This is a genomic window from Rhodoglobus vestalii, assembly GCF_006788895.1.
In the GTDB taxonomy this organism is placed as follows: domain Bacteria; phylum Actinomycetota; class Actinomycetes; order Actinomycetales; family Microbacteriaceae; genus Rhodoglobus; species Rhodoglobus vestalii.
This window is the reverse complement of sequence record NZ_VFRA01000001.1, coordinates 1841804-1897575: the sequence shown is the minus strand read 5'-3', so window position 1 is coordinate 1897575 and position 55772 is coordinate 1841804. Positions and strand designations below refer to the sequence as shown.

Genomic DNA, 55772 nt, shown 5'->3' with positions numbered 1-55772 from the left:
CGCTAACATGGGGGCATGGCACCACCACGGGCTCGACCCCGCCGCGCAACAATTTTCGATGTGGCTGCAGAAGCGCACGTCTCCCGCGGCACCGTCTCACGCATGCTCAACGAGGAACCCTACGTGTCAGACGCGGCCCGCGAGGCAATCGAGAAAGCCATCGCCAAAGTGGGTTACGTGCGCAACATGGCCGCACGCAACTTAGCAACCCAGCGTTCCAAGGCCATCGCGCTCATCGTGCACGAACCACATTCTGTCTTTCTCGAAGACCCCAACATCGGCGCCATTCTGCTCGGCACCAATGACCGTCTCTCCGAAGCTGATTACCAACTCGTCTGCCTCATCATCGGCTCCGACCGCGACAGCAGTCGCATTGCCGACTACCTCCGTGGAGGATTTGTGGATGGCGCGGTAATTGTCTCTGCACGCGAAGATGACCCCATCACCGACGCCATCGCACACATCGGCCTGCCAGCGGTCTTCGTCGGCCACCCGTTCAGCGCAGCAGGCATGCCCTACGTCGGAATTGACAACCGCAGCGCCGCCCACGACATCACCCGAGAGCTTCGGGCCACCGGTCGCACCCGTATTGGCATGATCGCTGCCGCCCTCGACCGTGACTCCGGAAGCGAACGGCTCGCCGGCTTTCGGGATGCCATGGGCGACGACTTTGACGAAACCCTGGTGGTAGATTTTCCGCTCTATTCGCATCGGAGTGGCGTCGAGGGAATGACGGAACTTCTCGCCCGCGCTGGCGACATCGATGGTGTGTTTGCGGCATCCGATGCTGTGGCGGCCGGTGCCATGGATGTGCTGCGAGCCCACGGCCGGTCAGTACCCGGCGATGTGGGGATTGTGGGCTTCGATGACAGCAATTGGGCTGTTCGGTGCCAACCACCGCTGTCGACAGTGCGTCAGCCTGCCGACCTGTTGGGTCGCGAAGCAGCCTCGATGGTGCTGGAGCTGGTGAACGGCATGACGCCAGAAACTCCCGGGCGAATCTTGCCCACAGAAATCATGCTTCGCGGCTCAGCCTAAGATCGGTTTGTGCTGTCGAGCGCAGCGGCAGCCTTGGCCCGTTCCTGTGCTTCGATCTTGGCGTAGCTGTTGCGCTCCGTGCGATCGGAGCGCATGATCGCCGCCATCACGAACCAAAAAATCACGCCGACAGCAATAGTGGGAACGACGGAGAAGATGGCGTTAGACCAGTATTCGGGGGGCACCTCTTTAGCCTAACCGTTGATGAGGGTGACGATAGCGATCAGTGCGACAAGTCCCACCAGAGTCACAGTCATGATGAGCCGTGATGAATTGCGATCCATTACTGTGCTTTCACAAGAACGCCGACAAGGCCAGTAATCACCATGAAGAGGCCGATTCCCCCCACGATAACCCAGAGCGCAATGCGCATGGGAGTGACCGTGGACTTCTTGGGTTCGCCGGGCTCGTTTGCCTCGCTGGGAACAGTGGGCTCGCTGGGAACAGTGGGCTCGGTCATTGCTCCTACTTCACCAGGGGGAACAGAATTGTTTCGCGAATTCCCAAACCGGTGATCGCCATCAGCAGACGATCGACACCAACACCGATTCCACCGCTGGGCGGCATCCCGTGCTCGAGTGCGCGAATGAAGTCTTCGTCGAGGCGCATGGCTTCGACATCGCCCTGGCTCGCGAGCTGCGCCTGCTCAACAAAGCGTTCCCGCTGGATGACCGGGTCGACAAGTTCGGAATAGCCCGTGGCCAACTCAAACCCACGAATGTAGAGATCCCATTTCTCGACAACCCCCTCAATGCTGCGGTGGTCGCGCACGAGCGGGCTGGTGTCGACAGGGAAATCCATGACAAAGGTGGGGCGATCAAGGCCAGGCTTGACGTAGTGCTCCCACAGCTCTTCGACATACTTTCCGTGGGTCGGTTGCGTGATCTCAATGTCGACGGCATCCGTGAACTTCTTCAGCTCGTCGGCGGGCGTCTGCGGGGTGATGCTGAGGCCAGCGGCGTCGTTGAGCGAGTCGTACATGGAGATGCGCGCCCAGTCGCCACCGAGGTCATATTCGGTGCCATCAACCAGGTTGACGAGCATAGAGTCTGCAACGGCGAGCGCCGCATTCTGCACGAGCTCTTGAGTGAGGTCTGCCATCTGGTTGTAGTCGCCGTAAGCCTGGTACGCCTCGACCATGGCGAACTCGGGCGAATGGGTGGAGTCGGCACCTTCGTTGCGAAAGTTGCGGTTGATTTCGAATGCGCGCTCAATGCCACCGACGACGGCACGCTTGAGGAACAGTTCCGGTGCGATGCGCAGGTACAGCTCAGTGTCGAACGCGTTCGAGTGCGTGACGAACGGTCGAGCGGATGCCCCACCGTGCATGGTCTGCAGCATCGGCGTTTCGACTTCGAGGTATTCGTGCGCCGCGAACGTCGCCCGCAGGCTCGCGTTGACCTTGGCCCGCGCACGCACGGTGAACCGCGCTTGCTCGCGCACGATGAGGTCGAGGTAGCGGCTGCGAACGCGCTGTTCGTCACTCAAATCTTTGTGGAGGTTGGGCAGCGGAAGCACGGCCTTGGCGGCAATCTTCCATTCCTTGACCATGACCGACAGCTCCCCGCGACGGCTCGAAATGATCTCGCCGCTGACGAACAGGTGGTCACCGAGATCCACAAGCTCTTTCCACTGCGCAAGAACGTCTTCGCCCACTTCGGCCAGAGACACCATCACCTGGATGCGCTGGCCGTCGCCCGCCTGCAGCGAAGCGAAACACAGCTTGCCGGTATTGCGAAGGTGCACAATGCGGCCCGCCAGACCCACAACATCGCCGGTGGTCTCATCCACTTCAAGCGACGGATACTTTGCTCGCACCGCGGGGATGCTCGTGGTGATCGCGACCCCTACCGGGTACGCCTCGGCACCCGAATCGATGAGTCGCTGACGCTTCTCAAGCCGAACCGCTTTCTGTTCAGAAACTTCGGCCTCGGTCGGGTCAGGAGCGTTCGCGGCGTCATTCACGCCCTCAATCGTAGCCGGGATGCGACTGCCACGCCGCGCCGCGAACTCCCACGAAAACTAGCCGACGTAGAGTGACACGTTGTCGATCAGGCGAGTGGCTCCGACCCGTGCGGCAACGATCGCCGTCGCCGGACCGCGAAACCCATCGGGCACCGGCGTGAAGGTGTCGGTGTCCACCACAGCGAAGTAGTCGAGTTCGGCCCGCGACTCCCCCATGAGGGCACCCTGCGCGGCCGCAATCACCGAATCCAGCCCGCTGTCGGCGGCCGAGGTTGCAGCGTTGAGCGCAGCCGACAGGATAGTGGCGGCATCGCGCTGGCTGGCATTCAAGAACTGGTTGCGGCTCGACAGGGCAAGCCCGTCTTCTTCGCGAACGGTCTCGATGATCTCTAGGCGCACCGGGATGTTGAGGTCGGTGATCATGCGACGAACGAGGAACAGTTGTTGGGCATCCTTCTGGCCGAAGGTCACTACGTGGGGCGAGGTGATCGCGAGCAACTTGGCGACAACGGTGAGCACACCATCAAAGTGGCCGCGGCGAGACTTGCCCTCGAACGTGGTGCCGAGCTGGCCGGCGGCGATTGTGGTGGAGGTGGGCCCCTTCGGATACATCTCCTCAACACTGGGGGCGAAGACGTAGGGAACTCCGAGCTCGCCAAGCAGGTCGAGATCGTCATCCATCGTGCGTGGATAATTGTCGAGGTCTTCATTCGCACCGAACTGGGTGGGGTTCACAAAAATCGACACAATGCACACATCGGCAAGCTCAGCCGCTCGCTCAACATGCGCCACATGTCCGGCATGCAACGCACCCAGAGTGGGAATCAACGCAATGGTGCGACCGGCGGCACGCTCATGCGCCGCGACATCACGCATACCCGCGACCGTCTCAATAATCTGCGGGCGGGGGTGTGAACTCACGAGGGGTCCTCCTGGGAGTGGGGGCTCGAATCGGTGTCGAAAGACGATAAATCAGTCACGGAAAGATCGATCGTAGTCGCAGTTGCCCCGGCAAGCGCACTCTCAACCGACGATCGCAGCAGCGGGCCGAGCACCCGCGCCGGATTGTCTGCACCAACCGTGGCGAGCAAATCAAGCGACTGCGCCACAATCGCAGCAGAAAAACTGGTTGCCGTACTCACCGCTTCGGCCCACGCCGCGCGGCCACTCTCCGCAATCACAATCGGCTCAGCGCCCATCTCAACGACAAGAGCCTGCGCGATCGGCAGCACCGGCGTTGGCGCGCTCACAGCGCAATACGCTTCATGCAGGCGAGTGAGATCAAGGCTTGTTCCGGTGAACACCATCGCGGGATGCAGGGCGAGAGGAATCGCGCCTGCAGCTAAAGCCGGCGCAAGCGCACCATAGCCAAGACCAGGTGCCGTATGCAGCACCAGTTGGCCCGGCTGCCACACTCCAGCAGCCGCCAGCCCACGAGCAAACGACTCAATCTCTGACTCCGGAATCGCCAGAATCACCAGCTCACTGCGCTCAACCAGAGTCGGGATGTCAAGCACGGGAACGTCGGGCAAGATCGCGCTCGCCCGCTCCAAATTACGCTCGGAGGTCGCGGCGATCCCCACAATCGCGTGACCAGCACCCGCAAGCGCTGCCCCAAGAATGGGACCAACTTTGCCCGCACCAATAATGCCGATACCAAGACGGCCTGCCGCCGGTGCCACTAAAGTTTTTCCTCGGTCGGACGCTCGATCGCGCTCTCGGCGCTACTCTGGGCGCTCCCGCTGCGCCACCGGTGGCTGGTATCAACGCTGGCAGAACGCACCGCCGCCCGAGAAGCCTCGTTGAAGAAGGTGATGACATCGCTGCGATCCATGGCCCCGACGGCGGCAGTGATGGGCCCGGCAACGGTGTGCACACGCAATTCCGCAAGACCCATCCGTCGCAGCAGCGGGCCCTCGTGCATGCTGACACTCTGCATGCGAGCCTGCGGAACCAGCACCAGAGAACGCCAGATTGATCCCTTGCGCAGCGCAACGGCATCCGAAATCATGACGAAACCGTTGCGGCGCCACGAAAACCAGCGGAGAATCGCGGCCCGCTTGGGAGAGGTCACATAGGCATCATCGTGGGCGCCGGCGGCAAGACCCGCTTCAAGCAGCTCGCGGGATTCGTCGGCGGCGAGGCTCGGCAAAATCAGGTGAAGCACCCGGTGCACATCGATCAGGTCGCCCACCGGCAGCAGGGTGGTCTTCGCTGTCGCAGCGCTGGCACTTGATGCTTGCGAGGCGGTGTTGATTTTGATTTCCCACCACCCGGCCCGGCGCCACAGCAACGGCTGAGAAACCTCAACGGCGTGGATGCGCCCCGGAGGCAACGTCTCATTGGTCGTTGAGAGCAGCCCGTAGCCAACCCGAATGCCGTCACTCGTCGACGCAATTGAGTAGCGCAGTGACTTGGTCAGGCGCGAGGCCAAATAACCACCAAGACCAAGGGCACCCGGCAAGAGAGCGAGCAACCACCCGAATTCGCCGGTCACCACAATCGTTACGATGATGCCGATTGCCGCCAGAATCGCAACAATTGTCGCTTCACTCAACACGAGCGAACCAATCAGGCGGGGAATCCGGATGCGAACAATCGACTCCGGCGGTGCGGTATCAGGGTCCAGTTCTGGTGCCAAAAATTCGTTAACTCGCTGCTCAATAAGCCCACCGTCGTGCTGCTCGGATGTCGTGGCTGCGGCGTCAGCACGTGTACCCGATGCGAGTTGCAAGATTGCGCGCCGCAGGTCATCCGCTCCCCGAGACCCCAGATACGAAAGCTCCACATTGGCGTCTTGCCCGGCAACATTCACTTCGAGTTTGGCGGCACCAAAAAGTCGAGCGAACAGCGGTCGTGAAATGTTGATGCCCTGGATGCGGTCAAGTCGACCCCGGCGATTCGTGCGGAACAGGATGCCGCTGCGAACCTCAACAAGTTCATCGGTGATGCGGAAAGTGTGCATCCGCCACGAAAAATAGAACCCGAGAACGCTCAGAATGAGAACCGCAAGCACAATGAGAATTACCGGGATCAGAAACCCGGAATTCATGAGGCGCGCAATGGCTCCGTACTCGTTAGGGCCGCCCCAGAGCAGCTCAATGGCGAAGTCACGGGCATTCACAATGATGATGCCGATGATCGCAATCAGAGCAATGCCACCGCGCAACAGCGGCGTTGCGGGGTGCAGCCGATGCCATTCACCGTCGGCAAGCCGGTGCGCATCAGCCGGGATTCCGGCGACGTTCTCCGCTGCCGCTATCTGCTCGGGCTGCGTCGGCTCAATGCCCAGCTCGTCACGCTCGCTCACAGCCCGGCCCTGCGACTCTCTGCCAGGGCGACGAGCGTGTCTCTCAACTCCTCAGCATCCTGCTCAGGTAGTCCAGGAATGACCACACCGGTGGATGCCGCGGCAGTCACAAATTTGAGTTCGCTCAGCCCCACCGCACGATCGAGGGGGCCGCGGTTGATGTCAACGAGTTGCATGCGGCCGTACGGCACAGCAACCACGCGCCGGAACATGAGTCCGCGCCGAAACACAAGATCGTCGTCGCGCATCATGTAGCCGATGGCACGAACCCGTCGTGGGGTGAGCACAATGTTCAGCAAAAAAATGATTCCGAGAGAAATCGGAATTACTGCCAGCCACTCAATACCGCTCAGAACGGTCGGAATTGAGGCTGCGCCGGTCAGAATCGCACCCCAGATAATGAGCCCAACAACTTCGACGACAGCGTATTTGGATGAAACACTGCGCCACTCGGTGTCAGGTAGGTCCAGTCGCTCAGTCACGCTGCTCCTTGGGGATCCATCGAATTGTGCGACGACGAGTCTTCATCGTCGGGCGGAATCGTGCACAGATGTTCAGCAACGAGTCCCGCGACCAGCAACCCTATCGCGGCGCCCGCAACGACAAAACTTGATGTTATTGATCCGGCGCCGGGCGACACGGTGCGACTCAGCAGATAGATCGCGATCGCCAGTGCTCCCCCGCCGAGGAGGGCACCAGCCAGGCTCGACGCTTTGGCAAGCACAACAACTCGCAGCGCAAAAAACGGATTCACTCGCGCGCTGCGCAACCCCCGCGATGAACGGTAGATCGGCACCGCCAACCCCAGCGTCACTAAGGCAATGAGAAACAGCGACACGGCAAGCGAGAGTGACGGAATCACGATGGGCCGACCGGATGCCGTTAGCAGCACCTCAAGCAGCCAACCGGCGGCACCACCCACGGCCGCCAGCGCCAACAAATGCAGGGGCGAAGTGCGATTCACCACAGCGCCTTCGCCTCAAACTCGGTGGCATCGTTGTCGATGCCCACCAGCAGCTCGGCCGCGCTACCGTAGCCAACAAGGGTGGCCTGCGGATCCAGCTGCAGCAGCGGCACAAGCACAAATGCGCGCTCGGCGGCGCGCGGATGCGGAATCGTCAGCAACTCGTCATCCACCTGAAGGTGCGCGAACGAGACAATGTCAATGTCAAGCGTTCGGTCACCCCACCGCTCGGCACGCAAGCGGCCATGCTCAGCTTCAACGCGATGCAATTGCTCGAGCAGAGCGTGAGGCTCCAGCGCGCTGCGAGCAGACACGACCGCATTCAGGTAAGCCGGTGCCGAGTGATCAATGCCCGCCAATTTTAGGGCCGGGGTTTGAACAATGCTGGAGGTGGCATCCACTGTCACACCATCAATTGCGTTGATGGCGTGGACGGCCTCGCGCAGGGTGGCTTCACGGTCTCCGAGGTTGCTGCCGATAGCAAGAATGACCGGCAACTCGACGCGAAGTCGTTGCTGCCGAATCACGAGAGCTGGTGGGGCTCTGCGCTAAAACCGGCCGGGTGAGCGGAGGCAGGGCGGTGGCGCGTGATGGTGACAGCCACGTCGGCGAAGGGAACAGTGATGGGCGCCGATGGCTTATGGATGGTGATCTTGGTGCTCACCGCGGCATCATAGGCAAGCACAATATTTGCTACCCGTTCGGCGACCGTTTCGATGAGATCGACGGGGTTGCTCTCCACTGCCGCAACAATCTGCTCCGCCAATTCGCCATAGTGAACGGTGCGGTTTAGCTGATCTGAGAGTGCGGCGGGCGACAGATCGAGGTAGACAACCGCATCCACAATAAAGACTTGACCATCGCGGCGCTCGTGATCGAAAACGCCGTGGAAGGCGGTGGCTCGCAGCCCGGTGAGGGTGAGTTCATCCAGTGCAGGATTCATCGTTTCTTGCCCTTCTGCATCGCCGTGTACACGGCGAGTGCTACCTGTGTTGACGGTACATCGTGAACCCGAACGCCCCACGTCTGCGCCTCGGCGGCGACGTTGCTGATCACTGCGGTAGCGAGGTCTCGGTCGGTAGTGGGGGCGTCGTTGGGCAACAGTGTGCCCAGAAAGCGTTTGCGCGAGGCACCAATGAGGATCGGGTAGCCGAGCGCAGACAGTTCATCGAGTCGCGCCAGAAGCGCCCAATTGTGCTCGGCAGTCTTCGCGAAACCGAGACCAGGATCGATCACAATACGGTCAGGGTTGATTCCTGACGCGGTCATCTCGGCAACGCGGTCAGACAGCTCTGAGCGCACATCGCTGACGACATCGTCGTAGTGTGCCAATTGGGCCATCTCGTTGCTGTGCCCGCGCCAGTGCATCGCAATGTAGGTGAGGTCGGTTGCGGCAACTGTTCGATACATTTCGGGGTCTGAAAGGCCACCAGAGACATCATTGATAATGGATGCTCCCGCCTTGGCCGCGGCCAGTGCTGTCACGGCATTCATCGTGTCGATGCTCACCGCGACACCCTCAGCGGTGAGCGCTTCGATCACCGGGATCACTCGCGCCTGCTCTGTGGCCGGGGGCACGCGTTGGGCACCGGGGCGCGTCGATTCTCCGCCGACATCCACCACAGCGGCGCCCTGATCGCGCAGCAGGATGCCGTGCGCGATGGCCCGATCGACGTGTTCGTAGCGACCGCCATCACTAAAAGAATCGGGGGTCACGTTGAGAATGCCCATCACCCGCGGAACGGGCAAGACCCGGTCAGCGGACAGCAGCGGTGTGCTATCCATCGCCGCCACGGCTGCCGATGAGCGCCATTACTTCGGCACGCTCGAGTGGATCGCTCAGAACTCCGCGTGAGGCGAGTGTGACTGTTGAGCTGGCAGTTTGGCGGGGGCCCCGCGTTGAAACACAGCCGTGGACGGCGTCAATGACCACAAGGACGCCGCGCGGAGAGAGACCGTCGTTGATCGCCTCAGTGATCTCTTCGGTGAGCCGCTCTTGCAATTGAGCCCGCGCGGAGATGGTCTCAACCACACGAGCGATATTGCCGAGGCCGATGATGCGCTCATCGGGCACGTACGCAACGTGGGCGACACCAAGGAAGGGCAGCAGGTGATGCTCACACATCGAGCGGAACTCGATGTCGCGCACGAGCACAAGCTCCCCCGTTTGATCGGCTTTTGCGGTGAATTCGATACTGTCTGAGAGGTGATCGAGCGCGTTCAGCTCATTGCCGGCGAAGAATTCGGAATACGCTTCGGCGACGCGACGCGGCGTGGCGGTGAGGCCGGCCCGCGCCGGATCCTCACCAACAGCACTGAGCATTTCTGCTACCGCAGCTTCGATTCGTGCTACGTCGATTGACATGGGGTTCTACGCTGTCGCGACGCCGGGCGACTTGCGTGGCCGCGGTTTGCGTGCGGGCTTCGCCGGGGTCCCGTCGTTACCATCGGTGGCCTCCGCTGCAACGACCGCCTTCTTCGGCACCTTGATGGGAGGCAACTGCGAGACGGGGCGAGCGTCACTGGAGAGCCATTGCGGGCGCTCGGGAAGCTTCGCTATGCCCGTGAAGATCTTCTCAAGTTGAACATGGTCGAGAGTTTCTTTTTCGAGCAGTTCACGAGCGAGCTTGTCGAGTACTTTGCGGTTCTCGTTGAGCATCTGCCAGGCCTCATCATGAGCCTGATCGATCAGTACACGAATTTCTTCGTCGATGATCTTGGCCAGCTCGTCGGAGTATTCGCGGGTTGCGCCCATGTCGCGGCCCATGAACGGTTCGCCCGATCCGGTGCCCAGTTTCACGGAACCGATCCTGGCGCTCATGCCATATTCGGTGACCATGCGGCGAGCAATCGAGGTCGCCTTTTCGATGTCGTTGGATGCCCCGGTGGTGGGATCGTGGAACACGATTTCTTCGGCAACACGGCCACCCATCGCGTAGGCGAGTTGATCGAGCAACTCGTTGCGCGTAACCGAGTACTTGTCTTCGAGCGGCATCACCATCGTGTAGCCGAGCGCACGCCCACGGGGAAGAATCGTGATCTTCGTGACGGGGTCAGTGTTGCGCATTGACGCTGCAGCGACTGCGTGACCGCCCTCGTGGTAGGCGGTGATGAGCTTCTCTTTGTCGTTCATGAGACGCGAACGACGCTGAGGTCCGGCCATCACACGGTCGACGGCCTCGTCGAGGGCACGGTTGTCGATGAGCTGCGCGTTAGAGCGGGCTGTTAGCAGTGCCGCTTCGTTTAGCACATTGGCGAGGTCGGCACCGGTGAACCCCGGGGTCTTACGTGCAAGAACTTCGAGGTCGACGCCGTCAGCCATCGGCTTACCCTTGCCGTGTACTTCAAGGATCTGCTTGCGACCCTTCAGGTCGGGAGAATCCACACCAATCTGGCGGTCAAAGCGACCGGGGCGAAGAAGCGCGGGGTCGAGAACGTCGGGGCGGTTGGTGGCCGCAATGAGAATCACGTTGGCCGTTGCATCAAAGCCGTCCATCTCGACCAGTAGCTGGTTGAGAGTCTGCTCACGTTCATCGTTGCCGCCACCAATGCCGGCACCACGGTGGCGACCGACGGCGTCAATCTCATCGATGAAGATAATGGCGGGGGAATTCTTTTTGGCCTGATCGAAGAGGTCACGAACGCGGCTTGCACCAACACCCACAAACATTTCGACGAAGTCGGAACCCGAAATCGTGTAGAACGGCACTCCAGCTTCACCGGCCGTTGCCTTAGCAAGCAGAGTCTTACCGGTACCGGGAGGGCCATACAGCAGTACGCCCTTCGGGATTCGAGCACCAACGGCCAAGAACTTCGCCGGCTCTTTCAGGAAGTCTTTGATCTCTTCAAGCTCTTCAATGGCCTCGTCGGCACCAGCAACATCCGCAAAAGTAGTTTGGGGAGAATCAGTACCCACGAGCTTGGCCTTCGACTTGCCAAACTGCATGACCTTGCCACCGCCACCCTGCATGCGGCTGAAGATGAAGAAGAAGATGATGCCGATGATGAGGAACGGCAGCATGATCGACAGGAATGACACGAAGAAGTTCTCTTGCGGAACCCGATCGTTGAACGCTGAGAGGTCAGCGGCGTTGATCGCAGAAACGACCTCCTCGCCGCGCGGTGCCACGTAGAAGAACTGAACCTTCATGCCGTTATCTCCGGCAGCTTTCGACAGTTCGAGGTCGACACGCTGCTCGCCATCGATGATGGTGGCTGACGTCACAGTCGAACCCTCAAGCAGACCGAGGCCCTCTTGAGTAGAGATCTCTTTGAAGCCCTCGCCCAATAGCAGGGTTGCGGCTATCGCTACTGCGGCAATACCGATGATGATGTACGGAACCGGGCCGCGAAAAATGCGCTTAAAATCCATGATGTTCCGAGTCGTGAGACCCAGTACCTCTCTCTGAAGACATGTGGTGCAAGATTACCGTCACCGTGCTGCAAGAGCACTGCGTGTTTTCCCTCGGCGTAATGAGCGGCGGGATGTCGTGAACGCCGTCAGTGGCTTTCAGTCTCGAGCTTGAAGGTTTGCACTCGCGGCGGCAGTTCGGGGCTCATCAGGATGTGGCACGTGATTCGGCCGCGTTCGCCCTCGATGGTCCAGTTCGTCATGGCGGGAGTGTCACCAAGTTTGCGCTCCACCTCGGTGAGTGGCGCACCGGTGAGTGGCCCCACCTTCGCTACTGCTGTGGCGATCGCGGCAATGCGCTCCCCGTACGGCACATCGAGGGCAAGGTTAACCGCTGCGACGGCGTCAGCAGTGGGAGTGTCCCAGTTGCGCACGAGACCGTCGAAGGTGTCGCGGGCCGCTAGCGTTTCGGGCCACGCCGCCGCCGGAACCGACAGGTCACCGTAGCTGTTGAGCGCCCCTTGAAGTGCCTGCGTTGCCGGAACAGCAACACTGGCGAACGTACCGTTCTCGAACGCCACAATGCCGAGACCACTGGGCGCATGCCAGCGCATGTGGGCGCTGTACCCGGGGTAGCCCCCCGAATGCGAAACAATTTTCGATGTTCCCTCGTCGATGAAGAGCCCGTACCCGTAACCGTGGGCGGTGGGCTCCGCGTACACCGCTTCTTTCAACGGATTCTTCGGGATGACGCGCTGAATCTGCTGCAGCTCGCGGCGGCTCGCCGACGAAAGCGGGCCGTCGCTGGAGTCTTCGGGGTCGAGGGCGCGGGCCAGCCACAACGACCAGCGCACAATGTCCGTTGCCGTCGAAAACAGGCCCCCCATGGCCGAAAACATGCCGGGACCCGTGATCGGCTGCTCAGCCCAAGCACCATTGGCAAGCCGGTAGCCGAGAGCAGTTTCGGTGTCAGGGCTGGGGTCGCGATCGAAGCGGGTGGAAGTCAAGCCGAGCGGTGTGAGGATCTCGGTGCTGACCGCATCCACGTAACTGAGGCCGGTGACTTCTGCAATCACTTCGCCAAGCAATGCGTACCCAAGGTTCGAGTATTCGAAGCCGGTGCCCGGTGTCGCGATGTAGCTGACTCCCACCGCAACGAAGTCGTTGAGTTCGGCCCGTGTCATCTCCTCCATGCGGTCGCCCCACGGGTTATCCGTCACGAACCCCGCCGACATCGTCATCAGCATGCGCACCGTCGGGGTGACCGGAGCGGCCGCCGGCGACAGCGCCCGGAATGCCGGAACAAAATCGGTAATCGGCGCATCAAGGTTCAGTTGGCCACGATCACGCAAAATCAGCAGCATCGTGCACGTGAAACTTTTAGTGCAGGAGGCGATGCGGAACACCGTGTCGCGGTGCGGAACCACACCCTCGCCGAGCACCGTTTCGCCGAAACCCTGTTCGAAAACAATGCCGTCGGGGCCAAACATTGCAAAGAACGAACCCGGGGTGCGCTGAGTTGTGACGCGATTCTCGAAGATCGCCGTGATCTGCTCGCGGGCGCCATCAATTGCCGCTTGTGCTCTCACTGTCAACGCCCGCTATTCGTAAACGTGCGGTGCGAGCACAGCAATGCCACGCAGGTTGCGGTACTTCTCGGCATAGTCGAGTCCGTAGCCCACCACGAAGGCGTTGGGGATGTCGAACCCGACGTAACGCACGTCTACTTCGACTTTGGCGGCATCCGGCTTGCGCAGCAGGGTGCAGATTTCGACGGACTCGGCACCGCGACTGCGCAGGTTGCCGAGCAGCCACGAAAGGGTAAGCCCCGAGTCGATGATGTCTTCGACAATGAGCACCTTGCGGCCCTGGAGGTCGCTGTCGAGGTCTTTGAGAATACGAACGACACCCGAAGATTGGGTGCCAGCGCCATACGAGGAGACGGCCATCCAGTCCATCTCCAGCGGCAGCGTGAGTTCGCGGGCAAGATCGGCCATCACCATGACAGCGCCGCGCAGCACACCAACCAGCAGCAGCTTCTCGCCGGCATAGTCAGCCTCGATCTGACGCGCCATGACAGCGATCTTTTCGTGGATCTCTTCCTGGCTGAGAAGAACCTCGCTCAGGTCTGCCTCGACATCACTAAACTGCATCGCGTTCCTCACTGTGGGCGGAAAAATGGAGAAGATTTTCTCGACGTTCAACCCTAACGCCGGGAATGTGGATCGGTCCCTGCCCCCGCCAGTCGGTAACGAGGCGTGCAATCTCTATCGTGTGGGTTCGGCTTAGCGACACATGGAACTCGCTGGAAACGGCCAACCGGATCAACCGCTGCCGGAGGGCCGCGGGATTTGCGGCGAGCGCACGCACCGGGAGCGAGATTCCGGCCTCCGAAATGTCGGCCAAATCTTCGGCCATTTCTTCGGCAAAATGGTCGAGGGCTTCAGCATCTTCGCGGGCCTGATCTGCGGTTCGAGCCAGGGCCTCGCGGATGCCAGGGCCCAGTTCCCTTTCCAGCAGCGGCAAAATGGTCTGCCGTACTCGCACTCGCGCATACGAGGTATCGAGGTTGTGCGGGTCATTCCACGCCTCGATATCGGAGTCTGTGCAGAACTTTTCCGTCGTGGTGCGGGCAATTGTCAGCAGCGGGCGGAGGTATTCGCCGGTGTCCACCGCCATACCCTTGAGGCTGCCGGCGCCACTTCCGCGGGCAAGCCCCAGCAGCACCGTTTCGGCTTGATCGTCGAGGGTGTGGCCCAGGAGCACCCGGGTTGCGCCATGCTCCGCGGCGGCGGCGGCGAGCGCCGCATAACGCGCGTCACGGGCGGCAGACTCGGGGCCTCCGGCGTCACCAACGTGAACCGAGCGGATGTCGACGGGGTGAAGCCCCAGATCGCGGGCCTGCTGCGCGGCGGCGGCCGCAACATCCGCAGACCCCTCTTGAAGGTTGTGGTTGACGATCACGGCTCCGGCCCGCACGCCAGCCTTACGCGCCTCGAAGGCGGTCGCTGCCGCCAGTGCGAGAGAGTCGGAACCACCGCTGAGGGCGACAAGCACAAGAGGTTTGGGGGCTGTCGCGGTTTCGGGTGGTGTCGCGGTTTCGGGGGCGGCCGGATTTGTTGAGCGTGTCTTCCCGTTCGGGGCGGGCAGGGTCGCCAGCGCCGTGCGGACGGCACGACGCACGTCAGCGATTGCTGGGGTTAGGCGGGGGCGCCGTTCGGAGTGCATCCAGTAACGTTATTGCAGCAACCCCCCAATTTCTTAGGAGCAGCTAGATGGCCGCATACGACGTTGTCGTTGAGATTCCGCGCGGAAGCCGGAACAAGTACGAAGTTGACCACAAGACCGGTCGTGTTTTTCTTGACCGGTACCTGTTCACCACCTTCGCCTACCCCACCGACTATGGCTTCTTTGAGAACACTCTCGGCCTCGATGGTGACCCGGTTGATGCTCTCATTCTGCTCGACGCCCCCACCTTCCCCGGTGTGGGAATTTCGGTGCGCCCCGTTGCTGTGCTCAACATGAGCGACGATGGAGGCATCGACTCGAAGGTCATCTGCGTTCAGGCCAAAGACCCACGCTGGTCGCACATTCAGGATTTGGATGATGTGCCCGAGTTCACCCGCCGCGAGATCGAACACTTCTTTGAGCACTACAAAGACTTGGAGCCCGGCAAGTGGGTCAAGCTCGAGGGTTGGGGTAACGCGGCGGAAGCTGAAGAGATTGTTCTGGCCGGCATTGAAAAACTGAAGGTCGAAGGGCACTAGCGACCGGTGAACTCATCCATTGAGCCATAAACCCTAAAGACACGACCCGCGACGAAGTCCCAGGCGCGTGTCGGCAGGAGCCCTTTGACGGCACGAGCGAAACCCACCGACCAGGGCTTCATGAGCAGCGGTTTGCCCCGGAGCATGGCCGACCAAGCCGCGGTCGTTGCTTTCTCAGGAGTCATGATCGGGGTGAGCAGCGGGCCCCTAGCCCCGGCAAACATGCCCGTGCTGATGTAGCTGGGCGCAAACGTCGTCACCATCACGTTGCGGTGGCCCGCTTTGATCAGTTCGAGACGGAGCGAGTCACCCCAACCGATAAGTGCCCACTTGGATGCCGCGTACACGCTCATGCGCGGATTCGAGATGGTTCCTGCGGCGGAGGCAATGTTCAGGATTCGGGCGGGGCCAGTGCTGGCAATCATCGCAGGCAGAAACTCGCGGGTGAGATACATGGCGGCAAGAGTATTGATCTGCATGGTCGCTTCAATGTCACCGATGGGCTCGTTGTCCCAAAAATATCCGCTACGGATGATGCCCGCGTTATTGATGACTACCTGTGGGTCGCCAACCTCGATGCGAATCCGTTCCGCGACGGCAGCGATTGCTGTGCGCGACGAGAGGTCGACAACATAGCTGGCGACGGAACCTCCCGCTGCCCGCAGCGCCGACGCCGCCACCTCAAGCGATGCAGAATCGACGTCGAGAAGAACAACATGTGCGGCAGCCTCGCTGACGGCACGATGCGCATACATTTCGCCCATTCCTCGGGCCGCACCGGTGATGACAACCGTTAGTCCAGCAACAGAGTCCATGTGATCCCCCATTCCGCCGAAGGCTTTCGGCCTTCAGTCTTGCTCACCGTCAGGCTTTCACCCGTCAGGCTTGCGAGCGGTCGTTAGCCGAGACGAATGCCCTTACTTGCCATGAAGGGAACCGGGTCGGTGGTGCTCCAACCGCCAGGGCGAACCTCAAAGTGAAGATGGCATCCGCTGGAATTTCCGGTGCTACCAACCCGAGCGATTCTGGTGCCCACGGCAACATTCTGGCCGTACGAGACGTTGATACCACCGGCAATGATGTGACCGTACGCGGTGCGCAGGCCATTCGCATGCTCGATGATGATGTAGTTTCCGTAGCCACCGTTCCAGCCATAGCCGGCGTAGACGACCGTTCCGGCGGATGCGGCGAAGATGCTTGAACCACAACCGGCACCCAAATCTGTGCCCTTATGGAAGCTTGAGCCGTATTGTGAGCTGAAACCGTAGACGGAGGTGATGTAGCCGCCTGCCGGGCGAACCCACCCGCTCAAGCTGATCTCCCCGGCATCAAGGTTCGGAACCTGGGCGGCCGCAGCTGCAGCCGCTGCAGCCGCCGCCTGCGCTGCCGCTCGTGCTGCCTCACGCTCACGCACGCCAGCCAAATAGTCTGCCTCGGTGGTTTGGCGTGCGGCGGTCAACGCGACGAGCTGGGCATCAAACTCGATCTTGCGTTCCTGCTGCTCGGCGACGGCTGCTTCGGCTGCCTGTGAAGCCGCTTGGGCCTCAGCGAACGCCTTCTCGGCGGCAATCTTCAGCACTTCAAGTTCTGCACGCGCAACCTCGGCGGCATCACTCAGCGACTGCGCGGTGTTGCGGGCCTGCACTGCACGATCAAAGAGTGCGGATGTTTGCTGCGAAATCTTTGACGACATACCCAAGTTGTAGAGCAGAGAGTCGGCGTCTTGCGAGTTCACGAGCAGATTGGTGGTTACGTCGCCACCGCCGGCACGCACGAGCCGCGCGGCAAGCTCGCCGATGCGTTTCTCGGCTTCGTCTGCTTCGGCACTGGCGGCATCCGCCTGCTGTTGCAAAGTTTCGGTTTGGGCTGACTTGGCCTGATATTTGGTATCGACCTCTTGCCAGATGTTGCCCTTTTCTTCGGCATCTTTTTGGGCGGCTACGGCCTGCGACTCAAGTTGCAAGAGTGCCGCTTGGATGCGGGCAACCACGGTCTTCGTGGCCGCCTCATTGTTGCGGGCTTCGGTGACGTCACTCCAGGTGGGGTAGTCGTCGGCGAATGCGGCCTGGGTGCTGCCGTTGTAGAGGGTGACTCCCACGACGAGGCTGAGGGCGGCAGCGAAGCCCACTACTCGAAAGGTTGCGGAGCGCAGCGCGGGCTTCAGTGCGGTCTTTCGACTCACCTGGGTGGCGTTCATTGTTCCCCTCAACCGTGTTGATCGCAGACTAGTGCCCAATAGTCACACCAATCACAGTGACCACACTAACAACAGCAGACCCAAAAGTCTCAACCTTTTAATGAACGTAGTGTCTGTTTGCTGCCGAGTCGCGTACATTTGGCCATGTTGGAAAACGCGTTTTCGTGGCACACCAAATTTGCTTGCTTCTCGGTTTGGTAATTCGCGAAAGTAACCGTATGCTTTTCCCTCGGTAGCTAAGAAGTTCTGTGACTTCGAGGCCCCATCGTTTAGTGGCCTAGGACACCGCCCTTTCACGGCGGCAGCACGGGTTCGAATCCCGTTGGGGTCACCAGACAAAACACAGAATTTAATAGCTTGGCCCTGTAGCGCAGTTGGTTAGCGCGCCGCCCTGTCACGGCGGAGGTCGCCGGTTCAAGTCCGGTCAGGGTCGCAAACAGAACGCCTCTTCGAAAGGAGGGGCTTTTTGTGTAGTAGGGGGAAACTTCTGCGAGTAAGAGGCAACTCTTACGGCTCTGTAGCTCAGTTGGTAGAGCGCACGACTGAAAATTGTGAGGTCACGGGATCGACGCCCGTCGGAGCCACTTGACCCTTTCCCGGGCTTCTACCGGGCGAGGGTCATTTTTTTGCCCTCTGCCTGTCATTCTTTGACCGATGACCCTTCTCTGCGGTCAACACCGCGGGTGGCACCCCCGCTCGCTCAGTCCCTCACCGTTCGCCTGTTCTGCTGGAAACTCAGGAAATCCGAGCGTAATGCGCGCCGACACGCGCCAGTCAACAGGGATCACACGACCACCCGGCGTGAGTTTCCTGAGTTTCCTGAGTTTCCGAAGGCTGGCGGGGCTATGGGCACTGGGGCAACTTCTGCGAGCAAGAGTCAACTCTTACGGCTCTGTAGCCCGGTTGGTGGAGCGACCGCCTCAGCCGAAGGTCGCACCCGTTCCCAGCATGCCCTCGAGCGCGTTGCGGATGTGCGCTCCCCGGGCGCCCAATTCGTTCCAGCGCACTAGGGCGTGGGCGTTGAGCCCATCGATCATGCCGAGCAGTAGCCACGCGACCGATTCTGCGTCGACATCGCGGAATTCACCGCACGCAGTTCCGCGCTCGATAATGTCTTGGATGATGTCTCGCCAGGCATCCATCTGCTGACGCACAACGGGGGCGAGTGTGGCATTGCGTCGCCCGATCCCCCACGCTTCGACCCAGATGACGGTCACGTCGTCCCGCGACTGATCGAGCAGGGTGTCGACCAGCGCAACTACGCAGGCAGCCGGTGACGACTCGCTCGCAAGAAGCTGCCGCACTTCGGCGATCTCCGTCTCAACAATCCCCTGAAACGTTGAGGCGACGAGCGCATCCATGCTCGGGGCGTAGCGAGCAACAAGACCGGATGCCACACCGACCCGCTTCGCTACAGCGCGAAGTGTCACCGCCGCTAGCCCCGCGTCGAGTGCGAGGGCCCGCGCTGCCGCTTCAATCTGGGCGGTGCGCTCGCGGGGAGATCTGCGCGCTGGGCCTTCGCCCGGTGATCTTGACATGATGGCCCCAGTCTAGGTAGGTTCAGCACATCTTATTGATCAGTCGATCAACAAGCCTTCTCGGCACAACACCGACGATCGAAAGGCCATCAGATGGCGTGGCGTATGCCTTCCGAAACCGCACGCCACGACCGAACCTGGATGGCCTTCCCCCGCCCCGGCTACACCCTCGGTACAGACTCGGCCAGTGCGAACGAGGCCTACGAGGCTTGGGCGGCAGTAGCCAACGCCATCACCGAGTTCGAACCCGTCACGATGGTGGTCGACCCTATCGAGAGGCACACCGCAACGAGACTGCTGTCCGCCGAAGTCGAGCTGGTGGAGGCTCCGCTTGACGACTATTGGATGCGCGACTTCGGCCCCACATTCGTTGTTGACGACGCACGGCCCGGGGTGCTGGGCGGTGTGGATTGGATCTTCACCGCGTGGGGGCAAGAACACTCCTCCTACACAAGCGACAGCAAGATCGGCAAGCTCGTCAGTGAGCACGCGAAAGCCGAACTCATCCCGTCGCTCCTCGTCAACGAGGGCGGAGCAATCCACGTGGATGGTGAGGGCACCGTGCTGGCCACCGAAACCGTGCAACTGGATCCGCGTCGCAACCCCTACGTCGACAAGGAGCGCATCGAAGCGGAATTTCGTCGCACCCTGGGCGCCTCAAAAGTGGTCTGGCTGCCCCGCGGGTTGACCCGCGATTACACCGAACTGGGCACGCGGGGCCACGTGGATATGGTGGCCACGATCCCGAGCCCCGGAACACTCCTTCTTCACGAGCAACAGAACCCCGACCATCCCGACCACCAGGTAATGCGCGAGCTTCGGGCGCTGCTTTCTGACACGACGGATGCGGCGAACCGACCGTGGAACATCATTGACGTGCCGGCCCCAACAACGGTGCGAGACCGCGAGGGGTTTGTCGATTGGAACTATGTGAACCATCTCGTGGTCAATGATGGGGTGATCGCCTGCGGTTACGGCGAACCTGCCGCCGACGCCGCTGCTCGCGAGATTCTTGCCGCCGCCTATCCCGGCCGCCGCGTTGTGACGGTGGATGCTCGACCCATTCTTGAGCGTGGTGGCGGGATCCACTGCATCACGCAACAGCAACCGGCGGTGGACTGATGATGCCGCACGAGCAGCCGTTCGACGTCGTCGAGGCTTCGATCGCAGAACTGCGAGCAGCGTTGCAGAGCGGTCGTGTCTCCAGCGAAGGGCTCGTCCGTTCCTATCTGGCCCGGATTGAGGCCTACGATCGCCCCGAAACCGACACCGCGCTGTGCTCCGTGGTGGTGATGAATCCGCAGGCGATTGCCGACGCCCGCGCGTCCGATGCGCGTAGAGCAGCGGGTGGTGTGCTGAGCGCTCTTGAGGGCATTCCGTACACCGCTAAGAACAGTTTTCTCGCGCGTGGGCTCACCGCGGCCGCCGGTTCCCCCGCCTTTGCACGGTTGATTGCCCAGCGCGACGCGTACGCGATCGAGCGACTCCGATCGGCCGGGGCAGTACTCATCGGTCTCACCAATATGCCGCCGATGGCTAACGGGGGGATGCAGCGCGGGCTGTATGGTCGCGCCGAGAGCCCCTACAACGAGCAGTATCTGACCGCGGCATTTGCTTCCGGGTCGTCGAACGGGTCCGGCACCGCAACCGCAGCGTCGTTTGCGGCCTTCGGCCTGGGGGAAGAAACGTGGTCGTCGGGGCGTGCCCCCGCCTCGAACAACGGGCTCTGTGCTTACACCCCCTCACGCGGGATGATTTCCGTTCGAGGCAATTGGCCGCTCGTTCCCACCATGGATGTTGTTGTTCCGCACACCCGCACCATGACCGATTTGCTCGAGGTGCTCGACATTCTCGTCGGCGACGATAACGATGTCCGAGGGGATTTCTGGCGCGCCCAGCCCTGGGTCTCAATTCCGCGGGCATCCGAGATCCGACCGCACTCCTACCCAGCCTTGGCAGGCGATCCGCACACTCTCACGCACATCCTCACCGGCAAACGGTTTGGCGTGCCCCGCATGTATATCAATGCTGATCCTCTCGCTGGCACGAGTGCCCCGGGAAGCGTTCCCGGAGTTGGTGGCCCAACGGGGCAGCGGATCGAGACACGGCCGACGGTGATCGCCCTGTGGGAGGAGGCGCGGGAGGCTCTGACTGCTGCGGGAGCCGAGGTTATCGATGTCGACTTTCCGGTCGTATCGAACTACGAGGGAGACCGCGTGGGAGCACCCACGATCGCTACCCGAGGGTTTGTGTCGAACGAATTTTTGCATCGAGAAATCACCGATCTCTCCTCCTGGGGCTGGGAAGACTTTCTCCAGAGCAACAACGACCCTGCCCTGAACACCCTGACTCTCGTCGACGGTGCCACTATCTTTCCCCGCCCCGGGGGTGCCCTGAGCGACCGCTACAACGGTTTTGATGATGACATCACGCAGTATCCCGACTTTGTTCGAGCGCACAACTTCACGTCATTTCTCGAAATACCCGACCTCGCCCAGGGGCTTCACGGGCTAGAGCGAACTCGCCAGGTCGACCTGGAAGAATGGATGGCCTCGCTCGGGCTCGATGCCGTCGTTTTTCCCGCCCTCGCCGATGTTGGCCGAGCTGATATGGATGTCGAACCCGACTCCGCCGATCTCGGCTGGCGCAACGGAGTCTGGGTCGCGAACGGCAATCTCGCCCTCCGTCACCTGGGGATTCCTACCGTCACCGTGCCGATGGGAACAATGCCCGATACGGGCATGCCGGTGGGCCTGACCTTTGCGGGGCGCGCCTACGATGACACCACGCTGCTGGAGATCGGGTGTGCGTTCGAGGCGACCGCCATCAGGCGCACGCAGCCACCCCGCACGCCTGCCCTCTGACCTGCGTGGGGCCCTACTGCCCCTGCCCCAGCGAGTAGCCCAGCTCATCATCGAATCGGTACAGTCCTTCAGTTTTGACGAAGTCGAGCCCAGCCTGGTCGAGTCGGTCAAGCAGTTGGATGACGTGGCTGCGAGCGTGGATGGCTTCGAACATGGCGCAGTGTTCGCCGATGTTGCAGCCGGCAAGACCAACCGACCCGGCGATTTGTGCCGCGGCATCGGAGGTGGATATCGCCGTAGAGGTTAGGCGTGAGGAACAATCCGTTCACAACCAGGACAACTGATCAGCTTCAAACACTGGGTCACTTCGTCCGTTTGGCGATGCTCAATGCCCCTGTAGAGGTCCTCTTCATTTTCACGGACGACCACAACATCGATGCCTGCGTGACGGGTTGGCACGAACGGGGCATACGCCACGCACGGCCACACATTGGCAAACAGCCCCAAAGACTTGCGGATGGCGATTTCCTCGATAGCTAGCAGGGCTCCCGCTGCATCCAAAATCCGGGGGGTGGCATCCATACTTTCTGGGCACCTCATTATCGGACATGTATAGCGTGTATTTATTATCGTGTCAAAAATGACGTGTTACCGTGCTGGGGCTACCCGGCACCCATCAGTTCCCTGCAGTCAGAAGGCTTACAGCGTGAGCAATGACGGTGCAGGGCGGCTCAGCAATGTCGACAACGATTCCCGCCTCATCCTCAGCGAACCGCTCCAGCGTTGCGAGCTGCGACTTGAGTAGCGCTGGCGGCATGAAGTGACCGCCCCGACCACCGATGCGGCTAGCCAGCAGTTCAGGGGAGCCATCGAGGAGAACAAACTGCGCCTGTGGCGCCTGGGCTCTGATCGCCGCACGATAGGAGCGCTTCAAGGCAGAGCAGGCAACGACAGCCCCGGTCGCCTGATGGGCCGCGAGTTCGGCTCCCACGAGCGCGAGCCACGGCCAGCGATCCTCGTCGATGAGCGGGATGCCGGCGGCCATTTTCTGAACGTTGGATGCCGGGTGCAGCTCATCCGCGTCAATGAAGGGTACGGAAAGAGCCTGACCGATTCCCCATCCGACGGTCGACTTGCCGGATCCACTCACTCCCATAACAACTACCAGTGGGCGACATTTCTCACTCAATTTTTCCCCTTCTGGCCTCAAAGAAAAACTCTGGGAGGGCCTCCCGCCCTCCCAGAGTAGATCTAGTGGTGCTTACTACTTGCCCCACACCTAAGCTAGAACGGTGGATGACGCGAAAAGTTCAAGCTGCGGAGACGGCTGCTCCTGCACACCCCACCGCACCGCATCGCTGAGTCTCGGGATGCCGCCTTCCGCCTCTTCCGCCTGTTCCTCACCCAGCACGACAACCGTGCCGGTGTCTGGCCTCATCGCTCCCGGTGCCGCCGCCCACCTCATCAAGCAGGCACTTATCTCGGCGGGTTCTTTCGTCATGGGCGATTCGTCGGGCGACCGCAACGAGGCCGATGGCGAAGTGCCGCAGCATCCCGTCACCGTTGATGCGTTCTCCATCGACGTCACCACCGTCACGAACGATAACTTCGCGCGTTTTATCGACGACACCGGTTACCGCACCGAAGCAGAAACTTTCGGCTACTCGGCCGTTTTTCACCTCGCGGTGGCAGCCCCACCCGAGGACGTAATGGGGCGAGCATCCGGAGCTCCATGGTGGTTCGGCGTGACCGGCGCCGACTGGAAACATCCCGGCGGGCGCAGCAGCTCGCTCGAAGGTCTGGGCGCTCACCCCGTCGTGCACATCAGCTTCACCGACGCCGAAGCATACTGCGCGTGGGCAGGCCGCCGCCTCCCCACCGAAGCCCAATGGGAATGCGCCTCCCGCGGCGGTCTCGACCAGAAAAAGTATCCGTGGGGTGACGACGAAGTGGATGCCGGCAGTTGGCGCGCCAACATCTGGCAGGGCGACTTCCCCCACACCAACACCCTCAATGACGGTTACCTCACTACGGCACCCGTGCGCACCTTCGAACCCAACGGCTACGGACTCTTTCAGACCGTCGGCAACGTCTGGGAATGGTGCTCCGACTGGTTCAACGCCAACTACTACGCCTCAAGCACGGGGATAGGCACGGACACGGGCACCGGCACCGCCACCGGCACAAACACCGCGAACCCCGCCGGCCCCGCCGAGGGAACCGTGCGCGTGCTGCGCGGCGGAAGCTACCTGTGCCACATCTCGTACTGCAACCGCTACCGCAACTCGGCTCGATCGCAGAACACACCCGACTCCTCGATGGGCAACGCCGGATTCCGCACCGTCGCGCTCTGAGCGCACGCCTCCCGGTGACTCACCGCAAACGAACACCGCGTGCTCCCGGTGACTCACCGCAAGCGCCCCTAGTTCTCTGCCGTGTGCCACTCTCGATATTGCTCAGCCATATATGCACCCGCCGGCTTTCCGTACGGGCAATAGTCAGCGTTGCTTTCGGCGTCACCGACTGGGTAAAGCTCCGCTGGCCAATCCCACAGCATGAGACCGCGCACCCACGGGCGCGAACGACACTGGCCGAACATCACCTCGAAGTAGCGGAGTTGTTCCTCACCTGACGGCGCCCCCACGAGGCTCCAATCGTTCGGCAACTGTGCGGAACCTACACGGGAGGGGCACCCCGCTTCCATGAAGAAGAAAGATTTTCCGGATGCTTCAACGACTCGCTCAATGCGGTCAAGCTGCGCCGGCCAGGTGTCGATCGGGTAGTACCCGCTCGAGGAGATGACATCCACCGCGTCCCACCACGTGATTCGGTCTTCTTGGTATTTGTCACAGTTGTAGGTGATCGGCCCGGAGTAGACGTTGCGCACTTGCGCGATTAAGTGACGCCAATGCTCGTCCTGCCCATCGGCGCGCACCATCTCGCATCCGATGCAGAGCATTTCGCACGCTTCAGCTTCGGCAATCGCCGCGGCGTGAAGAATGAATCGGCTGTAGGACTCAAACCACTGTGTCCAGCTCGGCTCGCCCGGAACATCCCAATCGAAGAACCCAATGAAGGCCCGCCACGTTCCATCAGCAACATTCACGACTGGCTTCAAGCACACCTTAAGGCCCAGGCCGTGCGCTTGACGGATAGCTCCCACAATCTCGTCCTCGGTAACCGTCGGCTCCTGATCGAACGGAATCTCCGTCGAGAACGCCGTGGTTTGCTGGGCCGCATATGCCAACGCCGTCCACGTGACACCATGATTGCTCATTTCGGCCATCGATGACGCCGCCTGAGCTGTTGCCCACGTTCCGCGCGTGCCGACCCACCCCCAGGTCATGCCACAGACGGGATCCGCGAGGAGGGGGCGGGGCTCGTGCATCATCGAACAACCAGCTGATTGGCGGAGCGTGCGACCTCTGGCGCCAAGACCGCCGCCACATCGAGAGTCGAAACTCCGCGGACAGTGAACGTGCACGATTCACCCGCACGTAGCGTCACCAGCCCGCCATCAACGCTTGCCAGTGGGTCAATCTTGTCAATCAAGAGCGTGAGGTCACGAACAAAGTTTGCGGCGGTGATCGTGAGAGCGAATCCTGGAGAAAGTTGCTTTACCGAAACCGATAGCTGCGGAGCTTCAAGCGTGCTGTCGCGCGGTTCAGCGAAATACCAGTACCCACGCACCGCCCCAACCGCTGCCACTAGAACGGTGGATGCAGCAGCATCCGGGGCCAACAAATGTTCCGGAATTGCGACCTCCTGCCTGCTGCGCGGAGGCACATCGACTGCCAGCGTGACCGCGCCGTACTCGACGCCGTCGAAGCCCTGCAGCGCCACAACCAGTTCGCCGCTCCACTGCGCAGAAGTGTCGTTACCCACCGCCGCAACAACCCCGTTCTCCCGTCGGTGCAGGCTCACCACTCGCGGCGCGAACGACGCCGTGATCGCCCGCAGCAATGGCTTTTCGTGACCATCGCCATCGATCGCGGCCCACGAGGTGACCGGCCAACAGTCATTGAGCTGCCACACGATTGCGCCTGACGTGTGTGGCCAGTGCGAACGGAAATGATCGAGGGCAAAACCCACAGCGTGTGCCTGATTGAGCTGCATCGCCCAATGCCACGTTTCAACATCCTCGGGTACCCTGAAATGTGGCACCAACCCTGACGTCAGCTTGGCGTTTCCCCCCATCGCCTTCTGGTGCACGATCATTCCTGGCGACTCTGGTGTGAGCGGTTGATCACTAATTGACCGCGTCATCGTCGACCATGTCGGCGGTCCCTGCCAGCCGAACTCGGCCACAAACCGTGGCGTGTGCTCGGCGTAGGTTGGCCAGTCACGTCGATTCCATTGCTCCCATAGGTGCATCGACCCGTTGAGCTCATCGTTCGGGTGATGCGCCGCATCCGGACTAAACGGACTGCCGGGGGAATAGGGAACTGTCGGTGCGATTTCGCTAATTACCCGAGGAAAGAGGTCGTGGTAATAGTAGGCACCCCACGTTTTGCCATCGAGCCGGGCCTTCCACGCCCAATCCTCGAACCCCCACAGATTCTCATTGTTTCCGGTGAGCAGCACCAAGGATGCCCGATGCCCGAGGCGTGCCACAACCTCTCGGGCTTCCGCTTCAACCTCGGAGCGAAGAGGCTCTTCCTCGGGGTACGCCGCACACGCGAATAGAAAGTCCTGCCACGTGAGTAGCCCAAGTTCGTCGCACACGTCATAAAAATCTTCCGACTCGTAGATTCCGCCGCCCCACACCCGAATCAGGTTGATGTTGGCATCGCGCGCTTGGGTGAGCCGGCGTTCATAGCGAGCACGATCCACCCGAGAGGGGAATGCATCGTCAGGAATCCAGTTGACACCCTTCACCAGCACCGGCTGCCCGTTGACTTCCAACTGAAACGGAGTGCCAGCGGCATCCGGTGTTGTATTCCACGCGACAGAACGAAAACCGACACGACGGGATGCACTGTCGAGGATGCGGTCATCTGCCGACAACTCAACGGAGACATCGTAAAGCGCCTGTTCGCCATAGCCAATGGGCCACCAGCGCTCAACCGACTCGAGTGTGAGCGAAACGACTGCCTCTCGCTCTCCAGCAGGGATGACTAGTAATGACGTCGACTCCTCCACCCGGAGTTCCACCCTGAGGTCAATGTCTACGGTGCGATCCACGACGACCGTGGCATGCACCCGACCACCGTCGCCGTCAGGCGACGCCTGAATCTGCACGGTGGCTAAACGTGCCAGAGACCACGACTCAATACGCACGGGTTTCCAGATACCACTGGCGTAGGTTGCGATTCCCCAGTCCCAACCGAAACTGCACGCCGACTTGCGGATCGCTTCGTACGGTAGCGAATACGGCCGTGGACGAGCCCCCAGCTTCACACTCTCTGCATTCGCGTATCTCACGGGGCTGCGAAAAGCGACGGTCAGCCCGTTTTCACCAATCTGCAGTAGCTCAGTGACATCGAGCCGGTACGACCGGTGTTGGTTGGCGACTTCCGCAATCGTTTGCCCATTCAGCAACACTGTCGCGACGGTATCGAGGCCGTCGAAAACGAGTTCGTGACGGTCAGACTGCGCCAGCTCGTCGACATCCATACTGAACGTCAATTCGTACGTCCAGTCGACCAGACCAATCCACGCAAGTGCCGACTCGTTGTCGTCAAGGTAAGGGTCAGGGATCAGCCCCGCCACCATGAGGTCCAAGTGCACGACGCCGGGAACGATTGCGCGGACGCTCCGCTGAGAGACCTGATCGCTCACGGGCCCGGACTCCGCATGCACCGTCCAGCCATCATTCAACTCGCGGCGGTTCATGAGGGAAAGAGATGAAGAAATCAGAGTCACTTAACTGCTCCTGAGACGAGGCCTTTGTAAATCCACCGCTGGAGGAAGACGAAGACGATTACGGTGGGCACGATAACGAGAATGGTGGCGGCGGCAACAAGCTCCCACTGTGCGCCGAACGGTCCTTTGAATCGGAACAGCGCCGTCGAAATCAGCGATTCCGATTGCAAATAGAGGAACGGTAAATAGAACTCGTTGTAAATTGCGATGCCCTTGATGATGATGACCGTCGCGATGGCCGGCTTCAACAGCGGCAAGATGACTCGCCAGTAGATTGTCCATCGATTCGCGCCATCCAGCATCGCCGCCTCATCAAGAGAAACAGGAATCGACTGCATGAACTGGATGAAGATGTAGATCGCGATGATATCGGTGCCCATAAACAACAGGATCAGCGCTGCCTTGGTGTTGTAGAGGCCGAGCCCACTAATGATCTGGAACGTTGCCACCTGACTGGTCACACTTGGGATGAGGGTGGCGATGAGAAAGAGCACCACAACGAGACGGCGGCCACGGAACGCAAACCGGTCAACGGCATACGCCGCCATGGTTCCGATAAAGATTGTGCCAGCGAGTGAAATGACCAACACGATCGATGTATTGATGAGGCCAGTCAGCATGTCTCCCTGCACCGCCGCTGTCACGAAGTTGTCGAAGTTGAACCAGTTCTGGGGAAGATCAAGGGGGCCCGTCGTGGAGTACTCTTCTCGCGTCTTGAAGCTCGCAAAGAGCACAACCGACAGTGGCAGCAACACCACAATGACAGCGCCGATCAGTGACACATATTTGAGAAAACTCGAAACGCCGCGACTCATGACAGGTCAACTTTCTCATCGGGGAATACCTTGCGCTGCACCCAGGTCACGACCAGAACGATCACTAGCAACACAATTGCCATCGCCGACGCAAGTCCCACTTGCCGGAAGCTGAAGGCCGTCTGGAGTGTTTGAATCACGAAGGTGGCAGTGCCGTTGGCTCCGCTGGTCATAATGAAGGGAATCTCGAAGACCGACAGGCTTCCTGCGACAGCGAGGATGAAGGACAACCCGACGATTCGCTGAATGCCGGGAAGAATGATGAAGCGGAATTGTTGCCACCGACTCGCACCATCGATCTCGGCCGCTTCGTAGAGGTCACTCGGGATCGATTGAATCGCGCCGAGGAAGAGAATAAAGTTCAGGCCCGCAAAGCGCCAGACGGATGTCGCGGCCAGTGAGTAGTTAGCCACTGAGGCGTCCCCCAACCACTGCGGGGGATCAGCCAGCCCAAACCAGCCCAGTACGGTATCGAGTGTGCCGTCTGGCTGAAAAAGGTAGAGAAAAACAAAGCCAACGGCTACCCCATTGAGCAGGTAGGGGAAGAAAAGCACACCGCGAAAGAAGTTCGAGAATCGTGTCGTGAAGCTCAAAATCGTGGCGAAGTACAGCGCCACCCCCATCTGCAAGAACGCCCCAACGAAGTAGTACAAGCTGACGACGAAGACCGAAAATATTTCGGGATTGGTGAACACTTCGATGTAGTTGTCGAACCCAACAAAGTCGTCAACTGGGCCAAAGCCGTTCCAGTCGTTGAGGCTGTACCAGAGCATGTTGGCTGCGGGGAGGTACGTGAGTAAGACCAACAGCCCTACTGCTGCTGCGACGAAAGCGTAGGGGGTGAGCTTGGATGCCCGTTTACTTCCTGGGCGACCGCGGCGGCGGCCGTTGCGTGAGTTTCGTGAGTTTCGTGAGTTTCGTGAGTTTCGTGAACCCTTACCGGAACGTGCCGGGTCGGGGGAATTTACCCCATGCAGGGGGCCGGAGATTCCCATCGGATCAGGTCCTGTTGTAGATACAGACACGGTATTCCTTCGGTGTGACTCTCTCCGGCCCCGAACGGGGTCGTGCGGTTGAATGCGGGAAGCGAAGTTAGCCGGCGAGCTCGTCGACTGCTGCGCCCCATCGTTCGTTAAGGGTCGTGAAGTACGACTTCTTATCTCCATCAGCTTGACCGCGGGCAATGTCAATCAACTTCTGGCGGTAAATGTTGCCGGAGAGGTCAACCTGTGACTCATCAGCAACTTCGTTGAGCTCAGGAGCAGGCGTGACCTCGAGCAGTTCCACATTCTCGTCCGTGAGGGAGCTGAGGTTATCGGGAAGTGGCTCAGCCTCGACTGCCGAGATCATGCCCTGCGTCTGAGTGAATCCCGACTCCTGAACCAACCAGTCGATCCATGCTCGCGCAGCAGCCTTGTTAGATGAGTTTGCGTTGATCGCGAGATTGTAGTCTGCGCCGGTCGACGCGTATTGCTGCCCGTCAACATTCGTCGGGAATGCCATGAACCCGACAACATCTTCGGATGCCCCGGCGTCAGCGGCGGCGGCTCGGAACTGCGAGATCGCCCACGAGCCGAGCACCATCGAACCAATTTTTCCGGTAGCGAAGTCATTCTTCGACTGCTCCCAGTTGGTCGTCAATGGGTCGGGTTCGCTCAAACCTTCCTCGACAACGTCGTAGATGAGCGAGTCGATGGCATAGACGTCGTTCCCCTGTGTCCACGGCTCGCTTACACTCGCCATCTCAACACGGGCATCCGGGTCGCCACTGACTGCACCAATGTTCTCGGTCCACTGACCGCCCAGGGGCCAGCCATCCTTGTAGTTGGTGTAGTAAGGAATCGCATCGGTGTTCTCATCGATTGCGCTCAGGGCTGCAAGGAAGTCGTCGGGCGACTTGGGCAGTTCGGCAACGCCTGCCTCGGCGAAAACCTCTGTGTTGTAAAGAACTCCGTTGGCGTTTCCGCCGAGCGCGATGCCGTAGGAAGTGCCGTCAAAGCTGGCGGAATCTTGGAATCGGTAGGTTTCTGACAGTTCGTCTGTCGAACCCAGTGGTTCAAAGAAGTCTGAGTACTGGTTGGCTGGCACGCTTGCTGGGATCAGCAAAACATCACCGTAACCGTTGGGTGTGCTCAGTCGCGTCACGACATCATCTGCGTAACTGGTGAGTGCCTCGACCGTCACGTCGACATCGGGGTAGGTTTTCTGGAACTCGGTGATGTATGCATCCCAGGTTCCGTCAGTTTCTAGGTCAGTGCGGTTGGTAAGAAACGTGATGCTTCCTTCAGCCTCGCCCGGGTCAGCTGGTGCTTCTGATCCGGCAGCGCAGGATGTCAGCAACATCGTCGTCGCAGCAACCGCGGCAAGGCTGACTAGTGCCCTGTGTGTAGCCATGTGATCTCTCCTCGTTGGTGTGACCCCGTGTGACCGGTGAAGAGATTTCCCTCACCGTCGGGGGCTTTGCGTTGTCAGCGTAAAACAGCCTTGACGAAAAGTAAAGCGCTTTAGTAAAGTGGGTTTATGGTCGGTCAACTCACGATTTGTGCTGCCACAAAAATGAGGTTTATCAGCTATATCCCACACCGCTAGGAGAACTATCGATGAACTCGACCGTCAGCGACGTCGTCATTATCTACGTCGATCAGTGGCGCTGGGATGCACTCGGATGCCTCGGATCGGCCGCGCACACGCCGGTTCTCGATGAACTTATTGCGGGCGGTGTGCTTTTCGACCACGCCTTTGTGCAGTCACCCGTGTGCATGCCCAGCAGGGCCTCGATGCTCACCAGTCGCTACCCCTCAAGCTTGGGAATAACCCAGATGGGTGTCCCGGTTCCTGAAACCACCGAAACGATCGCGACAGTGCTCTCTCGCCGTGGCTGGCGCACCGCCAACATTGGAAAACTTCATTTTCAGCCGCACGCCAATCGTGATCACACTCGCCCCCACCCGCGCTATGGGTTCGACGTGCTCGCCCTCTCGGATGAACCCGGCGTCTACGAGGATGACTACCGAGCCTGGGTGCGCAGCGTGTGCCGCGAGGCACTACCCGAGCTCAGCACCGGCCTCCCTCCCGCAGCCGCCGTCTGGCAAGATACGATGTCTATTTCCAGCGATGTCGCCCACGCCACGGTCGGCCCGCGCGGAGACTACGACCAGACCCGCGTCTTCGAGCAATCGACCGATCTGACTCACTCTGCCTGGGTCGCAACGCGCACCATTGATCACCTTCGCGGCCTAGGGCGTGTCTCCTAATGCCTTAGCCCAGATGATTATGGCCCGGAGGACAACCCCGCCGCGGTAGGTGAGGGCGAGTTTGTCGTAGCGGGTGGCGATGCCACGCCACTGCTTGAAGACCTCGAAACACCGCTCAATGACGTTGCGGCGTTTGTAGGACACCTTGTCAAAAGTGGGAGGGCGACCTCCGGCTTGGCCACGTCGTTTCCGATTGGCGACCTGGTCCGATCGTTCCGGGATCACGGCATGAATGCCACGATCCCGGAGCATTTTCCGATTAGCTTTGGACGAATACGCTTTGTCACCCATCGCTCGATCCGGCGTCGTGCGAGGCCGACCCCCGCCGAGCCGAGGCACTCGCAGGCTCCCCAAGACTTCGGGGAACATCGGTGAGTCACCGCCCTGCCCCGGTCCCAGCAGAATCACCAACGGTCGAAGATTCGCGTCACACAACGCGTGAATCTTCGTCGTCAATCCGCCGCGTGACCGGCCAATTGCGTGGTCAGCAGGCTCAGTGAGCAGATTCGTGTAGTTCTGAAGTTCCCCCTGTGGTGCGCGGAAGATTGGTGCCGTGCTGGTGGGCGCGGTTGACCGTGGAGTCCACGGACACCTCCCAATCAATCAACCCAGCAGCGTCAGCCTGCGAAAGCAGCCGGGTCATAATGGCGTCCCACGTACCGTCGCCACTGAAACGCCGGTGACGTTTCCAGACGGTCTGCCACGGACCAAAAGATTCCGGCAAATCCCGCCAGGGAATCCCCGCCCGATACCGATAAATGATGCCTTCCAGAATGCGGCGGTGGTCTTGGAACGGACGACCCGGGCAATTCTTCGAGGACGGCATCAACGGCTCAAGGCGAGCCCACTCACTGTCAGACAACACGGCAGCACGAGACATGGATTAAGTCTGTCAGACAGGCCCGGCAGCATTAGGAGACACGCCCTAGGTGAGGCATCGTTTCGGATGGGCAGAAGTAGTCCGAGTCAACGCCAAATCAGTTTCGGTGCGCACAGAGTACAGCTGGACAAATACGCTCGAATACGAAGCCATCAAAGAAGTAAAAACGGCCGCCGAGATGAGCCGCCTAGCTGCGAGCTAGGCGCGCGCTAGGTTCTAGCAGTCTCCCCCAACCGATGGAGACTGCTAGAACCAAAGGTGCGAGAGGGCGCTGCCCCCTCGCGCTCCCCGGCGTACAAAGCAGCAGGCACCACAAATGTTGTGTCTGTAGCCTTGCCTCATGTGGCTGGTGCTGGTTCTTATTGGTGGGGTCGTTTTCGCCATCTGGGTCGTGGCGAAAGTCGTTGTGGAAACTAAACGCGCGGCTTCTCCTATACGCGTGGCCGAAGCTCCGCGGTCACAACCTGACACCGGGGTAACGCAGGCAGGTGATGCAGCCCTACTCCGCCATGTCTCCGAGAGGATCAAGGCTCGCCAAGAAGAAGAAGGTGTCGGCTTCTGGGATATTGCCGAGGCAGAGGCGACTCGTGCGGGTGTGTATGTCACGGACGTGCGTTACCAAGAAGTCTTGGATGCCGAGGCGAAGGATGCGTTGGAACAGGCTGAGCGTCAGGCCATATTCCGTGAAAGGCACCTGTTCAACTTGGCCGATTATGTTGACCTGAGCGGGCTCGATAGCACGCGGCTGAAGGCTCGCGGCCAGGGCAATTACACAGATAAACGGGCATCGTTTATGTCTGGCGTGTGTCGACTAGTTCGCGAACCTGGGAACACCTACGATCCAAATGCGATTGTCACATTCATCGGGCAGCAGAAGGTTGGGTACGTCAGCGCAAGTAGGGCTGCGTCGATGGCTCCGCTGATGGACGAAATTGGCAAGCCCTTAATTATCGGTGCCGACTTGAGCGGAAGTCCCGTCATCCTTCTACTGCCGACGTTGCCTGCCCTTCGTTCATGGGTGGCCTCGCAACGTCCGTGACCTGCCGCAGTCAACCGCAATGCAGAGAATATCAACAGCTAACCGATCACCGGCCCAGGGGCAAGCCGGCAACGCAACATCGACGGCGTAACGCCGCAGTCTGCCTGGTGAGCTGGCGCCCAGACTCGCCACGTTGAGCTAGACGGAACAGCCACACCAGGTCACACCATCGCCGCAGCAGATGAGTACATCGTGCCCGTCGATCCAGCAGACGAAACACAGTGCGACAGCTGCCAGTAGGGGACGCTGCCTATTTCGGATTCGGCACCGGAATCCTCGCCTGCCTCAACCTCAGAAGAGCCCCCATGGACAAGCAAGAAAACTTCGGACCCGAACCGATCAACTTTGAGGAAGAAAATCTACAGAACGCAATCGGCACGTTCGAGAAAGAGATCCACGCGCACGGCGGTGACGTTTACGCAGCAGCGTTCGAAGTCTTCCGAATGATGACCGGCAATTGAAGCAAGTGGCAGGCGGACGACAGTGGGGGAGCGCCATGAGCACCCTCCACCCATCAGAGGAAACACACTGCGACAGCCGCCAATGAATCTCTTTGGCTATCCCTCTCGGAGCAGGTCGAGGGGATAGCCAAAATCATAAACAGGCGCGCAGTATCGAAGAAGGAAACAAGGGACGCTGCTGCCCACAGATTGGCCAATATTTCATTGGATAATGCCGCACTTTTTCTTTTTGTGGGTCGCTTTTTGTTTATGGGAATCGAGTGGATAGCAAGTGCAGCTAGGCACAATATTCCCCAAGCTGACACCCTCTACGCGATAACTCACGCAGCAGGTTCAACCCAGATTGAAGGGCACGCAGGAGAGACAACGATTGTTTACGTGGGTCATCCTCACGCGCAAACCGAACGCTATATCGAAGTGATCGCCGCGCACCGCAAACCCCGAAGCATGGTTATTTTTCACGCAATGGAATTGTAAGACCTATACCGAAACCTACTAGACGAAGGAGAGAGCAGATGAATAACTACGATGACCTCGCGGCACGAGCTGAGGCAGGACAACTCGTCCCGAAGCAAGGAACCACCCTCCGGGGAAAGGCCGCCGCCGAAGCAGGACAGCGCGCCCTCATGGAAGCGACAGGCGCTGACACCGTTGCGGCTGCTACTGCAATCGCACTTGGACGGCCACGCCTAACCGCTGCTGCACCTTCTGGGGTGACTTGGAAAGTCCGCACAACCCCAGACCTCGACCGTGAAGCACGCAACGCTGCAGCAGCCCAGGGAGTATCTATCTCGCAACTTGTCAGGGATGCCGTTTCTGCCCACGTTGATGCCCTCAACGTCAACGAGGTGGCGCCCAAACACCGCTGATTGGGCGGCGGAAGGCAGCGTGGGGGAGCGAAATCTCAGCGTCGACGAGCTGGAGCTGAATCATTGTGCAGTGCAACTAGAGAACACTACGAGCACTATGTCCACGTTCCGGCCTTAACCCCTGTCCACTCAACGGGGTCAAGGCCAGACGGACGATCAGAATGTCGAGGCTCAAGACGCCACGCCACGCGCTGCTGGACGCGTTCGCTTGTTCACCCGCTCTTCGTCATCCGCGTCAACGGTCCAACTCGCTTTTGGCCAGCCCACTTATAAGTGTCTTGGAAGATGCGTCGGTGGATGACTTTCGTGTGGTCGTAGTGACCCACGGCCGGGGCGCGGGATGGCTCTACGGTTTGATGTCACGCACAGGCTGACCTCCGCTTTGTTCCGGCGCACCTGTGCGACCCTGTCACCTTTGCCGCTGTCAGCGCGCGTGACAACGCTGTGCTGACGACAGCTTCTTCTCCGACGAGAAAGCGATGTCGAAGAAGAAGAGCATTGACGTGCATGACGCACGATGACACATGCCCTCTACGAGATGAGGAGGTATCGAGGAAGGTAACGATTAAGAGGGGGAATTAGAGCAATGCACGCACTGGCCACGAGAACGGTGAGATCGGCGACGCTGACGTCGAGAGCGGACACATTTATGTTCTCCGCTCACTCAGCGATGACCCCCAGATCGCCGGCATCCAAGACCTTCACAAAATCGGATTCTCGACAACGAGCGTCGCACAAAGAATCGCGAACGCATCCAAGCAGCCGACCTACCTCATGGCTCCGGTCGAGATCGTCGAGGACTATCGCGCCTACAACCTCAAACGCTCCGCTCTCGAGCATCTGCTGCACCGCGTCTTCGCAGAGGCGCGGCTCGACATTACCCAGATCGATAGGAAGGGCCGCGACTACGACCCATCCGAGTGGTTCATCGTGCCCCGGAACGTGATCAACCAGGCGATCAACATGATCATGTCGGGCGAGATCGTTGGCTATCTTTATAACCCGTCGGCTCAAAGACTCGTCGAGCGCGAATGATCCTTTGAAGGCCGCTAGTGGTCTTCTACGCGAACAGCTGGTCGTCTCCTGGCGTTAACGGCCCTGTTTTCAGTTGGCGTTAACAGTGTATTCTCAGGGTGATGGGTGAATCGGTGGTGGACCCGCGCGCGGTCGCAACACGGCTGTGGGAGCGTGGGCTTCAAGACTCGCTGATATCACAGTCTCTCGCGGTCCTCCCTCGAAAAGCGATCGGCATCCTGCTGTACGGGAGCCAAGCGAGGGGCGACGCAAGCCCGGGGTCCGATGTCGACATTCTTGTCCTTGCTAACGGGCCTGCAGCGTCACGGACGGGAGGCTGGACCAACGTGACCACCTATGGGGAACCGCAGTTGGCCGGCTCAAACGGAACGCTGTTCGGTATGCACTTGGCTCGCGATGGAGTAATTCTTCATGACACGGAGGATTCGTTGTCGAACCTCCTGCAATCTTTCGGCCCTGCTGATCAGGCACGAATTTTCGAGCGAGTGAAGAGGCTCGCCGTTGCGCTCAGATCGACAAGTGCTGACCGAGTGAAGTACCTAGACGGGCTTGTAAGGTTGGCCCGCTATTTACTCCGAACCGCGACCTACGCGGCGGCGTTAAACCCGGGCCCGCCATGTTTCTCGCTTTCAGAACTCGCCGAACGCTTTCGAATCCCGGACCTTCCCGTAATCCTGTCATCACACCAAGTCGTACACGGGGAGTCGACCTTGTCTGTCCTCGAAGATCTTGAGTGCCGACTTGCCCAGGTAGTCGGCCCAATCACAGTCAATCCCTATGGGAGCATTCAGGCTCTGATCGTTGCCGAGTGGGAAGGAGACCGTGACCTCGCGAACTCGACGCTCCTCGTGCTTGGATCTCCGGACGACGCTTTGCCCTACGCCGAGATACCCAGGGTGATCCTATGAGTGAGCTTGGGATCATCGGGGATATTCACGGGTGCCTCGCGCAGCTGCAAGAGGTCGTCTCGAAGGCCGTGAGTCGGGTGAATGAATTGGTTTTCCTCGGCGACTATGTGAATCGGGGCCCGGATTCGTCCGGGGTGATCAACTATCTCCTGGCGCTACAGGCAAGGCCAGAATTGACGGTGCACTTTCTGCGCGGGAATCACGACGCCCAGCTTGTGGATGCATTGACCGGAGATGGCTTAGACATGCTTCTTCGAATGGGTGGAGCCGCAACGATTCGTTCATACGTCGCCCCGCCCTATGCGGAGGTATCTAGTCAACTTAGGAACGCGGTCCCGGCAAGCCACCTAGAGTTCCTGACTTCGCTTCGCGACACGTTCTCCCAGGACGGGGTTACCGTTGTTCACGACCCTGCCAAGGTTGGACCGACAGACACGTACCTTGTCGCGGGACATTCCGTTCAGCAGTCCGCGGTTCCGATGATTGGCGAAAGCCGCGCCTATATCGACACGGGCTGCGGGACTATCGCTGATGGGCGCCTGACATGCCTCTTCTGGCCCTCACGAGGTTGGATTCAGTCTGAGTCGTCATGTCTATAGTCGTGCCCTGCTTGCTTTTATGGCGAGCAAGAGGCCGTTGTTGTTGGCTCGCTGAGCAAGATCAATAGCTTGTCCGAAACGATCTATGGCTGATTTCGCTTCTCCGTTCGCGTGGTCGACTTGGGCCAACACCCACAGACCTGTAGCAGCGCCGGTGAGATTGCCCGAAGCTTCGCTTTCAGCAGCCGTCGCGGCAGCATGGGTGGCGGCCTCGGCAACATCACCCTTTTCGAGGTGGGCACGGGCGATCAGTCCGTGCGCAATACTTGCCCCGTCGGAATTACCGAGAGCCAAGTTAACTTCTAGCGCGCGCGTGAGTACGGTAACCGCTTCGTCAAGCGCTCGCGACTCAAACAGTGCTTTGCCTTTGCCGGACAACGCATTTGCGAGCAGCAAACTGTCCCGATCGGGGTCGAGGAGCGCGATTGCAGCATCGAAATCAGACGCTGCCTGCTCAAAATCGTGGGACCGAATTGATAACCTGCCCATGTTCACGAGCGATTGCGCGGACTCGGTCCCTTGAGCGAGAGAGATTCTGACTGCTTTGGAGCGTTCGAACGCGCTTCGTGATTGCTCCAGATCACCAAGCTGACTCCACGTGAATCCCAGGTTGTCTAGCGAGTACGCCAATTCCTCGGGGACCGGAGTCTGGCTTAGATCTGCTGTCTTTACCGCTTCCGTCAGGTACTTCACGGAAGCGTTGAGGTTGCCCTTCTTCCGCTCTATGAGGCCGATATTTGCGAGAGAGTTCACTCGGTACGCAATGTCTTGAGCCTCGACCGAAGTCAGAATCGCGGGGCTCGAAAGGAGCTCTCGGTTTAGTTCGAGTGCGGATTCCAGCCGCCCAGTACGACGCATAAAGTTGGCGAACTCGTTCAATGCCTGCGGCTCCCTGTCCTTGACCGCAAGCGAGAATGTCAGCTCAGCTTGAGTAACCAAACCTGCTGCGGCCTTCTGCGTCGCGTTCTCGACGAGCTCGCTCGTTGAGAGGTTTGATGCGACATCTACGATCGGGGATCCATTCGAGAGGTCAATCTGGACAGGCTCGCGTGGCTTGAGTGGTATTTTCCACTTTCTAAGTGACCGCTCGACGAGTTCCTTGAGGCTGGCTTGTGAATCGAATGTCCCGTAAAACAACTGCTTTGTGGACTCCAACTGATTCCTAAAACTCAGAACTCTTGTCAACTGCGGGCCGGGGTCACGCATGCGGTCCGGCTCCAGAACCTTGAACACGACGAGGAGGTCGCGCATCGCCGCATCATCAGAAGCAAGCAACGCTAGGGCCTTGTGAAATTCTTCTTCGGTTCCGGAACTGTAGGGGCCATCTGTACTTGGTGCCGAGCCCCAGTAGTCACCGAGCAGCAAAATCATGAAATCGCATTCCACAATTTCGGGATTGATCAGACTCTGTGGGTTTCCGACGCCCCTAGCGAGCGGCTCCCACCCTTTGACAATAAAGACGACATCGTCATTGAGCGCGTAGTTTTCGTTGAACGCGACGACTGTGTCACGAACGCTCTGGCGTTCGACTTCGAGACCACCAGGGGAAGCCAAAAATATCGATCGCCCTGATAGTTCTCGGGTCATGCCGTCACAATAGCGGTGACCGCGGGGTCAGGGGGCGTCGCCTCGCCGGTAGCCTTGCCCACTATCTGCCCGCATCTGAGGAACATCCAACTGTGCCAACGTCGATTCAGGTCAGCTCAGAGCGTTGAGAACCCGGGGTTTTTGGAGCGCTTCCTCATAGACGCTAGCCTCGAATTCAGGCTTGAATACCACCGGTTCCACCGTGTCATCCCGGTGATTGATCGCTCAGCTGAGAGGCTCGACAATCGGCCAGGGTCCCTATCGCGAGAAATAGCTACAGGTAGAAATCGGGACTTTCGATCCCGCTGAAGCTCCTTCCTATGACTGCGGCAATTCAATCTTGCTGATAACCGCCGGTATGAAAAGTAAGCGTTAGTTAGTGCAGACGACTTCTGAAAATGACAGCGGGTGTATGCGTTTATTTGGGGTGTACCCCAAACCGACAGACCCGGCCCAACGATCGCCCTGCGAGGCCCATCCAGCACCACGCCCGAAAATATTGATGGCCGGCGATTCGGCGTTTTGATTGTCGGTGACAAGCTTGGAGCACATCTGTCCCGCGGAAGGTCGCGCCTGAAAATTGCTCGCGCAGATGCTCAATAATTGGCGCGGTCGACCGTTACGCACACACCAGATAATTGTGGACCTGATCAGCCACACCACCACCAAAACAGGGTTGACCGTTGACTGCGTCCTCGACAATTCTGAATACCCCATCGGGCTCCGGTACACCACAAAAGAAGGCGACGCTCTACCTCTTCACCCGCCACAAATTCCACGGCTGAATGGAACTATTCCCTCGCACCACACGACACGCCCGAAATACACCAGAGTTAATTCTCTTCGAGCTCTTAGCTGTCCTGGCTCCACCCGTGGCTGTTCAGCCACTACTGGCTGGGATTCGCCGAGCTGCTGAGACAGGCGCTCGACTTCAAGCTCGTTCGGCGCCAACGCGCTCGTGCAGGCCGCGTACATCGCGGTCTTCGGTGCGCTCGCCTACAGCCCCGGTTCGCCACGAAGGACATTCTGTCGTGACGGGCTTCACAGCGCTTCGAGTGCGGCAATGGCGTCGTCGGCAGCGTCATCGAACGGCTCGAGAACGAGATTGATGACGTTCTCGTCGAGCTCCCTACCGAACTCGCGTGCTTCCGCCTCGGTATGTGCCGTCACCGCGACGGGGGCGGTCGCGCCATGATGACGGAGCGATCTGGCGAGAACCTTGTTGACCTCGACGCTCGGGATGGTGCTGACGATCCACTTTGCGGACCGTAGCGGCAGGGTTCCGGGAAACTCACCGTTGCTCGCGTCCCCGTAGGCGAGCGACACGCGATCCGCCAGTGTCGCATCCTCCAGGCGGATCTCGGCGTAGGGGTCCCAGTCGACCACCAGCACCGAGTATCCCGCGCTTGCGAACTCCTCGATCAGGTGCATCCCGAACCGTCCGTGGCCGAAGACGATCACATCGTAACGCTTCGGCTCGGGGAGCGCATCGTCGATCGTGCGGCGCCGCTCGAAGATGCCGAGGACCGGCTCGAGCACGGCGAACAGCTGTTTCGAGTACAGAATCATGTAGGTGGATCCGGCGATCGTGATCATCCCGACGAGTGTCACGAGCCCGACGGTGTCGTTGTCGACGTGGCCGAGGTCGCGGCCAAGGGCAACGAGAATCAGAGAGAACTCGCTGATTTGCGCGACGGCCAGACCGGCCAGGAATGAGACACGCTTCGGATACCCCATCACGCCCATGATCACGAGAACGATGAGTGGGTTGCCGATGAGGACGAACGCGGAGAAAATGATGGCTGCCGGCACCTGGGTGCCGATCGAAGAGAAGTCGAGTTGCGCGCCGAGCCCGATGAAGAAGAACAGGAGCAGGAAATCCCGCAGGCCCGACAGAGACGACGCGATCGACTCCCGGAAGGGAGTCGACGCGAGCGCGAAGCCAGCAAGGAACGCACCCACCTCCACCGAGAAACCCAAATAATCCGTGAGAGCAGCCACTGTGACGGCCCAGGCAACGCAACACACGATCAGCAACTCCTGCGAGCTCGCGACGAGTTTGAGGAGACCGGGGAGTACCCAGCGCATTGCGATGGCGAGACCACCGATGACCCCGACTGCCGCGAGCAGCACGCCCGCGATCTGTTCCCCAAGGGAACCGTCGCGCTCACCGCCGAAGCTGGAGAGGGCGATCATCACCAAGATCACGACGATGTCCTGCACGATCAGAAAACCCAGAGCGATCCTGCCGTGGAGTTCGTCGAGTTCTCCCTTGTCCGACAACAACTTCACGATGATGATCGTCGACGAGAAGGTCAGCGCCACAGCCACGTAGACGGCCACGACCACTGGCATCCCGAAGAGAAGCGCGATACCGAAGCCGACGAGCGAGGTGAACAGAACCTGGCCGAGTCCGGTGACCAGCGCAACCGGACCGATCGACTTAACCAGGCGGATGTCGAGCTTGAGCCCCACGAGGAAGAGCAAGATCGCGATGCCGATCTCCGCCAGCAACTCAAGGGAGTCGCCGCCCCCAACCCAGCCTAAGAGAGACGGGCCGACAATGACTCCCACCACAATGAAAGCCACGATGAGAGGTTGCCGCGCGCGGTGCGCTATGAACGCCACGACGGCCGCGACGGCGAGGACAGCCGCCATGGTGGCGAATGTGTCCAGCCCGGCCGCCATCATCCGTGGAGGTATCGGACGAGGCGCGCCAGCGCGTCGGGCCGCCCGACGACGACCAGCCGGTCCCCGACCTGGCATCGTCGCTCGACATCCCCGTCGAGGAGCTCCTCGGTGTCGTCGCGAATCACCGCGAGCACTAGGGCCTGGTCTGGCTCGGGCACCTCGATCTCGTGCAGCGTCTTTCCCACCGCGGGGGACACCGCCCGGAGCCTCACGGTTGACGGACCCGCGGCATCCGCCGCCCCAGCCTCGTCGGCGGCCCTGACCACGAACTTCACGCCGGAGATGAGGGACGAGAGGGTGACCGCCTCGGCTTTGCTCAGCCGGAGGTTCACGACGGGTGTGTCGGCGTCGGGAGGGAGAACGGCGAGGTGGCTGTCGCTCGAATCCGACTCGGTGAAGATCTGGAGCACTGTGCCGCCGGAGAGTGCCAACTCGAACAAGCGGGCGACGCCGGGCAACGGATGCTCGCGAACGTGGACCTCTTCGAGATCTAGGTCGAGTGCGGTCACAGTGTAATCCTATTGTCGCGGTCGCGGTGCACTCTCAGCTTAGCCTGAATCCACCGGTCGACTTGGAGTTTTGCGGGACCGGACCGGAATCGCGGGGGTCCCGGTTAAATAGTTCGAGGGTCGGTTTCTGGCCTGACCTACAGTTTGGTTTCCACTTGGGGTAGCTAGCCGATGGCCTTCATGAGAGGCTCACGTCTATGCCCCGCCCGTACCCACCAGAGTTCCGTCAGCGTGCGATCGCGCTTGTGCGCGAAGGTCGGCAGGTCAAAGAGACTGCCACTGATCTTGGTATCCACGAGGTCACGCTGCATTCCTGGCTGCGTCAAGATGACATCGATCACGGACGCCGGCCCGGCGATAGCACCCAGGAAGCGGCTGAACTTTCAGCGGCACGACATCAGATTCGGCAACTCGAACAAGAACTCTCGATCCTGAAACGAGCCTCGAAATGGCTCGAAGAGGAGGAAGCTGTCGACCCAAAAGGGCGCACCCGGTGATCGATCGACTTGTCGACGCCGGGGCACCAGTTCAGGTGTGCTGCCGACTTCTCGGAGTGTCCAGACAGGGCTACTACCGGTATCGAAAACGCCCGACCAGCTCAACGCAGCTCCGCAGACGCTGACTCACTGGTCTGATTCGGGAGACCCCTTATCGCCTCCCGTGGCACCTACAGATACCGGCGTATCCATGCCGAACTCACGATCGGCATGGATATCCCTTGTTCGAGCCGCCTGGTCTCGGTGCTGATGACGAAAGCGGGAATCGGCGGTCTTCCCGGTCCTACGCGTGTGAAACGTCTGAAGGGCGTGGCTACGGCCGATGATCTCGTCAACCGGAAGTTCCATCGCCTCAACTTGAACGAACTTTGGGTCACCGATATTACGGAGCATCCCACGCGGGAAGGAAAAGTTTTCTGCGCTGCAGTCCTTGATGCATGCAGCCGCAAGATCGTCGGATGGGCAATCGATTCCAAGCAGGACTCAACCCTCGTCGTGAACGCCCTAGACATGGCCATCCGGGCGCGCACACCAGCGCCCGGCGGAATCGTTCATGCCGATCATGGTGTCCAATTCACATCATGGGCGTTCACTCAGAAGATTCGTTCGGCCGGTCTCTTGCCTTCGTTTGGAACCGTCTGCGAAGGGCTCGATAATGCCATGATGGAATCCTTCTGGTCATCAATGCAGATCGAGTTGCTGAACCGTAAGAAGTGGCGGACCCGAATCGAGCTCGCGAACGCTATCTTCGAGTACATCCAGGTGTTCTACAATCGCCGACGACGACACTCCGCACTCAGTTACGCAACACCCCACGAATACGACCTCGCCCACACTCCACAACCAATATCCGCCTGAAGCTAGTCACCAGGACTGGAAACCAAACCATAGGTCAGGTCAAGATGTCACCTACCCGTGCAGCAGACCCGATCGCGACGATGAGGGCTGTACTAGAGACAAGAACTTGCAGAGCGTTATCTTGAGTTATTCAAAACAACTGGTACCCTTGTACTAATGGACAAGGTGACGGATGCTGCGCTCGCCGAGACCCTGCGCGAATCAGGTCTCAAAGTCACCGGGCCCCGACTCGCGGTCCTGAACGCACTCGCCGTGCATCCTCACGCGAACGCCGACACGATCTTCACGAAGATTCTGCCGGCACTGCCCGGCACCTCCCTCCAAGCCGTCTACGGAGTACTTTCTGCGCTCACTGCAGCCGGCCTACTGCGCAAGATCGAGCCGGCAGGGTCATCCGCCCTCTATGAACGGCGCACCGGTGACAACCACCATCACCTCGTTTGCACTGAATGCAGCGCTGTGCGCGATGTCGACTGCGTCGTGGGTGAAGCGCCCTGCCTTACTCCGTCTCAAGCCGGCGGATTCGTGCTGCACACCGCCGAAGTCAACTTCTGGGGAGTGTGCGCCGACTGCCAAGCACTCTCGCCAGCAGCCCAAGCCTCCTAACTCCCTATTCACAGAATCACCTATCCACACAAACCACGTATCCACCGAAACAAAGGAGACATCGTGACCGAACCCACGAGAACCCAAGCCGGAGCACCCATCGCAAGCGACGAACATTCGCTCACCGTTGGCGCCGATGGCGTTACCGCATTGCACGACCGTTTCTTGGTGGAGAAGCTTGCATCCTTCCACCGCGAGCGTGTGCCAGAGCGCAACCCGCACGCCAAGGGTGGTGGAGCTTTTGGTGAGTTCGTCGTCACCGAAGACGTCTCGAAGTACACCAAGGCCGCCGTCTTCCAGAAGGGTGCCACGAGCGAAACCATTATGCGTTTCTCATCGGTAGCCGGTGAGCAGGGTTCGCCCGACACCTGGCGCGACGTGCGCGGATTCGCGCTGCGTTTCTACTCCACCGAAGGCAACTACGACATTGTCGGAAACAACACCCCCGTCTTCTTCTTACGTGATGCCATGAAGTTCCCCGACTTCATCCACTCGCAGAAACGCCTCGGTGACTCTGGCCTGCGCAACGCCGACATGCAGTGGGATTTCTGGACCCTCTCCCCCGAGAGTGCCCACCAAGTGACCTACCTTATGGGTGACCGCGGGTTGTCCAAATCGTGGCGCCACATCAACGGCTACGGTTCACACACCTACCAGTGGATCAACGCCGAAGGCGAACGCTTCTGGGTGCAGTACCACTTCCACTCCAGCCAAGGCGTTGAGCTGATGGAAGCCGCGGATGCCGAACGCATCGCCGGCGAAGATGCCGACTACTACCGTCGCGACCTCTTCGATTCCATCGCCGCCGGCGACTACCCGAGCTGGGATGTTTCGGTTCAGATCATGCCCTACGACGATGCGAAAACCTACCGCTTCAACCCCTTCGACCTCACCAAGACGTGGTCGCACGACGACTACCCGCTGATCCCAGTTGGCCACTTCACGCTGAACCGCAACCCGGAAAGCTTCTTCGCGCAGATCGAGCAGGCCGCATTCTCGCCGTCGAACATGGTTCCCGGCACCGACATCAGCCCCGACAAGATGCTGATGGCGCGGGTGTACTCCTACCCGGATGCCCAGCGCTACCGCATCGGCGCCAACTACAACCAGTTGCCGGTCAACCAGCCGCACGCGTCTGAAGCGAAGAACTACCAGCACGAGGGTGCCATGAACTACAAGATCGGTGACGCCGCCGATCGCACCTACGCCCCGAACTCCTATGGTGGACCAGCAGCACAGCCTGAGCTAGCCAGCGAAGGCGGCTGGGCCAACGACGGCGAACTGATGCGCGCAGCCCAAACCCTGCACGCCGAAGACGACGACTTCGGTCAAGCCGGAACGCTCTACCGCGACGTGTTCAGCACCGAGTCGAAGGCTCGCTTTATCGAAACCCTCACCGGACAGGGCCGTGCAATCACCATTCCCGAGATCCTCGAACGTTTCTACTGGTACTGGGGCAGTGTGGATGCCGACCTCGGAACCACCCTGCGCCAGACCGTTCCCGGCAACGTCGAGACCGCCAACGAAGAAGCCGACCCCGTTGGTGTCGGCCCCGCCAACTAGCGAAAGCACCGCACGCTAGAGCGGCCGCTTCTCAACTGAGCAGAACTGCCCAGTGACGGATGCCCGCCCCCAAGTGATGGGGCGGGCATCCGTTCGTTAACGCTTAGACCGCAAGATGTAATGCGCCATCGATGACGGCAGCAGTGCCGCCGACGTAGGCAAGGATGACAACCCCGATCCGCGCAGCACGATGACTGATATGCCGATTGAGCACTTCGCCAAGCGCCAGCCCCGCGAGCAGGGCGCCAACGATGATGATCCAGCTCACGGCATCCAATTGGGGGATTTGCCCGCCAGAGAACATCATCTTTGTGGTGAGCGAGACAGTTCCGACCACAACAAAATACGGCTGCAGTGTTGCGGCAAAGTGCGCCTGCGACCAGCGCGTGAGTACCGCATAGACGCTGAGGGCTGGTCCGCCAACACCGGCGGCAGTGTTCATGAATCCGGATGCCGCTCCCGCAATAATTGCTGCTGGCCGTGCCGCCACAATGTGGTCTGCGCGGGTGATGAGCAGTGTCGCAGTGAGCGAAACAAGAACTAGTGCGCCAACGCCGAGTTGCAGGATGGGGCCGGGAAGTCGAGCGGCAAGCAACGAGCCCGGCACGATGGCAACAATGGCAGGAATGACGAGCCACGCGAAAGTGCGCCACTCAATGAGCCGCCAGACCCGCGGGATGATGAGCAGTGCCGAAATGACTCCGCAGAGGTTGACGACGAGTACGCCGTCGAAGGGGCCGAGGAGAATAACTATCAGCGGCGACGCCACGAGCGCGAAGCCCATACCCGTTATCCGTTGCGACAGTGCTCCGATGAGGACGGATATCGCAACGAGAGCAAGCACTGGCCAAGCCTAGAGCGTGCGCGGTAGAGCTAGAGCGCTTTGGAGTAGCAGACGCTCAAATCTTCGCCGGCGTAGGCGCCGAAGTTGTCAATGCGGCTGTAACCTTCGCGCTCATAGAAACGCATCGCATCAGGCTGGGCTGTTCCGGTTTCGAGCACAAGCTCGGCTGCGGACTGCGCTCGTGCCCACTCTTCGAGTCCCCGCAGCACGGCGATGGCGATGCCGGTGCCACGCTGGGCAGGAGTGACGTACATGCGTTTGATTTCAAAGCCGCCACCATTGAGCTCGCGGAGTCCACCACAACCGGCAGGAATCCCATCGACATACGCGATAAGAAACACCACGACGGAGTCAGAATTGGGCTTTACCCCTGGCTCGCTGTCTTCGGTTTTGTAGCGCGCGGTTAGCTCCGCGCGCTGCGCCGACCGCAACATCACCGAATCGGCATGCTCAAAGGGAACGCTGCGCAACTCAAGTTCATAAGTGTCTTCCACGCCAGCAGCCTAGTCGGCAAGTCCCCGATAAAGGGTCGAGAGCTCGAGAAGTGACCGCGCCAGTTCAGAGCCAGCGGTGGTCGGAAGTTGCTGCGCGTGCTGCTTCGGCAACCATGGCAAACCGCTCGCGCTCGACATAGTCATAGTTTTCTACCGCAACGGATGCCTCCAGCCGCTCGATCTGTTGAAGCACGGCCTCGGTCTGCTCGGGTCGTTGTGCACGATAGCCCACCTCTTGCAGCAGTCGGAAAAGTCGCTCAACAACTCCGGGGTCGCTCGCACCGTAGCGCCGCGGCTGGGTCATGGCGACGTCGAGCAGATCCGTGAAGCTATGTGGATTGATGATGACACGCACACGATCATCGTCATCGGTTAGCCCCGTTGCCTGAATGGGCAGTTCGGCGATAGATCCGAGGATCGCCGAGAGTTGGCCGAGCGTATGCACGGCCGTAGTCGGATCGTTGACGCCCGGTGAGAGAGCTTTGGCGGCGATGTCGACGAGCTGGCGGATGCCGAAGCCAATGTCTTGGCTTGCCGTGCACTCGTACGCCAAATCAATAGCTTGGGAGAGGGCAGGGTTGATGGTCTCGCGTGCCTCCTCGCCCACATGTTCCAGTGGGTCCCGCAGCCACCACCGGATTACGGGAGTCCTGCTGACAACGTGATTGCCAATGGTCTGCACTTCGCTGACGACAAGGTCATAATCGATCGCGACGGCGAGGAGGCGAGAGCGATCAATGGAGCGAATGAACCCGGACCGTGTCGCCAGGCTAAGTTCGATGCGGTTGGCAGGCGGCCAATCCGGAAGCTTAACGTACCCCTCCGCCATCGTCGATTTCACAGATGTGATGGTGCTGCTAGCTTCAACAAAAATTTGCCGAATTGTGGTCTCAATGCGTAGCTGTCTCGCGAGATGGGCCAAGAACAGTACGAGCATGACAACACTTGCCAGAGTCAATAATGAAGCAAGAGTTACCGCGAAGCGTGGCACGATCGGGTCAACGCTGACCGAGCCATCCTCAATGGTGCGCAGCACTGTGAGTGCATAGGCAAAAGTGCCCACGAAGACGGCGAGTGTCCACTGCACCGTCCGGTTTTTGAGGAAGGTGCGCAACACACGCGGTGAGGCCTGACTGCTTGCCAGCTGCAGTGCCACAATTGTCAGTGAGAACGTCAGCGAAGTTGCAGTGATGAGTGAGCCCGCAACGGCGGAGAGTACAGCTCGGGCGCTCCCTGGCCCTCCAGCGAACAGCACACTTTTAAACAGGGGCGACAGCGAAGAGTCGACAGCCCGATCAATGAACGGCAGAACTATCCCGAGAACAACGGCGATGATGATGAACAGAATCGGTAGCGGCCACAGTTCGGCGGAGGCCGCTTCGCGCATGGTCGCGAACCACCGTCGCCCGGAACTCCGTCGCGCACCCTGTGTTGCTGCTTCGCCCATGGCGCCCCTCTCGGATTGCCCCAGTTAATCACGTAACGCGCCGCTAAGGCGAGTGCCCGTAGGCTATAGCAACGCCAACGGAAGGAAATTACCCGAGTGTTCGAATGGAAATCGTGGCTGGGGCTCCCTGTCGCCGTCGCGATCGCGCTTCTCGCCGTCGTCATCGTGGTGGGCGTGATTTCGCTCATTGTGAGAGCAATCGCACGCCTTAGACCAGGAGCGTACGCAACGCTGGCACCGCTTCGACAGCGACTGCGAGTGCTCATCGCACTGTTAGCGGTGTGGGTTGCGGTTGCCGCAACAATCCCCATTGTTGAGGAGAACATCCTCAACATCATCAACTACGCGTTCCGAGGCGCCGTCATCGCTGCAGGCGGTTGGCTGTTAGTGGCAGTGATGAACCTGCTGTTTGGCCGTGCCGTCGCACGCTACCCACTCGACGTTCCAGACAATCGAGTTGCTCGACGTGTGCGCACTCAAGTGCAGGTGCTGCGTCGCGTACTCACCGCTGTCATCGCAATTGTCACCATCGGTGCGATTCTCCTGACGCTTCCCGGCGCTCAAGCGCTTGGCGCGAGCGTTCTCGCCTCAGCCGGCCTGGTCGGCGTTGTTGCCGGCATTGCCGCCCAGTCGGCCCTCGCCAACGTTTTTGCGGGAATGCAACTCGCTTTCAGCGACGCGATCCGTGTCGATGACGTCGTGATCGCCGATGGCGAATGGGGCCGCATCGAGGAGATCACCCTCACCTACGTTGTGCTGAATATTTGGGATCAGCGCCGACTGGTGCTGCCCTCCACCTACTTCACGTCAACTCCGTTCCAAAACTGGACTAGGAACGCCACCGAACTCCTAGGGGTGGTTGTTTTTGATCTCGACTGGCGCGTGAATGTCGACCAAATGCGCGTGCAACTGAAAAAAGTGCTCGCAGAAACGGAACTGTGGGATGGACGCACCGCCAATGTGCAAGTCGTCGACTCGACCGGTGGTTTCGTCAGGGTGCGCATCGTCGCCAGCGCTGCGGACTCCGGCGCACAGTGGGATCTTCAAACCCACGTACGCGAAGAGATGGTCAGTTGGTTGCAAACCAAGAACCCGGCTGCTCTCCCCCGCACTCGAGTGCTCATGGTCGAGAACGAGGCTCGCTCTCGCGGCAAGGCAGCGGCAGAACCGCAGGACCGCGGGCTGTTCAGCGGCAGCGCGGAAGCTGATGCCCGTCGCCAAGAATTCACCGGCGCAATTACCGTGCAAGCCAACACTCCCGACAACACGCCCGACAACACGACCGACAACGCGCCCGACAACGCGCCCGAGGGCGCAGCCGACCATCCACCCAAGAAGGACTAACGAGACACATGCTGCCGCTCACTAGCACTGCGCCCGCGCCACAACTCAGCTCACGCAGTTGGGGGCTCCTGCCCGCAGCACTGTTGAGCAGTTCCGCCGTTCTCCTGTTCGCGGTGCGATTGCCTCTGCACGGCTACGTTGTTGTGGCCCTTGCACTCGTTGCCGCGTGGATCACTGATCGTCGCAAATACACCGAAGGCTTGGCTAAAGATCTCCTACTCATTGCCACCGGTATGGTGATTGTCTCCACGATCTCGGTTGCTGCCGACATCAGCTGGGGCAATTTCTTCCTTCTCGGATTCGTGCTGGCCGCGGCGGTAGCGGTGCCCTACGCGCTGTCGCGCTTCGTGTTCAAAGACCGGCTAATCCGCTTTCCGTGGCGCGGTGGTTGGCCGTGGAATCGTGTGCAGTGGGGCTATCTCGCCCTCGTGCTATTTCTGGGATGGCTGATTCTGCCGTTCTACTTCATCACCAGTGGCGTGTACCTGAACTGGCCAATTGTGACAACGCCCGATGAGATCGGGCGTCTCTTCGTGGGAGTGAACGCCGTAGGCACGTGGGACGAACTGTTCTTCATCCTCACCGTGTTCGTACTCTTCAGAAGGCACTTCCCGGTCTGGCAGGCGAACCTGCTGCAAATGGTGATCTTTGTGTCGTTCCTGTGGGAACTCGGGTACCAGTCGTGGGGCCCGCTCCTCACGATCCCCTTCGCGCTGCTGCAGGGTTGGATTTACTCCAGCACCAAGTCGCTCGTCTATGTGCTGACCGTGCACCTACTGTTCGACGCCGTAGTGTTCTTAGTGATTGTGCACGCACGAAACCCGGGCGTTATCCCGTTCTTCCTGGTGTAGTAGCGGCAGGCTGGCGGCTGGCTACTTGCTGCCGCCGGGCGGCCCCAGAGTAATCAGCACCACATACAGCAGCACCACGGCTGCCGCAACGAGCAGCACAAGAATGAACGGGTGCTTCAAGAACCAGCGCATAGTGCGGTCAATCCAGCCGGCATCACGCGGGTTGTCACTTACTTCGGTGCGCCACGCACCAGCGAGACGGCCGCTGCGTGCCAGCCACAACTCCACCGGAATAGTGGCGTAGGGAATGATGGCGCTACCAATAGTGAGAATGGCGGTGCCAGCGCTCCAACGCTGGTTCACCGTCAACAACACGGCCGTGGCACCGTAGGCCAAGAAGACGAACCCGTGAATGCCGCCGCCGATCGACACCGCGACATCCAACCCCACTGTGGCACGCAAAATGAGGCCTGTGATGAGCAGGGTCCAGGTGATCGCCTCCGCAATCGCGAGAAAGCGGAACAGTGACTTCGGTGTGGCAAACATCAGGCGTTGGCCATCAGTGAGGTGATCGCACTGGTGAAGAAGGTGAGACCGTCGGTGCCCGAGCGCATCGCTACGCGAGTATCGGGGCCAAAACCGGGCTCGGTTGCGTGCTCCGGATGCGGCATCAGCCCCACAACATTTCCCCGCGCATTCGAGATGCCCGCAATGTCATTCGCTGAGCCATTGGGGTTAATCTCGAGGTAGCGGAACACGACCTGGCCTTCGCCCTCCAGACGATCGAGCGTCTCCTGATCGGCAATGTAGCCACCCTCACCGTTCTTCAACGGGATGATGATCTCTTCGTCTTCTTTGAAGCCATTGCTCCACGCGGTGTCGATGTTCTCGACGCGCAACTTCTGGTCACGGCACACGAAGTCGCCGTGATCGTTGCGTACGAGGCCACCGGGCAGCAGGTGTGACTCCACCAAAATCTGGAAACCGTTGCAGATGCCGAGCACGGGCATCCCACCGTTCGCTGCAGCAATGACCTCGCTCATGATGGGCGAGTGTGCGGCGATAGCACCAGCGCGCAGGTAGTCGCCGTAGCTGAAACCACCGGGCAATACGATTGCGTCGACATTCTTGAGATCGTGGTCGCCGTGCCACAGGGCTACGGGCACTGCGCCCCCGAGTTTCACCGCACGCTGAGCGTCGCGATCGTCAAGCGAACCCGGAAAAGTGATAACTCCGACGCGCACTATGCGCCCTCGGCAGCGGTCTGCGAACCGTCGGCGCCGCGAGCCTCACCGACGTAAATCACATCTTCGATCACCGTGTTGGCGAGAAGATCGTTCGCGATCGCGCGCGCCTCCGCCAGCAAATCAGCAGTAATCGGGCCATCAACGGTGAGCTCAAAACGCTTACCGATGCGCACCGAAGTGAACTCGCTCCTATCGAGACGGACAAGGGCACCGGCGACAGCCTTGCCCTGAGGATCGAGGATTTCAGCCTTAGGCATTACCTCGACAACGATTGTTGGCACCGAATCACTCCAAGATATCGCGCGGGTGGATGGCACAAGTCTAGCGGAGCAGCAGCCACGACCCCGCGCATGGAGCACACTGTACAGATGGAGATCGACCGCGCAGTGCAATCCCGCATCGTCAGAACCCTCGTTGCCGGGCAAGTGCTTGCCGGGCTCGGGCTGGGAGCAACGGTTGCGGTCGGAGCGATTCTGGCCGCCGATCTCGGTGGTGAAGCACTCTCGGGTGCGGCAGCAACATCCAGCACGCTCGGTGCTGCTCTGGTGTCGATTCCCTTGGCTCGACTGGCGCAACGTTGGGGGCGTCGACCAGCGCTCGCGCTCGGCGCCGGTATTGCGGCGGGTGGCTCCCTCATCACGGTGCTCGCAATTGGGATCGCGTTCTTCCCGCTCCTCATTCTTGGTTTTGCGATGCTCGGTGTTGGCACAGCGGTAGGCCTGCAGGCGCGATTTGCGGCGACGGATGTTGCGGCTCCCGAACACCGTGGGCGTGACCTGTCGCTCGTGGTCTGGTCGACAACGATCGGTGCCGTAGCTGGCCCCAACCTCATCGGGCCTGGTGAAGCGGTTGCACAGTGGCTGTCGTTGCCGACCAACACAGGCTCGTTTGTTTTTGCAATTGCTGCCCAGCTGGCTGCAACGGTGCTCTACCTCGTACTGCTCCGACCAGACCCTCTCGTTCTCGCCGGCAACAAACCCGTTGAGCCGGTAGCCGTCGCGGATGCCGGGATAGTTCGCGGCCGTGGGCCGCTTGTCTTCGCAATCGGTTCCATTGCGATCAGTCATGCCGTGATGGTGTCGATCATGGCAATGACCCCGGTGCATTTGGTTCAGCACGGAGCAAGTCTTACCGTGGTCGGCTTCACGATAAGCCTGCACATTGCCGGAATGTATGCGCTATCGCCCGTCTTCGGCTGGGCGAGTGATCATTTCGGCCGCATCCCGACCATCCTCGTTGGACAAGCCCTCTTTGCAGCGTCGGTGTTGGTGGTCGCACTCGGCCAACTGAGCAATTCGGCGGTCACAGTCGGCTTAGTGCTGTTGGGTCTCGGCTGGAGCGCCTCAACTGTTGCGGGCTCCGCGCTCGTCGCCGATCTCTCCACCGGCGCAATGCGACTGCGCATTCAGGGCCGAAGTGACACCATCATGAGCCTCGCGGGCGCATTCGGCGGAGGCTTTGCCGGGCCCATTCTCCTTGTCGTCGGCTACGCCGGACTCGCGTGGGGTGCAGGAATCCTAGTGCTCATCGTTGCCGCTGCAGCACTGGTGGTGTGGCGGATTAAGCCGACCGCGACATCCACCCCACTGCTGGTTAGTGACAGCCACCAGTCCCTCAGTCGCTGACGCGAATACTACTTTTGGAGCACCGACTGAAGGTCGAAGCTCAGAGTGATGTCTTCGCCAATGAGAACCCCGCCGGTCTCCAGAGCGGAGTTGTAGTTGACGCCGAAGTCGGTGCGGTTGATGACGGTGCTGGCGCTCGCCGCAGCCTTGGTCTGACCGTAACCGTCGGTGGCGATGCCGCCGAATTCGCCCTTCAGCGTGACGGGCTTGGTGACACCGCGCAGGGTGAGGTTGCCGTCGATCGTCAGGTCATCGCCGTCAACGGTGACGGTGGTGGAGGTGAAGGTTGCGCTGGGAAATTCGTCGATCTTGAAGAAGTCGTTGGTGCGGAGGTGATTGTCGCGGTCGGCCTGGTTGGTGTTGATGGTGGCCATGTCAATCGTTGCGGTGACCGAGTTCTCGGTGGGCGTCTGCGACGTGACGATGGTGCCGCTGAAGTCGTCGAAGGATCCGCGCACCTTGCTGATCATCAGGTGCTTAACGGTGAAGGTGACCGTCGAGTGGGTGGGGTCGATCTGCCAGGTGCCGGCGACGAAATTTGGGTGGGTCTGAAGAGAAGTAGTCATGACTTCGTGAAACTGTTAACGGTCAATAGATATTCCGCAAAAGCCCGAGCAGTTCTCGGTAGGCTGCACTATGGACACCTCTGGGCTCGACGAATTTCTTGAGCAGAATGACTTTTCTGGCGTTGTGCTGATCAAACGCGGCAATACCACGATCTTTGAGGCAGTGCTGGGCAAGGCGAGCCAGCGTTGGGATGTGCCGAACACGGCAGACACCCGCTTCGATTCGAGTTCCATCACCAAGCTGTTCACGAGTGTCGCTGTGCTGCAGCAGGTGTCGAAGGGTGAACTTGACCTCGAGACATCCATTCATCACTACGTTGATCTTGCCGATTCTGAGATCGACCCGGCCGTGACCCTTCTGCACGTGCTTACGCACACGAGTGGTATTGCGGATGACGTGGATGAAGAAGAGGGCGAAAGCTACGCCGAACTGTGGTCAGAGTTCCCGACCTACACCATCATGGAACCTGCCGACCAGCTGCCGACGTTCATCAACAAGGAAGCCATCGCTGCCCCCGGGGTCGAGTGTGTGTACAGCAACGCTGGTTACGTTTTGGCGGGTCTCGCGCTGGAGAAGGTCACCGAAGAGAAGTACCGCCAGTACATTTTTGACGAGGTTTTTACGCCGGCCGGCATGATCGATTCCGGTTTTTATGACCGTCGGGATGCCGCACCGCGGGTTGCCGAGGGGTGGGACTTCATTAATGGTCGCTGGGTTTCCAATATCTATAGCGCCCCGCCCATTGGCCTGCCCGACGGCGGAGCCCAGGTCACTGCAGCCGATCTGGTGCGCTTTATCCAGGCGGTTCGCAACGGCGAACTGCTCAATGCCGAATATACCCAAGAGTTTCTCACCCCACAGGTGCAGTACGACGAAGAGACCTGGTACGGTTTCGGGCTCGAGTTCGACATGAACGAAGATGGCAGCGTGCGCAGCTATTTTGCCGATGGTGTCGGGCTTGGCTCATCCGGAATCGTGCGCCACTACCTTGAGGCCGACCTCGACGTTGTGGTGCTCTCCAACTCTGAAGAGTGCGCCTGGCCGGTCATCCGCGAGATTGACGAACTGCTTGGTGGCTAAAGCACCTTCAAGAAATGAGCCCGGTTCATGGCAGATGTGATGAAAGACCTCACCCCACGCGGCAATAGCGGTGTGCCCAATGGCGGAGTGTCGTATTGGTACACGAGCACCGCGTTGCCGAAATACCGGGCGCCGCTTCCCGGCGATCGGGATGCTGACGTCTGTATTGTCGGGGCGGGTTTAACCGGGCTGTGGGCGGCCTACTATCTCAAACGTGCGCAGCCCGACCTTCGTATCGTGATGCTTGAGCGCGAGTTTGCGGGGTTCGGTGCGTCTGGTCGAAATGGCGGGTGGCTGTCTGCCGAACTTGCCGGATCCCGTGCTCTGTATGCCAAGACTCACGGTCATCAGGGTGTTGTCGAT

60 protein-coding genes, 3 tRNA genes and 2 pseudogenes (1 of these 65 cut by a window edge) are annotated in these 55772 nt (G+C 60.1%); 26 read left to right on the top strand and 39 right to left on the bottom strand.

The features are described 5' to 3' along the window. Positions 1 to 15 precede the first annotated feature (15 nt). Complete coding sequence (locus tag FB472_RS09265; protein WP_141990659.1) at positions 16 to 1038, top strand: LacI family DNA-binding transcriptional regulator; 1023 nt, start codon at positions 16 to 18, stop codon at positions 1036 to 1038. Here FB472_RS09265 and FB472_RS09260 read toward each other — a convergent pair. The 16 genes from FB472_RS09260 to tilS all read right to left on the bottom strand — a co-directional run bounded on the left by FB472_RS09260 (position 1035) and on the right by tilS (position 14856). Continuing rightward, the gene (locus FB472_RS09260) at positions 1035 to 1223 is read right to left on the bottom strand and encodes a hypothetical protein (protein WP_141990658.1); all 189 of its coding nucleotides are present in this window, start codon (positions 1221 to 1223) and stop codon (positions 1035 to 1037) included. The two genes, FB472_RS09265 and FB472_RS09260, sit on opposite strands and share 4 nt — an antisense overlap. Before the next feature lie 98 nt (positions 1224 to 1321). After that, on the bottom strand, positions 1322 to 1498 hold the full coding sequence (locus FB472_RS14040) for a hypothetical protein (RefSeq protein ID WP_170192074.1): 177 nt from the start codon (positions 1496 to 1498) through the stop codon (positions 1322 to 1324). 5 nt (positions 1499 to 1503) lie between these two features. Then, complete coding sequence (gene lysS, locus FB472_RS09255) at positions 1504 to 3003, bottom strand: lysine--tRNA ligase (RefSeq protein WP_021810613.1); 1500 nt, start codon at positions 3001 to 3003, stop codon at positions 1504 to 1506. 57 nt (positions 3004 to 3060) lie between these two features. Next, complete coding sequence (gene panC / locus FB472_RS09250) at positions 3061 to 3924, bottom strand: pantoate--beta-alanine ligase (protein WP_141990657.1); 864 nt, start codon at positions 3922 to 3924, stop codon at positions 3061 to 3063. After that, positions 3921 to 4685, bottom strand: a complete 765-nt coding sequence (locus FB472_RS09245; protein ID WP_141990656.1) for a DUF2520 domain-containing protein — start codon at positions 4683 to 4685, stop codon at positions 3921 to 3923. The genes panC and FB472_RS09245 overlap by 4 nt, the downstream gene beginning before the upstream one ends. Beyond that, a complete protein-coding gene (locus FB472_RS09240) occupies positions 4685 to 6313 on the bottom strand; it encodes a PH domain-containing protein (protein ID WP_141990655.1) in 1629 nt (542 codons plus the stop codon). The genes FB472_RS09245 and FB472_RS09240 overlap by 1 nt, the downstream gene beginning before the upstream one ends. Further along, positions 6310 to 6795 (bottom strand): PH domain-containing protein, encoded by a 486-nt coding sequence (locus FB472_RS09235; protein WP_141990654.1) that lies wholly within the window; start codon positions 6793 to 6795, stop codon positions 6310 to 6312. Before FB472_RS09235 ends, FB472_RS09240 begins: the two co-directional genes overlap by 4 nt. Continuing rightward, a complete protein-coding gene (locus tag FB472_RS09230) occupies positions 6792 to 7277 on the bottom strand; it encodes a DUF3180 domain-containing protein (RefSeq protein ID WP_246078168.1) in 486 nt (161 codons plus the stop codon). Before FB472_RS09230 ends, FB472_RS09235 begins: the two co-directional genes overlap by 4 nt. Beyond that, positions 7274 to 7804: a 2-amino-4-hydroxy-6-hydroxymethyldihydropteridine diphosphokinase gene (folK, locus tag FB472_RS09225; RefSeq protein WP_141990652.1), complete on the bottom strand. Its 531-nt coding sequence runs from the start codon at positions 7802 to 7804 to the stop codon at positions 7274 to 7276. Before folK ends, FB472_RS09230 begins: the two co-directional genes overlap by 4 nt. Beyond that, positions 7801 to 8220: a dihydroneopterin aldolase gene (gene folB / locus FB472_RS09220; protein WP_021810606.1), complete on the bottom strand. Its 420-nt coding sequence runs from the start codon at positions 8218 to 8220 to the stop codon at positions 7801 to 7803. The genes folK and folB overlap by 4 nt, the downstream gene beginning before the upstream one ends. Continuing rightward, positions 8217 to 9062 (bottom strand): dihydropteroate synthase, encoded by an 846-nt coding sequence (folP, locus tag FB472_RS09215; protein WP_246078166.1) that lies wholly within the window; start codon positions 9060 to 9062, stop codon positions 8217 to 8219. The genes folB and folP overlap by 4 nt, the downstream gene beginning before the upstream one ends. Then, positions 9055 to 9642 carry a GTP cyclohydrolase I FolE gene (folE, locus tag FB472_RS09210; protein WP_141990651.1) on the bottom strand — a complete coding sequence of 196 codons (588 nt, stop codon included), beginning with the start codon at positions 9640 to 9642 and terminating at the stop codon, positions 9055 to 9057. Before folE ends, folP begins: the two co-directional genes overlap by 8 nt. A 6-nt stretch (positions 9643 to 9648) precedes the next feature. Then, a complete protein-coding gene (ftsH, locus tag FB472_RS09205) occupies positions 9649 to 11649 on the bottom strand; it encodes an ATP-dependent zinc metalloprotease FtsH (RefSeq protein ID WP_141990650.1) in 2001 nt (666 codons plus the stop codon). A gap of 128 nt (positions 11650 to 11777) precedes the next feature. Further along, a complete protein-coding gene (locus tag FB472_RS09200) occupies positions 11778 to 13217 on the bottom strand; it encodes a serine hydrolase domain-containing protein (protein ID WP_141990649.1) in 1440 nt (479 codons plus the stop codon). A gap of 12 nt (positions 13218 to 13229) precedes the next feature. Continuing rightward, on the bottom strand, positions 13230 to 13781 hold the full coding sequence (gene hpt, locus FB472_RS09195; RefSeq protein WP_021810601.1) for a hypoxanthine phosphoribosyltransferase: 552 nt from the start codon (positions 13779 to 13781) through the stop codon (positions 13230 to 13232). After that, positions 13771 to 14856 (bottom strand): tRNA lysidine(34) synthetase TilS, encoded by a 1086-nt coding sequence (gene tilS, locus FB472_RS09190; protein WP_141990648.1) that lies wholly within the window; start codon positions 14854 to 14856, stop codon positions 13771 to 13773. The genes hpt and tilS overlap by 11 nt, the downstream gene beginning before the upstream one ends. 47 nt (positions 14857 to 14903) lie before the next feature. On the opposite strand from tilS, the gene FB472_RS09185 reads away from it, so the two are divergent. Continuing rightward, positions 14904 to 15395, top strand: coding sequence for an inorganic diphosphatase (locus FB472_RS09185; RefSeq protein ID WP_021810599.1), 492 nt, complete (start codon positions 14904 to 14906; stop codon positions 15393 to 15395). On the opposite strand, the gene FB472_RS09180 is transcribed toward FB472_RS09185, so the two are convergent. After that, on the bottom strand, positions 15392 to 16210 hold the full coding sequence (locus tag FB472_RS09180) for an SDR family NAD(P)-dependent oxidoreductase (protein WP_141990647.1): 819 nt from the start codon (positions 16208 to 16210) through the stop codon (positions 15392 to 15394). The two genes, FB472_RS09185 and FB472_RS09180, sit on opposite strands and share 4 nt — an antisense overlap. A gap of 83 nt (positions 16211 to 16293) precedes the next feature. Then, positions 16294 to 17592, bottom strand: a complete 1299-nt coding sequence (locus FB472_RS09175; protein ID WP_141990646.1) for a peptidoglycan DD-metalloendopeptidase family protein — start codon at positions 17590 to 17592, stop codon at positions 16294 to 16296. A gap of 258 nt (positions 17593 to 17850) precedes the next feature. Between FB472_RS09175 and FB472_RS09170 the strand changes: the two genes are divergently transcribed. The 3 genes from FB472_RS09170 (at position 17851) to FB472_RS09160 (ending at position 18176) form a co-directional block, all read left to right on the top strand. Then, a tRNA-Glu gene (locus FB472_RS09170) sits at positions 17851 to 17926 on the top strand. A 25-nt stretch (positions 17927 to 17951) separates the two neighbouring features. Next, positions 17952 to 18025: transfer RNA gene (locus tag FB472_RS09165), tRNA-Asp, on the top strand. 78 nt (positions 18026 to 18103) lie between these two features. Next, a tRNA-Phe gene (locus FB472_RS09160) sits at positions 18104 to 18176 on the top strand. 336 nt (positions 18177 to 18512) lie between these two features. Here FB472_RS09160 and FB472_RS09155 read toward each other — a convergent pair. Next, the gene (locus FB472_RS09155) at positions 18513 to 19130 is read right to left on the bottom strand and encodes a TetR/AcrR family transcriptional regulator (protein WP_141990645.1); all 618 of its coding nucleotides are present in this window, start codon (positions 19128 to 19130) and stop codon (positions 18513 to 18515) included. 93 nt (positions 19131 to 19223) lie between these two features. On the opposite strand from FB472_RS09155, the gene FB472_RS09150 reads away from it, so the two are divergent. Both FB472_RS09150 and FB472_RS09145 read left to right on the top strand, forming a co-directional pair. Beyond that, on the top strand, positions 19224 to 20252 hold the full coding sequence (locus FB472_RS09150) for an agmatine deiminase family protein (protein WP_141990644.1): 1029 nt from the start codon (positions 19224 to 19226) through the stop codon (positions 20250 to 20252). Between the two features lie 2 nt (positions 20253 to 20254). Beyond that, on the top strand, positions 20255 to 21994 hold the full coding sequence (locus tag FB472_RS09145; protein ID WP_141991531.1) for an amidase: 1740 nt from the start codon (positions 20255 to 20257) through the stop codon (positions 21992 to 21994). 13 nt (positions 21995 to 22007) lie between these two features. On the opposite strand, the gene FB472_RS14215 is transcribed toward FB472_RS09145, so the two are convergent. From FB472_RS14215 to FB472_RS14035, 4 genes are all read right to left on the bottom strand, one after another. Beyond that, complete coding sequence (locus tag FB472_RS14215) at positions 22008 to 22148, bottom strand: hypothetical protein (protein ID WP_215730423.1); 141 nt, start codon at positions 22146 to 22148, stop codon at positions 22008 to 22010. 89 nt (positions 22149 to 22237) lie between these two features. After that, positions 22238 to 22516 (bottom strand): isocitrate/isopropylmalate family dehydrogenase, encoded by a 279-nt coding sequence (locus FB472_RS14210; protein WP_215730422.1) that lies wholly within the window; start codon positions 22514 to 22516, stop codon positions 22238 to 22240. Positions 22517 to 22610: 94 nt separating this feature from the next. Then, positions 22611 to 23123 (bottom strand): gluconokinase, encoded by a 513-nt coding sequence (locus FB472_RS09135; protein WP_246078165.1) that lies wholly within the window; start codon positions 23121 to 23123, stop codon positions 22611 to 22613. 90 nt (positions 23124 to 23213) lie between these two features. Continuing rightward, positions 23214 to 23372 (bottom strand): hypothetical protein, encoded by a 159-nt coding sequence (locus FB472_RS14035; RefSeq protein WP_170192073.1) that lies wholly within the window; start codon positions 23370 to 23372, stop codon positions 23214 to 23216. Here FB472_RS14035 and FB472_RS09130 point away from each other — a divergent pair. Then, a complete protein-coding gene (locus FB472_RS09130) occupies positions 23305 to 24288 on the top strand; it encodes a formylglycine-generating enzyme family protein (protein ID WP_215730491.1) in 984 nt (327 codons plus the stop codon). The two genes, FB472_RS14035 and FB472_RS09130, sit on opposite strands and share 68 nt — an antisense overlap. Positions 24289 to 24356: 68 nt before the next feature. On the opposite strand, the gene FB472_RS09125 is transcribed toward FB472_RS09130, so the two are convergent. The 5 genes from FB472_RS09125 to FB472_RS09105 form a co-directional block, all read right to left on the bottom strand. Then, complete coding sequence (locus FB472_RS09125) at positions 24357 to 25280, bottom strand: glycoside hydrolase family 113 (RefSeq protein ID WP_141990643.1); 924 nt, start codon at positions 25278 to 25280, stop codon at positions 24357 to 24359. A 41-nt stretch (positions 25281 to 25321) separates the two neighbouring features. Then, positions 25322 to 27799: a glycoside hydrolase family 2 protein gene (locus FB472_RS09120; protein WP_246078163.1), complete on the bottom strand. Its 2478-nt coding sequence runs from the start codon at positions 27797 to 27799 to the stop codon at positions 25322 to 25324. Then, positions 27796 to 28614 carry a carbohydrate ABC transporter permease gene (locus FB472_RS09115; RefSeq protein WP_141990642.1) on the bottom strand — a complete coding sequence of 273 codons (819 nt, stop codon included), beginning with the start codon at positions 28612 to 28614 and terminating at the stop codon, positions 27796 to 27798. The genes FB472_RS09120 and FB472_RS09115 overlap by 4 nt, the downstream gene beginning before the upstream one ends. Further along, positions 28611 to 29639, bottom strand: coding sequence for a carbohydrate ABC transporter permease (locus FB472_RS09110; protein ID WP_246078162.1), 1029 nt, complete (start codon positions 29637 to 29639; stop codon positions 28611 to 28613). The genes FB472_RS09115 and FB472_RS09110 overlap by 4 nt, the downstream gene beginning before the upstream one ends. Before the next feature lie 67 nt (positions 29640 to 29706). Next, positions 29707 to 31008 (bottom strand): ABC transporter substrate-binding protein, encoded by a 1302-nt coding sequence (locus tag FB472_RS09105; protein WP_246078161.1) that lies wholly within the window; start codon positions 31006 to 31008, stop codon positions 29707 to 29709. 206 nt (positions 31009 to 31214) lie between these two features. Here FB472_RS09105 and FB472_RS09100 point away from each other — a divergent pair, with 206 nt between their 5' ends. Then, positions 31215 to 31868 (top strand): sulfatase-like hydrolase/transferase, encoded by a 654-nt coding sequence (locus tag FB472_RS09100; RefSeq protein WP_141990641.1) that lies wholly within the window; start codon positions 31215 to 31217, stop codon positions 31866 to 31868. Here the strand turns inward: FB472_RS09100 and FB472_RS09095 are convergent. Further along, positions 31851 to 32748, bottom strand: a protein-coding gene (locus FB472_RS09095) for an IS5 family transposase (RefSeq protein WP_141990566.1) whose coding sequence is annotated in 2 segments (ribosomal slippage) — positions 31851 to 32384 and positions 32386 to 32748 — 897 coding nt in all. Because the reading frame shifts where the segments join, the coding sequence is not laid out codon by codon here. The two genes, FB472_RS09100 and FB472_RS09095, sit on opposite strands and share 18 nt — an antisense overlap. A gap of 340 nt (positions 32749 to 33088) precedes the next feature. Between FB472_RS09095 and FB472_RS09090 the strand changes: the two genes are divergently transcribed. The 7 genes from FB472_RS09090 (at position 33089) to FB472_RS14690 (ending at position 37659) form a co-directional block, all read left to right on the top strand. Next, positions 33089 to 33787: an HIRAN domain-containing protein gene (locus FB472_RS09090; RefSeq protein ID WP_141990640.1), complete on the top strand. Its 699-nt coding sequence runs from the start codon at positions 33089 to 33091 to the stop codon at positions 33785 to 33787. A gap of 305 nt (positions 33788 to 34092) precedes the next feature. Further along, positions 34093 to 34248: a hypothetical protein gene (locus FB472_RS14030; protein ID WP_170192072.1), complete on the top strand. Its 156-nt coding sequence runs from the start codon at positions 34093 to 34095 to the stop codon at positions 34246 to 34248. A 204-nt stretch (positions 34249 to 34452) separates the two neighbouring features. Further along, complete coding sequence (locus FB472_RS09080; protein WP_141990639.1) at positions 34453 to 34725, top strand: hypothetical protein; 273 nt, start codon at positions 34453 to 34455, stop codon at positions 34723 to 34725. Between the two features lie 38 nt (positions 34726 to 34763). Further along, positions 34764 to 35117, top strand: a complete 354-nt coding sequence (locus tag FB472_RS09075) for a type II toxin-antitoxin system HicB family antitoxin (protein ID WP_141990638.1) — start codon at positions 34764 to 34766, stop codon at positions 35115 to 35117. Positions 35118 to 35732: 615 nt separating this feature from the next. Further along, entirely contained in the window at positions 35733 to 36152 is a 420-nt protein-coding gene (locus tag FB472_RS09065; protein ID WP_141990637.1) for a GIY-YIG nuclease family protein, read from the top strand. 101 nt (positions 36153 to 36253) lie between these two features. Next, a complete protein-coding gene (locus FB472_RS09060; RefSeq protein WP_141990636.1) occupies positions 36254 to 37060 on the top strand; it encodes a nucleotidyltransferase domain-containing protein in 807 nt (268 codons plus the stop codon). Next, on the top strand, positions 37057 to 37659 hold the full coding sequence (locus FB472_RS14690) for a metallophosphoesterase family protein (RefSeq protein WP_141990635.1): 603 nt from the start codon (positions 37057 to 37059) through the stop codon (positions 37657 to 37659). The genes FB472_RS09060 and FB472_RS14690 overlap by 4 nt, the downstream gene beginning before the upstream one ends. Here the strand turns inward: FB472_RS14690 and FB472_RS09050 are convergent. Beyond that, positions 37654 to 39246, bottom strand: coding sequence for a tetratricopeptide repeat protein (locus tag FB472_RS09050; RefSeq protein ID WP_141990634.1), 1593 nt, complete (start codon positions 39244 to 39246; stop codon positions 37654 to 37656). The two genes, FB472_RS14690 and FB472_RS09050, sit on opposite strands and share 6 nt — an antisense overlap. 592 nt (positions 39247 to 39838) lie before the next feature. Between FB472_RS09050 and FB472_RS14685 the strand changes: the two genes are divergently transcribed. Together FB472_RS14685 and FB472_RS14420 are read left to right on the top strand one after the other, a co-directional pair. Then, entirely contained in the window at positions 39839 to 40162 is a 324-nt protein-coding gene (locus tag FB472_RS14685) for an ISAzo13-like element transposase-related protein (RefSeq protein WP_425467231.1), read from the top strand. Next, positions 40102 to 40281: pseudogene (locus FB472_RS14420) on the top strand (ABC transporter permease); the annotation flags it as partial. The gene FB472_RS14685 and the pseudogene FB472_RS14420, both read left to right, overlap by 61 nt. A 6-nt stretch (positions 40282 to 40287) precedes the next feature. Here FB472_RS14420 and FB472_RS09035 read toward each other — a convergent pair. Together FB472_RS09035 and FB472_RS09030 are read right to left on the bottom strand one after the other, a co-directional pair. After that, entirely contained in the window at positions 40288 to 41934 is a 1647-nt protein-coding gene (locus FB472_RS09035) for a cation:proton antiporter (protein WP_141990632.1), read from the bottom strand. Further along, a complete protein-coding gene (locus FB472_RS09030; RefSeq protein WP_141990631.1) occupies positions 41934 to 42446 on the bottom strand; it encodes a cation:proton antiporter regulatory subunit in 513 nt (170 codons plus the stop codon). The genes FB472_RS09035 and FB472_RS09030 overlap by 1 nt, the downstream gene beginning before the upstream one ends. Positions 42447 to 42643: 197 nt before the next feature. Between FB472_RS09030 and FB472_RS09025 the strand changes: the two are divergent. The 3 genes and pseudogenes from FB472_RS09025 to FB472_RS09015 all read left to right on the top strand — a co-directional run bounded on the left by FB472_RS09025 (position 42644) and on the right by FB472_RS09015 (position 45970). Next, positions 42644 to 43801 (top strand): annotated as a pseudogene (locus FB472_RS09025) (IS3 family transposase). 156 nt (positions 43802 to 43957) lie between these two features. Then, positions 43958 to 44407 carry a Fur family transcriptional regulator gene (locus FB472_RS09020; protein ID WP_141990630.1) on the top strand — a complete coding sequence of 150 codons (450 nt, stop codon included), beginning with the start codon at positions 43958 to 43960 and terminating at the stop codon, positions 44405 to 44407. Between the two features lie 63 nt (positions 44408 to 44470). Then, on the top strand, positions 44471 to 45970 hold the full coding sequence (locus FB472_RS09015) for a catalase (RefSeq protein ID WP_141990629.1): 1500 nt from the start codon (positions 44471 to 44473) through the stop codon (positions 45968 to 45970). A 103-nt stretch (positions 45971 to 46073) separates the two neighbouring features. Here the strand turns inward: FB472_RS09015 and FB472_RS09010 are convergent, their stop codons facing one another. The 3 genes from FB472_RS09010 to FB472_RS09000 form a co-directional block, all read right to left on the bottom strand. Further along, on the bottom strand, positions 46074 to 46814 hold the full coding sequence (locus tag FB472_RS09010; RefSeq protein ID WP_141990628.1) for a sulfite exporter TauE/SafE family protein: 741 nt from the start codon (positions 46812 to 46814) through the stop codon (positions 46074 to 46076). Positions 46815 to 46843: 29 nt separating this feature from the next. Continuing rightward, a complete protein-coding gene (locus tag FB472_RS09005; protein ID WP_141990627.1) occupies positions 46844 to 47308 on the bottom strand; it encodes a GNAT family N-acetyltransferase in 465 nt (154 codons plus the stop codon). Between the two features lie 64 nt (positions 47309 to 47372). After that, complete coding sequence (locus FB472_RS09000; protein WP_141990626.1) at positions 47373 to 48755, bottom strand: DUF2254 domain-containing protein; 1383 nt, start codon at positions 48753 to 48755, stop codon at positions 47373 to 47375. Positions 48756 to 48851: 96 nt separating this feature from the next. Between FB472_RS09000 and FB472_RS08995 the strand changes: the two genes are divergently transcribed. Continuing rightward, on the top strand, positions 48852 to 50099 hold the full coding sequence (locus FB472_RS08995) for a mechanosensitive ion channel family protein (protein ID WP_141990625.1): 1248 nt from the start codon (positions 48852 to 48854) through the stop codon (positions 50097 to 50099). Between the two features lie 8 nt (positions 50100 to 50107). Then, positions 50108 to 50950 (top strand): CPBP family glutamic-type intramembrane protease, encoded by an 843-nt coding sequence (locus FB472_RS08990; protein ID WP_141990624.1) that lies wholly within the window; start codon positions 50108 to 50110, stop codon positions 50948 to 50950. A 21-nt stretch (positions 50951 to 50971) separates the two neighbouring features. Here the strand turns inward: FB472_RS08990 and FB472_RS08985 are convergent, their stop codons facing one another. From FB472_RS08985 to purS, 3 genes are read right to left on the bottom strand one after another with little or no spacing between them, the layout of a single operon-like run. Continuing rightward, on the bottom strand, positions 50972 to 51436 hold the full coding sequence (locus FB472_RS08985; RefSeq protein ID WP_141990623.1) for a DUF3817 domain-containing protein: 465 nt from the start codon (positions 51434 to 51436) through the stop codon (positions 50972 to 50974). Beyond that, positions 51436 to 52134, bottom strand: coding sequence for a phosphoribosylformylglycinamidine synthase subunit PurQ (gene purQ / locus FB472_RS08980; RefSeq protein ID WP_141990622.1), 699 nt, complete (start codon positions 52132 to 52134; stop codon positions 51436 to 51438). The genes FB472_RS08985 and purQ overlap by 1 nt, the downstream gene beginning before the upstream one ends. Next, positions 52134 to 52418: a phosphoribosylformylglycinamidine synthase subunit PurS gene (gene purS, locus FB472_RS08975; RefSeq protein ID WP_141990621.1), complete on the bottom strand. Its 285-nt coding sequence runs from the start codon at positions 52416 to 52418 to the stop codon at positions 52134 to 52136. The genes purQ and purS overlap by 1 nt, the downstream gene beginning before the upstream one ends. Positions 52419 to 52505: 87 nt before the next feature. On the opposite strand from purS, the gene FB472_RS08970 reads away from it, so the two are divergent. Next, complete coding sequence (locus FB472_RS08970) at positions 52506 to 53762, top strand: MFS transporter (RefSeq protein WP_246078160.1); 1257 nt, start codon at positions 52506 to 52508, stop codon at positions 53760 to 53762. 8 nt (positions 53763 to 53770) lie between these two features. On the opposite strand, the gene FB472_RS08965 is transcribed toward FB472_RS08970, so the two are convergent. Continuing rightward, entirely contained in the window at positions 53771 to 54328 is a 558-nt protein-coding gene (locus FB472_RS08965; protein ID WP_141990619.1) for a YceI family protein, read from the bottom strand. Positions 54329 to 54398: 70 nt separating this feature from the next. On the opposite strand from FB472_RS08965, the gene FB472_RS08960 reads away from it, so the two are divergent. Together FB472_RS08960 and FB472_RS08955 are read left to right on the top strand one after the other, a co-directional pair. Then, positions 54399 to 55409 carry a serine hydrolase domain-containing protein gene (locus FB472_RS08960; RefSeq protein WP_141990618.1) on the top strand — a complete coding sequence of 337 codons (1011 nt, stop codon included), beginning with the start codon at positions 54399 to 54401 and terminating at the stop codon, positions 55407 to 55409. 27 nt (positions 55410 to 55436) lie between these two features. Next, positions 55437 to 55772, top strand: the start of a protein-coding gene (locus tag FB472_RS08955) for an NAD(P)/FAD-dependent oxidoreductase (protein WP_141990617.1). The gene runs 1086 nt beyond the window's last position; only the first 336 of its 1422 coding nucleotides appear in the window; the start codon lies at positions 55437 to 55439; its stop codon lies off the right edge, out of view.

Bases quoted from the DNA above. Each gene is read 5' to 3' on its own strand.
- FB472_RS09265 (WP_141990659.1), top strand. From the start codon at position 16: ATGGCACCACCACGGGCTCGACCCCGCCGCGCAACAATTTTCGATGTG.
- FB472_RS14040 (WP_170192074.1), bottom strand. From the start codon at position 1,498: ATGACCGAGCCCACTGTTCCCAGCGAGCCCACTGTTCCCAGCGAGGCA.
- folB (WP_021810606.1), bottom strand. From the start codon at position 8,220: ATGAATCCTGCACTGGATGAACTCACCCTCACCGGGCTGCGAGCCACC.
- folP (WP_246078166.1), bottom strand. From the start codon at position 9,062: ATGGATAGCACACCGCTGCTGTCCGCTGACCGGGTCTTGCCCGTTCCG.
- folE (WP_141990651.1), bottom strand. From the start codon at position 9,642: ATGTCAATCGACGTAGCACGAATCGAAGCTGCGGTAGCAGAAATGCTC.
- ftsH (WP_141990650.1), bottom strand. From the start codon at position 11,649: ATGGATTTTAAGCGCATTTTTCGCGGCCCGGTTCCGTACATCATCATC.
- hpt (WP_021810601.1), bottom strand. From the start codon at position 13,781: ATGCAGTTTAGTGATGTCGAGGCAGACCTGAGCGAGGTTCTTCTCAGC.
- tilS (WP_141990648.1), bottom strand. From the start codon at position 14,856: ATGCACTCCGAACGGCGCCCCCGCCTAACCCCAGCAATCGCTGACGTG.
- FB472_RS09185 (WP_021810599.1), top strand. From the start codon at position 14,904: ATGGCCGCATACGACGTTGTCGTTGAGATTCCGCGCGGAAGCCGGAAC.
- FB472_RS09180 (WP_141990647.1), bottom strand. From the start codon at position 16,210: ATGGACTCTGTTGCTGGACTAACGGTTGTCATCACCGGTGCGGCCCGA.
- FB472_RS09175 (WP_141990646.1), bottom strand. From the start codon at position 17,592: ATGAACGCCACCCAGGTGAGTCGAAAGACCGCACTGAAGCCCGCGCTG.
- FB472_RS09155 (WP_141990645.1), bottom strand. From the start codon at position 19,130: ATGTCAAGATCACCGGGCGAAGGCCCAGCGCGCAGATCTCCCCGCGAG.
- FB472_RS09150 (WP_141990644.1), top strand. From the start codon at position 19,224: ATGGCGTGGCGTATGCCTTCCGAAACCGCACGCCACGACCGAACCTGG.
- FB472_RS09145 (WP_141991531.1), top strand. From the start codon at position 20,255: ATGCCGCACGAGCAGCCGTTCGACGTCGTCGAGGCTTCGATCGCAGAA.
- FB472_RS14215 (WP_215730423.1), bottom strand. From the start codon at position 22,148: ATGTTCGAAGCCATCCACGCTCGCAGCCACGTCATCCAACTGCTTGAC.
- FB472_RS14210 (WP_215730422.1), bottom strand. From the start codon at position 22,516: ATGGATGCCACCCCCCGGATTTTGGATGCAGCGGGAGCCCTGCTAGCT.
- FB472_RS09130 (WP_215730491.1), top strand. From the start codon at position 23,305: ATGCCGCCTTCCGCCTCTTCCGCCTGTTCCTCACCCAGCACGACAACC.
- FB472_RS14035 (WP_170192073.1), bottom strand. From the start codon at position 23,372: ATGAGGCCAGACACCGGCACGGTTGTCGTGCTGGGTGAGGAACAGGCG.
- FB472_RS09125 (WP_141990643.1), bottom strand. From the start codon at position 25,280: ATGACCTGGGGGTGGGTCGGCACGCGCGGAACGTGGGCAACAGCTCAG.
- FB472_RS09115 (WP_141990642.1), bottom strand. From the start codon at position 28,614: ATGAGTCGCGGCGTTTCGAGTTTTCTCAAATATGTGTCACTGATCGGC.
- FB472_RS09105 (WP_246078161.1), bottom strand. From the start codon at position 31,008: ATGGCTACACACAGGGCACTAGTCAGCCTTGCCGCGGTTGCTGCGACG.
- FB472_RS09100 (WP_141990641.1), top strand. From the start codon at position 31,215: ATGAACTCGACCGTCAGCGACGTCGTCATTATCTACGTCGATCAGTGG.
- FB472_RS09090 (WP_141990640.1), top strand. From the start codon at position 33,089: ATGTGGCTGGTGCTGGTTCTTATTGGTGGGGTCGTTTTCGCCATCTGG.
- FB472_RS14030 (WP_170192072.1), top strand. From the start codon at position 34,093: ATGGACAAGCAAGAAAACTTCGGACCCGAACCGATCAACTTTGAGGAA.
- FB472_RS09075 (WP_141990638.1), top strand. From the start codon at position 34,764: ATGAATAACTACGATGACCTCGCGGCACGAGCTGAGGCAGGACAACTC.
- FB472_RS09060 (WP_141990636.1), top strand. From the start codon at position 36,254: ATGGGTGAATCGGTGGTGGACCCGCGCGCGGTCGCAACACGGCTGTGG.
- FB472_RS14690 (WP_141990635.1), top strand. From the start codon at position 37,057: ATGAGTGAGCTTGGGATCATCGGGGATATTCACGGGTGCCTCGCGCAG.
- FB472_RS09050 (WP_141990634.1), bottom strand. From the start codon at position 39,246: ATGACCCGAGAACTATCAGGGCGATCGATATTTTTGGCTTCCCCTGGT.
- FB472_RS14685 (WP_425467231.1), top strand. From the start codon at position 39,839: ATGCTCAATAATTGGCGCGGTCGACCGTTACGCACACACCAGATAATT.
- FB472_RS09035 (WP_141990632.1), bottom strand. From the start codon at position 41,934: ATGGCGGCCGGGCTGGACACATTCGCCACCATGGCGGCTGTCCTCGCC.
- FB472_RS09020 (WP_141990630.1), top strand. From the start codon at position 43,958: ATGGACAAGGTGACGGATGCTGCGCTCGCCGAGACCCTGCGCGAATCA.
- FB472_RS09000 (WP_141990626.1), bottom strand. From the start codon at position 48,755: ATGGGCGAAGCAGCAACACAGGGTGCGCGACGGAGTTCCGGGCGACGG.
- FB472_RS08990 (WP_141990624.1), top strand. From the start codon at position 50,108: ATGCTGCCGCTCACTAGCACTGCGCCCGCGCCACAACTCAGCTCACGC.
- FB472_RS08985 (WP_141990623.1), bottom strand. From the start codon at position 51,436: ATGTTTGCCACACCGAAGTCACTGTTCCGCTTTCTCGCGATTGCGGAG.
- FB472_RS08970 (WP_246078160.1), top strand. From the start codon at position 52,506: ATGGAGATCGACCGCGCAGTGCAATCCCGCATCGTCAGAACCCTCGTT.
- FB472_RS08965 (WP_141990619.1), bottom strand. From the start codon at position 54,328: ATGACTACTTCTCTTCAGACCCACCCAAATTTCGTCGCCGGCACCTGG.
- FB472_RS08960 (WP_141990618.1), top strand. From the start codon at position 54,399: ATGGACACCTCTGGGCTCGACGAATTTCTTGAGCAGAATGACTTTTCT.